This is a genomic window from Streptomyces sp. NPDC101227, assembly GCF_044767545.1.
Taxonomy (GTDB): Bacteria; Actinomycetota; Actinomycetes; order Streptomycetales; family Streptomycetaceae; genus Streptomyces.
Window position 1 is genome coordinate 221,030 of record NZ_JBIWOD010000010.1, and the last position, 51,654, is coordinate 272,683.

The 51,654-nt window shown below is 68.0% G+C and carries 49 protein-coding genes and 7 pseudogenes; 29 read left to right on the top strand and 27 right to left on the bottom strand.

Features of this window, described 5'->3' with window-relative positions; translation table 11 throughout:
- Positions 1 to 133 precede the first annotated feature (133 nt).
- Positions 134 to 925, bottom strand: coding sequence for a response regulator transcription factor (locus ACIRPT_RS24420; protein WP_403830496.1), 792 nt, complete (start codon positions 923 to 925; stop codon positions 134 to 136).
- A gap of 31 nt (positions 926 to 956) precedes the next feature.
- Positions 957 to 2,678: an amidohydrolase gene (locus ACIRPT_RS24425; protein WP_403830499.1), complete on the bottom strand. Its 1,722-nt coding sequence runs from the start codon at positions 2,676 to 2,678 to the stop codon at positions 957 to 959.
- A gap of 522 nt (positions 2,679 to 3,200) precedes the next feature.
- Between ACIRPT_RS24425 and ACIRPT_RS24430 the strand changes: the two genes are divergently transcribed.
- Complete coding sequence (locus ACIRPT_RS24430; protein ID WP_403830501.1) at positions 3,201 to 3,998, top strand: GNAT family N-acetyltransferase; 798 nt, start codon at positions 3,201 to 3,203, stop codon at positions 3,996 to 3,998.
- 197 nt (positions 3,999 to 4,195) lie between these two features.
- Positions 4,196 to 4,420, top strand: coding sequence for a translation initiation factor IF-1 (gene infA, locus ACIRPT_RS24435; protein WP_403830504.1), 225 nt, complete (start codon positions 4,196 to 4,198; stop codon positions 4,418 to 4,420).
- Between the two features lie 567 nt (positions 4,421 to 4,987).
- Here the strand turns inward: infA and ACIRPT_RS24440 are convergent.
- Together ACIRPT_RS24440 and ACIRPT_RS24445 are read right to left on the bottom strand one after the other, a co-directional pair.
- A complete protein-coding gene (locus ACIRPT_RS24440; protein WP_391867019.1) occupies positions 4,988 to 5,206 on the bottom strand; it encodes an EF-hand domain-containing protein in 219 nt (72 codons plus the stop codon).
- A 159-nt stretch (positions 5,207 to 5,365) separates the two neighbouring features.
- Positions 5,366 to 5,575 carry a hypothetical protein gene (locus tag ACIRPT_RS24445; RefSeq protein WP_403513346.1) on the bottom strand — a complete coding sequence of 70 codons (210 nt, stop codon included), beginning with the start codon at positions 5,573 to 5,575 and terminating at the stop codon, positions 5,366 to 5,368.
- Between the two features lie 187 nt (positions 5,576 to 5,762).
- On the opposite strand from ACIRPT_RS24445, the gene ACIRPT_RS24450 reads away from it, so the two are divergent.
- Positions 5,763 to 6,857 carry a hypothetical protein gene (locus ACIRPT_RS24450; protein ID WP_403830506.1) on the top strand — a complete coding sequence of 365 codons (1,095 nt, stop codon included), beginning with the start codon at positions 5,763 to 5,765 and terminating at the stop codon, positions 6,855 to 6,857.
- 363 nt (positions 6,858 to 7,220) lie between these two features.
- On the opposite strand, the gene ACIRPT_RS24455 is transcribed toward ACIRPT_RS24450, so the two are convergent.
- Together ACIRPT_RS24455 and ACIRPT_RS24460 are read right to left on the bottom strand one after the other, a co-directional pair.
- Complete coding sequence (locus tag ACIRPT_RS24455) at positions 7,221 to 7,904, bottom strand: hypothetical protein (RefSeq protein WP_403830508.1); 684 nt, start codon at positions 7,902 to 7,904, stop codon at positions 7,221 to 7,223.
- A gap of 755 nt (positions 7,905 to 8,659) precedes the next feature.
- Positions 8,660 to 9,655: an SDR family NAD(P)-dependent oxidoreductase gene (locus tag ACIRPT_RS24460; RefSeq protein WP_403830511.1), complete on the bottom strand. Its 996-nt coding sequence runs from the start codon at positions 9,653 to 9,655 to the stop codon at positions 8,660 to 8,662.
- Positions 9,656 to 9,754: 99 nt separating this feature from the next.
- On the opposite strand from ACIRPT_RS24460, the gene ACIRPT_RS24465 reads away from it, so the two are divergent.
- The 4 genes from ACIRPT_RS24465 (at position 9,755) to ACIRPT_RS24480 (ending at position 14,604) form a co-directional block, all read left to right on the top strand.
- Positions 9,755 to 10,948, top strand: a complete 1,194-nt coding sequence (locus ACIRPT_RS24465) for a sensor histidine kinase (protein ID WP_403830513.1) — start codon at positions 9,755 to 9,757, stop codon at positions 10,946 to 10,948.
- Positions 10,945 to 11,598, top strand: a complete 654-nt coding sequence (locus tag ACIRPT_RS24470) for a response regulator (RefSeq protein ID WP_403830516.1) — start codon at positions 10,945 to 10,947, stop codon at positions 11,596 to 11,598. Before ACIRPT_RS24465 ends, ACIRPT_RS24470 begins: the two co-directional genes overlap by 4 nt.
- Before the next feature lie 624 nt (positions 11,599 to 12,222).
- Positions 12,223 to 13,341, top strand: coding sequence for an oxygenase MpaB family protein (locus tag ACIRPT_RS24475; protein ID WP_403830519.1), 1,119 nt, complete (start codon positions 12,223 to 12,225; stop codon positions 13,339 to 13,341).
- A gap of 645 nt (positions 13,342 to 13,986) precedes the next feature.
- Positions 13,987 to 14,604, top strand: coding sequence for a hypothetical protein (locus ACIRPT_RS24480; RefSeq protein ID WP_403830521.1), 618 nt, complete (start codon positions 13,987 to 13,989; stop codon positions 14,602 to 14,604).
- 237 nt (positions 14,605 to 14,841) lie between these two features.
- Here the strand turns inward: ACIRPT_RS24480 and ACIRPT_RS24485 are convergent.
- Positions 14,842 to 15,015 (bottom strand): annotated as a pseudogene (locus tag ACIRPT_RS24485) (VOC family protein); the annotation flags it as partial.
- Positions 15,016 to 15,300: 285 nt separating this feature from the next.
- Between ACIRPT_RS24485 and ACIRPT_RS24490 the strand changes: the two are divergent.
- Together ACIRPT_RS24490 and ACIRPT_RS24495 are read left to right on the top strand one after the other, a co-directional pair.
- Positions 15,301 to 15,627 carry a plasmid stabilization protein gene (locus ACIRPT_RS24490; RefSeq protein WP_403830523.1) on the top strand — a complete coding sequence of 109 codons (327 nt, stop codon included), beginning with the start codon at positions 15,301 to 15,303 and terminating at the stop codon, positions 15,625 to 15,627.
- A 399-nt stretch (positions 15,628 to 16,026) separates the two neighbouring features.
- Positions 16,027 to 16,431, top strand: coding sequence for a hypothetical protein (locus ACIRPT_RS24495; protein ID WP_403830525.1), 405 nt, complete (start codon positions 16,027 to 16,029; stop codon positions 16,429 to 16,431).
- Here the strand turns inward: ACIRPT_RS24495 and ACIRPT_RS24500 are convergent.
- Entirely contained in the window at positions 16,412 to 17,149 is a 738-nt protein-coding gene (locus ACIRPT_RS24500; RefSeq protein WP_403830527.1) for a dienelactone hydrolase family protein, read from the bottom strand. The genes ACIRPT_RS24495 and ACIRPT_RS24500 overlap by 20 nt on opposite strands.
- Positions 17,150 to 17,667: 518 nt before the next feature.
- Between ACIRPT_RS24500 and ACIRPT_RS24505 the strand changes: the two genes are divergently transcribed.
- Positions 17,668 to 17,895 (top strand): DUF5133 domain-containing protein, encoded by a 228-nt coding sequence (locus ACIRPT_RS24505; protein ID WP_403830529.1) that lies wholly within the window; start codon positions 17,668 to 17,670, stop codon positions 17,893 to 17,895.
- A gap of 14 nt (positions 17,896 to 17,909) precedes the next feature.
- Positions 17,910 to 18,056: pseudogene (locus tag ACIRPT_RS24510) on the top strand (aminoglycoside phosphotransferase); the annotation flags it as partial.
- A gap of 282 nt (positions 18,057 to 18,338) precedes the next feature.
- Here ACIRPT_RS24510 and ACIRPT_RS24515 read toward each other — a convergent pair.
- Entirely contained in the window at positions 18,339 to 18,944 is a 606-nt protein-coding gene (locus tag ACIRPT_RS24515) for a DUF998 domain-containing protein (protein WP_403830531.1), read from the bottom strand.
- Positions 18,945 to 19,175: 231 nt separating this feature from the next.
- Between ACIRPT_RS24515 and ACIRPT_RS24520 the strand changes: the two genes are divergently transcribed.
- Positions 19,176 to 19,310, top strand: coding sequence for a hypothetical protein (locus ACIRPT_RS24520; RefSeq protein WP_403830534.1), 135 nt, complete (start codon positions 19,176 to 19,178; stop codon positions 19,308 to 19,310).
- Between the two features lie 588 nt (positions 19,311 to 19,898).
- Positions 19,899 to 20,525 (top strand): NADPH-dependent F420 reductase, encoded by a 627-nt coding sequence (locus ACIRPT_RS24525; protein WP_403830536.1) that lies wholly within the window; start codon positions 19,899 to 19,901, stop codon positions 20,523 to 20,525.
- A 33-nt stretch (positions 20,526 to 20,558) separates the two neighbouring features.
- Here the strand turns inward: ACIRPT_RS24525 and ACIRPT_RS24530 are convergent.
- Positions 20,559 to 20,941: pseudogene (locus ACIRPT_RS24530) on the bottom strand (GNAT family N-acetyltransferase); the annotation flags it as partial.
- Here ACIRPT_RS24530 and ACIRPT_RS24535 point away from each other — a divergent pair.
- Complete coding sequence (locus tag ACIRPT_RS24535; RefSeq protein ID WP_403830623.1) at positions 20,835 to 21,122, top strand: hypothetical protein; 288 nt, start codon at positions 20,835 to 20,837, stop codon at positions 21,120 to 21,122. The pseudogene ACIRPT_RS24530 and the gene ACIRPT_RS24535 sit on opposite strands and share 107 nt — an antisense overlap.
- Positions 21,123 to 21,244: 122 nt before the next feature.
- Here the strand turns inward: ACIRPT_RS24535 and ACIRPT_RS24540 are convergent, their stop codons facing one another.
- Positions 21,245 to 22,183, bottom strand: a complete 939-nt coding sequence (locus ACIRPT_RS24540) for a hypothetical protein (protein ID WP_403830538.1) — start codon at positions 22,181 to 22,183, stop codon at positions 21,245 to 21,247.
- Positions 22,184 to 22,432: 249 nt separating this feature from the next.
- On the opposite strand from ACIRPT_RS24540, the pseudogene ACIRPT_RS24545 reads away from it, so the two are divergent.
- Both ACIRPT_RS24545 and ACIRPT_RS24550 read left to right on the top strand, forming a co-directional pair.
- A pseudogene (locus ACIRPT_RS24545) lies at positions 22,433 to 22,618 on the top strand (transposase); the annotation flags it as partial.
- Positions 22,612 to 23,007: pseudogene (locus tag ACIRPT_RS24550) on the top strand (transposase); the annotation flags it as partial. The pseudogenes ACIRPT_RS24545 and ACIRPT_RS24550, both read left to right, overlap by 7 nt.
- Positions 23,008 to 23,060: 53 nt before the next feature.
- On the opposite strand, the gene ACIRPT_RS24555 reads toward ACIRPT_RS24550, so the two are convergent.
- The 5 genes from ACIRPT_RS24555 to ACIRPT_RS24575 form a co-directional block, all read right to left on the bottom strand.
- A complete protein-coding gene (locus tag ACIRPT_RS24555; RefSeq protein ID WP_403830540.1) occupies positions 23,061 to 23,387 on the bottom strand; it encodes a hypothetical protein in 327 nt (108 codons plus the stop codon).
- An 85-nt stretch (positions 23,388 to 23,472) separates the two neighbouring features.
- The gene (locus ACIRPT_RS24560) at positions 23,473 to 27,387 is read right to left on the bottom strand and encodes a DUF6531 domain-containing protein (RefSeq protein ID WP_403830542.1); all 3,915 of its coding nucleotides are present in this window, start codon (positions 27,385 to 27,387) and stop codon (positions 23,473 to 23,475) included.
- Positions 27,384 to 28,118 carry a WXG100 family type VII secretion target gene (locus tag ACIRPT_RS24565; RefSeq protein ID WP_403830544.1) on the bottom strand — a complete coding sequence of 245 codons (735 nt, stop codon included), beginning with the start codon at positions 28,116 to 28,118 and terminating at the stop codon, positions 27,384 to 27,386. Before ACIRPT_RS24565 ends, ACIRPT_RS24560 begins: the two co-directional genes overlap by 4 nt.
- 1,256 nt (positions 28,119 to 29,374) lie before the next feature.
- On the bottom strand, positions 29,375 to 29,914 hold the full coding sequence (locus ACIRPT_RS24570; RefSeq protein ID WP_403830547.1) for a Ku protein: 540 nt from the start codon (positions 29,912 to 29,914) through the stop codon (positions 29,375 to 29,377).
- 132 nt (positions 29,915 to 30,046) lie between these two features.
- Positions 30,047 to 30,400, bottom strand: a complete 354-nt coding sequence (locus ACIRPT_RS24575) for a hypothetical protein (protein WP_403830550.1) — start codon at positions 30,398 to 30,400, stop codon at positions 30,047 to 30,049.
- Positions 30,401 to 31,862: 1,462 nt separating this feature from the next.
- On the opposite strand from ACIRPT_RS24575, the gene ACIRPT_RS24580 reads away from it, so the two are divergent.
- Together ACIRPT_RS24580 and ACIRPT_RS24585 are read left to right on the top strand one after the other, a co-directional pair.
- Positions 31,863 to 33,068, top strand: a complete 1,206-nt coding sequence (locus ACIRPT_RS24580) for a GDSL-type esterase/lipase family protein (protein ID WP_403830552.1) — start codon at positions 31,863 to 31,865, stop codon at positions 33,066 to 33,068.
- A 75-nt stretch (positions 33,069 to 33,143) separates the two neighbouring features.
- Positions 33,144 to 33,608 (top strand): hypothetical protein, encoded by a 465-nt coding sequence (locus ACIRPT_RS24585; RefSeq protein WP_403830554.1) that lies wholly within the window; start codon positions 33,144 to 33,146, stop codon positions 33,606 to 33,608.
- Positions 33,609 to 33,804: 196 nt separating this feature from the next.
- Here the strand turns inward: ACIRPT_RS24585 and ACIRPT_RS24590 are convergent, their stop codons facing one another.
- The 7 genes and pseudogenes from ACIRPT_RS24590 to ACIRPT_RS24620 form a co-directional block, all read right to left on the bottom strand.
- Positions 33,805 to 34,692, bottom strand: coding sequence for a GNAT family N-acetyltransferase (locus ACIRPT_RS24590; protein WP_403830557.1), 888 nt, complete (start codon positions 34,690 to 34,692; stop codon positions 33,805 to 33,807).
- A 189-nt stretch (positions 34,693 to 34,881) separates the two neighbouring features.
- Positions 34,882 to 35,604 (bottom strand): DUF6531 domain-containing protein, encoded by a 723-nt coding sequence (locus tag ACIRPT_RS24595; RefSeq protein ID WP_403830616.1) that lies wholly within the window; start codon positions 35,602 to 35,604, stop codon positions 34,882 to 34,884.
- Positions 35,605 to 35,727: 123 nt separating this feature from the next.
- A pseudogene (locus ACIRPT_RS24600) lies at positions 35,728 to 36,466 on the bottom strand (putative T7SS-secreted protein); the annotation flags it as partial.
- A 62-nt stretch (positions 36,467 to 36,528) separates the two neighbouring features.
- Positions 36,529 to 37,137 (bottom strand): hypothetical protein, encoded by a 609-nt coding sequence (locus tag ACIRPT_RS24605; protein ID WP_403830559.1) that lies wholly within the window; start codon positions 37,135 to 37,137, stop codon positions 36,529 to 36,531.
- On the bottom strand, positions 37,134 to 37,835 hold the full coding sequence (locus ACIRPT_RS24610) for an SseB family protein (RefSeq protein WP_403830562.1): 702 nt from the start codon (positions 37,833 to 37,835) through the stop codon (positions 37,134 to 37,136). The genes ACIRPT_RS24605 and ACIRPT_RS24610 overlap by 4 nt, the downstream gene beginning before the upstream one ends.
- Before the next feature lie 1,119 nt (positions 37,836 to 38,954).
- Complete coding sequence (locus ACIRPT_RS24615; RefSeq protein WP_403830564.1) at positions 38,955 to 39,605, bottom strand: response regulator; 651 nt, start codon at positions 39,603 to 39,605, stop codon at positions 38,955 to 38,957.
- Positions 39,593 to 40,831 (bottom strand): sensor histidine kinase, encoded by a 1,239-nt coding sequence (locus tag ACIRPT_RS24620; protein WP_403830566.1) that lies wholly within the window; start codon positions 40,829 to 40,831, stop codon positions 39,593 to 39,595. The genes ACIRPT_RS24615 and ACIRPT_RS24620 overlap by 13 nt, the downstream gene beginning before the upstream one ends.
- A gap of 313 nt (positions 40,832 to 41,144) precedes the next feature.
- On the opposite strand from ACIRPT_RS24620, the gene ACIRPT_RS24625 reads away from it, so the two are divergent.
- Positions 41,145 to 41,453 carry a hypothetical protein gene (locus ACIRPT_RS24625; protein ID WP_403830568.1) on the top strand — a complete coding sequence of 103 codons (309 nt, stop codon included), beginning with the start codon at positions 41,145 to 41,147 and terminating at the stop codon, positions 41,451 to 41,453.
- A gap of 310 nt (positions 41,454 to 41,763) precedes the next feature.
- Here ACIRPT_RS24625 and ACIRPT_RS24630 read toward each other — a convergent pair whose 3' ends face one another.
- Complete coding sequence (locus ACIRPT_RS24630) at positions 41,764 to 42,396, bottom strand: helicase associated domain-containing protein (protein WP_403830571.1); 633 nt, start codon at positions 42,394 to 42,396, stop codon at positions 41,764 to 41,766.
- 210 nt (positions 42,397 to 42,606) lie between these two features.
- Here ACIRPT_RS24630 and ACIRPT_RS24635 point away from each other — a divergent pair, with 210 nt between their 5' ends.
- Positions 42,607 to 43,218 carry a hypothetical protein gene (locus tag ACIRPT_RS24635; protein ID WP_403830574.1) on the top strand — a complete coding sequence of 204 codons (612 nt, stop codon included), beginning with the start codon at positions 42,607 to 42,609 and terminating at the stop codon, positions 43,216 to 43,218.
- Positions 43,219 to 43,544: 326 nt separating this feature from the next.
- Here the strand turns inward: ACIRPT_RS24635 and ACIRPT_RS24640 are convergent, their stop codons facing one another.
- The gene (locus ACIRPT_RS24640; protein WP_403830577.1) at positions 43,545 to 44,477 is read right to left on the bottom strand and encodes a hypothetical protein; all 933 of its coding nucleotides are present in this window, start codon (positions 44,475 to 44,477) and stop codon (positions 43,545 to 43,547) included.
- A gap of 546 nt (positions 44,478 to 45,023) precedes the next feature.
- Between ACIRPT_RS24640 and ACIRPT_RS24645 the strand changes: the two genes are divergently transcribed.
- Positions 45,024 to 45,440, top strand: a complete 417-nt coding sequence (locus ACIRPT_RS24645; RefSeq protein WP_403830579.1) for a nuclear transport factor 2 family protein — start codon at positions 45,024 to 45,026, stop codon at positions 45,438 to 45,440.
- A 196-nt stretch (positions 45,441 to 45,636) separates the two neighbouring features.
- Here ACIRPT_RS24645 and ACIRPT_RS24650 read toward each other — a convergent pair whose 3' ends face one another.
- Positions 45,637 to 45,939 carry a helicase associated domain-containing protein gene (locus ACIRPT_RS24650; RefSeq protein WP_403830581.1) on the bottom strand — a complete coding sequence of 101 codons (303 nt, stop codon included), beginning with the start codon at positions 45,937 to 45,939 and terminating at the stop codon, positions 45,637 to 45,639.
- A gap of 256 nt (positions 45,940 to 46,195) precedes the next feature.
- Between ACIRPT_RS24650 and ACIRPT_RS24655 the strand changes: the two genes are divergently transcribed.
- Together ACIRPT_RS24655 and ACIRPT_RS24660 are read left to right on the top strand one after the other, a co-directional pair.
- Positions 46,196 to 46,717, top strand: coding sequence for a site-specific integrase (locus ACIRPT_RS24655; protein ID WP_403830619.1), 522 nt, complete (start codon positions 46,196 to 46,198; stop codon positions 46,715 to 46,717).
- Positions 46,718 to 47,216: 499 nt separating this feature from the next.
- Entirely contained in the window at positions 47,217 to 48,599 is a 1,383-nt protein-coding gene (locus ACIRPT_RS24660) for an amino acid permease (protein ID WP_403830583.1), read from the top strand.
- A 267-nt stretch (positions 48,600 to 48,866) separates the two neighbouring features.
- Here the strand turns inward: ACIRPT_RS24660 and ACIRPT_RS24665 are convergent.
- Positions 48,867 to 49,466, bottom strand: a pseudogene (locus tag ACIRPT_RS24665) (XRE family transcriptional regulator); the annotation flags it as partial.
- A 200-nt stretch (positions 49,467 to 49,666) separates the two neighbouring features.
- Between ACIRPT_RS24665 and ACIRPT_RS24670 the strand changes: the two are divergent.
- From ACIRPT_RS24670 to ACIRPT_RS24695, 6 genes are all read left to right on the top strand, one after another.
- Positions 49,667 to 49,942, top strand: a complete 276-nt coding sequence (locus ACIRPT_RS24670) for a hypothetical protein (RefSeq protein WP_403830585.1) — start codon at positions 49,667 to 49,669, stop codon at positions 49,940 to 49,942.
- Entirely contained in the window at positions 49,942 to 50,142 is a 201-nt protein-coding gene (locus ACIRPT_RS24675) for a hypothetical protein (protein ID WP_403830587.1), read from the top strand. The genes ACIRPT_RS24670 and ACIRPT_RS24675 overlap by 1 nt, the downstream gene beginning before the upstream one ends.
- Positions 50,139 to 50,330 (top strand): hypothetical protein, encoded by a 192-nt coding sequence (locus tag ACIRPT_RS24680; RefSeq protein ID WP_403830589.1) that lies wholly within the window; start codon positions 50,139 to 50,141, stop codon positions 50,328 to 50,330. The genes ACIRPT_RS24675 and ACIRPT_RS24680 overlap by 4 nt, the downstream gene beginning before the upstream one ends.
- 118 nt (positions 50,331 to 50,448) lie before the next feature.
- Complete coding sequence (locus ACIRPT_RS24685; protein ID WP_403830592.1) at positions 50,449 to 50,784, top strand: hypothetical protein; 336 nt, start codon at positions 50,449 to 50,451, stop codon at positions 50,782 to 50,784.
- A 197-nt stretch (positions 50,785 to 50,981) separates the two neighbouring features.
- Positions 50,982 to 51,248, top strand: a complete 267-nt coding sequence (locus tag ACIRPT_RS24690; protein WP_403830594.1) for a hypothetical protein — start codon at positions 50,982 to 50,984, stop codon at positions 51,246 to 51,248.
- A gap of 2 nt (positions 51,249 to 51,250) precedes the next feature.
- On the top strand, positions 51,251 to 51,654 hold a 404-nt coding region (locus ACIRPT_RS24695), incomplete at its 3' end, for a pyridoxal-phosphate dependent enzyme (protein ID WP_403830596.1).

Genomic DNA, 51,654 nt, shown 5'->3' on the forward strand with positions numbered 1-51,654 from the left:
GGCTTTGATGCGCTTTCAGTCATGCGGCGATGACGGGATCGCTCCGCAAGTTCGTGAACCGGAGGGTGCGGGGCTGTCGTGGGGTGGTGAGGGTGCGCCGGGTGATCCGGGTCTTCGCGTCGTGGGGTTTGCGTCAGCGGGAGGGTTTGATTCCCCAGGCAGCGGCTCGGGCGGCGGCGGCCGCGCGGTTGGGGAGGTCCAGCTTGGCGAGGATGTGTTCGATGTGGGTTGCCACGGTCCGTGGTGCGATGTAGAGCCGTTCGGCGATCTGTTTGTTGGTGTGGCCGGTGGTGAGTTCGGCCAGTACTTGGAGCTCTCGTGGTGAGAGTCCGCCAGGGGGCCGCGTTTGCGTGGCGGGGTCGGCCGCGGTGGCCACCTTTGGCGGTGGGCCTCCTCGGGCGACGGCCGTGGTGAGGGCGGCGGTGAGGGCTTCGGTGAGGAGCGTGATGGCGGCGCGTGCCGGGTCGGGTGTGCGCCGTGGTCGGCGGGTGCTGATGTTCAGCATGCCGACGTAGTGGCCGTCGGCGGTGAACAGGCATTGGGCGACGCCGTCCTTGATACCGAGGGGAGACAGCACGTTCTGGAAGCCTGGGGATGCCGCCAGGAGCGGCCGGGGGACGTCCCTGAGCCAGAGTCCGCCTCGGGCGGGGCTGCGGAGCACGGGGAAGACCGGGTCGTGGTGGAGGCGGGTCTCGATGTAGGCGGTGGCATCGTCCGGGTAGGTTCCGGCGAGGGTGGTGTGGCGCCGGCGTAGCGGGTCCCATCGGGCCAGGGAGGCGTGGTCGTACTCCATTACCTGAGACAGCGCCGTCAGGACTGTGGCGAGGCCGGTCGTACCGCTCGCACCGCTTGTGGCGTTCCTGGCGGCCTCGCGGACGTGGACGGCCGCGTCCAGGATGTCTGCTGTGCTCCGTTCCGCTGCCATCCTCCAAGGATGATCATGTGCCGGGAAGGCGTCAATCGCGAAGGGTGTCGTGATCGCGAAGGGTGTCGTGCACGATCTGTCCGTGCACGACGGTGAGGACGACGGGGATCTGTGGGATGTCGTGGGGGTCGGCGGTGAGCAGGTCCCCGTCGAGTACGCAGAGGTCGGCGACCTTGCCCGGCTCCAGGGAGCCCTTCCAGTCGTCGGCGAAGTCCTGCCAGGCCGCGTCGATCGTGTAGGTGCGGATCGCCTCGGCCAGGCCGATGCGCTGTTCGGGGCCGCTGACCCGGCTGGTGGCCTTCGACTCGCGCAGCATCATGGTGGCGAGGCCCTGGCGCCAGTCCGGGTATGTGACGGGGGCGTCGGACCCGCTCGCGACTCGCACGCCGGCGTCGATGGCGTCGCGGTAGGGCCAGGCGTACGCGGCCCGTTCGGCGCCGACGAACTCCTCCTCCATGTCGGCGACGGTCCATTTGATGGTGGGGTTCATGTTGACGCCGAAGCCGTGCGAGGCCAGCACTTTCATGCTGTGGGCGGTGAGGAAGTCGCCGTGGATGACGTAGTGGCGGGCGTCGGGCCGCGGATGCTCGGCCATGGCTGCGGCGAAGGCGTCCACGACGGTGTCGATGGCCCGGTCGCCGGTGACGTGGACGCCGAGCTGGTACCCGGCGGTGTGGGCATGCCGGATCATGGCATCGATCTCGTCGATCCGATCGGCGTCGGTCCTGCCGCCGACACACAGGGAACCACAGCCGCCGCCGACGTAGGGTTCGTTCATCCAGGCCGTCTTGTTGGGGACGATGCCGTCGGCGAAGATCTTGACTCCGTGGATCGCCAGGCGGCGCGGATCGGCGTCGCCAGCCTCGCCGAGGACGCTGAGGGCGCGGGCGAACTCCTCGGCGGTGCTTGCCATTCCGGTGGGCAGGAGCAGGACCCCGACGCGAGCGGTCAGTTCGCCGTCGGCCAGTAGCCGGCGGTAGACGTCGAGGGTCTGCGCGCCGAGTGCACCCCGCATGATGCCGGCGCCGCCGGGGCCGAGCCCGGGCTCGGTGTAGCTGGTCACGCCGAGCCGGGCGAGTGTGGCGAGGGTCGATCTGATCGCGTCGGTCCGCTCCTGCAGACCGAGCGGCGGCAGCGCGTTCTGTACCAGGGCCTGGGCCCCCTCGTTCAGTAGCCCGGTCGGCTCGCCTGCTTCGTCCGTGACGATGGCCCCACCGGGCGGCGCGACGGTGTTCTTGTCGATCCCGGTGAGCTCCAGTGCCTTGGAGTTGACCCAGGTGGCGTGCCCGGAGAAGGAGTACAGGACGACGGGGTGGTCCGGGCTTACGGCGTCGAGGTCGTGCCGCGAGGGCAGCCGCGACGGTTCGCCGAGGCACTCGTCGAGATAGCCGGTGTCCCAGCCGTGTCCCGTTATCCACTGCCCGCCCGGAGTCCGCCCGGCGGCCTCCCGGACCGCTTCGGCCACATCCACGAGGGAGGACACCGTGGGATGGCCGACGTCGAGGGAGAGCGGCGGCGTGGCCATGCCGAAGGCGCAGCCGTGCAGATGGGAATCGTTGATACCGGGAAGCAGGGTCGCCCCCCGCAGATCGACGACGCGAGTGCCGGGCCCGACGAGCGGGGCGACATCCTCCCGTCCACCGACGGCGCTGATGATCCCACCGGTCACCGCCAGAGCCGAGGCGACGGAGAACACCGCATCGACCGTGACCACGCGCCCGCCGAGAAACACCAGGTCCGCATACGTATCCACAGAAGGTCCTTTCAGAAACCGGGCGCACCACGGCCACCCGCGAACGATCTCCCGAGGACTATGGGCCACGCCGCACCCCCCGCACATCGGTCATCCAACCGATACGCGCTCCCGCCTCCGGCTCCCGTTTCCTGCTCCCGTCTCCTGCCACTTACCGTCATCAACCCACCCGCACCTCACCCACACCCCGCCTCCCCGAACCGACAAAGCAATCCCGCCGCCCTTGCCCGGGCCCGCCACAAGCACGGCCTCGACAACGCCGGCGCGCCCGCACCGCTCTTGCCGGCGTTCAGGTTCTTGGCGACCGCGCCGACGCCGGGCAGGGCGGCGCCCATCGCGTCGTAAATAGGTTGGGCGGGCAGACCGCCGCTGGTACGGTCTGGGCAGCCGTGAAAGACGCGAGGAGGTGAGACCCATGAAGGCTGTATCCCTGTGGGTGCTCCCCCTTTTCCGTCACGGTGGGCGATGACGTAGGTGTCGTCGGGAGCGCCTCGGACAAGGCACTCCTGAGAGGCAACACCTATGAATTCTGTGCATTCCACTTCGGACACGGGCCGCAACGCGCCTGTCATCACGCGGGTTTCGGACACGCAGTGGCAGGCCGTGGAGGACGACCGGGTCGTCGGTCGCGGCGACGCTTCGCGCCGGCCCGACGGGCGGCTCTTCATCAGCATCGATGCGTGGCACGGCGTGGTCTTCGACCGCATCGCCGAGATGATGCTGGCAGACCTGCCCACACCGCTGTACGCCGTCGTCGACGCGGCCGACCCCGACTCCAGGGCCGCCTGGGAGCGGTCCGGCTTCACCGCCGCACGCCTCGAGCGGGGCTATCTCGTGCCCACCGACCCGCAGGTCACCGGCCTCGGATCGGAGCAGCCCCCGACGGGCGTGACGATCGTGCCCGTCGGCCAGGCGCCGGACGGCCCGCTGCGCGCCCTGGACCGCATCATCCGCGACGAGGTCGAGGCCGCCGCCGGATGGCAGACGATGCCGGCCGAGGTGCTGCCCCGCCCGGCCGGCACCACCCTGCTCGACCCGTCGAAGTACGCGGTGGCACGGCACTTGGACCAGTACGTGGGGCTGATCCGGGTGACGCCGCTGACCCGGCAGCCACGGATCGGGCTGATCGCCGTCCGCGCTGACAGGCACCGCCGCGGCATCGCCCGTGCGCTGCTGGGCCACGCACTGGGTTCGCTGCACCGCTCCAAGACCGCTTCGGCATGGGCCGAAGTGGACGAGTCCAACGCGGCGGCTGTCGCCCTGTTCGAGGGCATCGGTGCCCGGCGCACGGCCGGCACCCTGGAGCTCGTCCGTCGCTGACGCCCCGACATACCGCGCCGAGCGACCGATCCGAGCCCGCAACGGCAGCGGCGACGCCCGCTTCGAGAAGCGGCACCGGCCCACCGCCGTCCACGAGTCGGCCGCACACGGCCGCCGGGCAGAAGGCACCACGCCCTACTGCCCACCACAGTCCTACCTGCCGAACACACCGTCACAGACCAAAGAAGCGAGAGACCATGACAAAAACAGCAGGCGGCGTAGAAGTCGAAGGCACCGTCATCGAGTGCCTGCGCAACGCCACCTTCAAGGTGCAACTGGAGAACGGGCACACGGTGCTCGCCCACATCAGCGGGAAGATCCGAAAGAACTACATCAAGATCCTCCCGTACGACCGGGTGCTCGTAGAGCTCAGCCCCTACGACCTCACCCGCGGCCGGATCCGCTACCGGTACCGGTCATAACGGAAGGAGCCGCCCGGGTCCCTCATACAGGCGCGCCCCACGTTGGATGAGCCGGCCCCGCACCGTGTCTCCAGCCCGCCTTCGAGACCACCCGCGTGGTAATGAGGAACCGCGGCGGTTGTGTGCCGACTCGCGACGGACGCGGGCAGGGACGAGTGAACATCTCGCCCCTGCCCGCGGACACATGACTGAGTGCGCAGGGCACCGGACCCGTACGCCACCAGCGCCCGAAGTTCTTTCTGATGGGCGGGGTGCGTCCTCGCCCCATTCCTGTGGGCGAGGCGCGGTGGGGGTGAACTGGTGCAGCCGCCGGGCGGGCAGCGCCGTGAGTTGTCGCAGCCCCCAGCAGGGCAGCCACCCGGGTTGTAGCTGTCGCCACCACCGGGCGGTGACCTTCGGCAGGACGGGGGTGTGCTGGGCGTCGCCCGCGGGGCAGCTGCTGTGCGGGGGCATGGCGGCCTGGACGAGCAGATCCTCGTAGCCGCGCTTTGAGCCTCCACAATCCACGCGAGCACCGGAAAGATGACGCACCGGGTCCGGCAGGTTCACGTGCCGGATGCGGCAGTGTCAGCCATTCATGGCCGCCCAGAACTCCTCGAAGGACATCTGGCGGTCGCCGTTGGTGTCGAGCGAGTCGATCAGCTCCTGGGCCTGCGCCTCGGTGATCTCCGAGCCCTCCAACTCCGCCACAACCTTGCGGTATTCGTCCGCGGTGACCTGGCCGTCCCCGTCGATGTCGTAGCGCTCGAAGACCTTGCGCGCCGCCGTCTCCACGATGTCTGCCATGTGCTCCGCCCTTCTGCGATCTTTGCTGACGGGCCCAGGTTATCCGTCCGCTCAAAGCAACGCGTGAGCGCCCAACCTGCTCGGCCGTAGCGGGCCGATCTCGCTGCTCGTTGCCCTCATGAATCGCCCGGACTGCCTCGGCGCCTCGTACGGCGACGCTCACTCAAGGGCCAGGTACTCAGGTGACGGGTAGGCCAGTTCGGGGTGTTCCACGACGTACCGATCGCCGTGAATCGCCAGCATCGCCCAGTGCCACGCCTCATCGTGAAACACGAGCCCACGGTACGGGGCGTCGTCCGGCTCGTACGGGTACGACTCCAGGGCAGCTTCCCGCGCCTGCGCCGGCGTGAGCCCACCATGGTGCTGCATCACCCACTCATAGCCGCGCCGCTCGGACTGCAGACAGTCGAGGTAGTCCACCTCACTCCACTCACTCCACTTCACGGCCTCAACACTAATTGCCCGCCCCGGACCTGCGCCTTTCACGCTCTGTGTCATTATGCGGTCGCGTCCCCGGGGAGTGGGCCGCGGTTTACTGGTTGCCAGGGGGTTGGGGATGGGTGCGGGTACGGAGCCGGACGGTTCGTCCAGATCTGACGAGGAGTGGGAGCGGTTTCTGCGCGAGTCGGTGGCCGGTGCCGCCGACGCGCCCAAGGAGCCGTCGGCGCGGGCCCGCGAGGTGGCAAAGCGGCTGCGCGCGGAGCCCGGCCACGGGCCGGAGGGCTGGCGCAGCTACACACCCGCGCGGCCCAAGCGGCGCACGGGCTGGTACGCGGCCGGGTTGCTGGCCTCGCTGGTGCTGCTGGTGGTGGCGCTCGCGCCGGGGCGGATCGTGAGCCTGTTCGCCGGCGCTGACGCCCCACCGCTGGCGGCTGAGACCGCCCGCCCGACCCAGGCACCCCCGGTGGAGGCGGCCCAACGCCCCACCCGCAACGAGCCGTTCCGCGGCTCGCCGGCGGCTCGCTGGGCGAGCGGAGCGGCCGGGATCACCGTGCCGACGGCCGGATCGGTCGGCTGGATGAGCGCCGCCGAGGTCGAGCAGGCCCTCGCCCGCAGCCGGGACTTCCTCGTCACCTCCGGCCTGGACCGCGGGGTGCTGCGGGGCGAGCGCCCCGAGAAGGCGATTGCACTGATCAACCCGCACCAGAAGGACGTCCAACACCTTCTCCATACCGCTTTCCGAACCCCGAGCGCGAAGAACGACCCCCTCCTTCTCTTCAGCCGCTTCCAGCCCTCCCACACCCACCTGGTCGGCGACGTCATCAAGACTCGCGGCCGGCTCACCTACCAGGAGGGCAAGCGCGGCGCACTCCAGGTGACCGCCGACGTCACCTTCGTCTACCCGGTCACCCGCGCGGACGAGAGCGGCGACGACGAGATCATGCGCACGATCGTCCGGCGCGAACTGGTCCTGAGCTGGGACGACCCTGACAAGGTGATCACCGAGCCGGGCACGTTCTCGATCGTCTCGTACAAGTACGACATGACCAACGGCGGCTGCGGCGCCCCGACGGGCTACCTCACCCCTCCCTTCGGCAAGGACCGCCAGACGGACCAGGCCGGCCCGGAGAGCGACCCGTACGACCGCAGCGCGCCGGTCGCGGGGGGCGAGTCCCCCGGGGACGAGTGCGGGAGAGCGACGCGGTCCTAGCGGGCGTTACCCGGTGATGGCCCCCAACCCCGAGGGTGATGAACCACCAGCCGCCGATCTGCCCCCGGCGCCGGGAGCGGATCGGCGTCGGCGCCGGGCCGGCCGGCCGAGCACCGCGTCCGGCCGGGCGGCGACGTGCACGGACTTGTCCGGGGCCGCCCGAGTTCGTGCCGGTGCATGGCACCGACCATGCACAGTCCACAGCGTCGCGGCAGATCACTCACTTTGGGATGTGATCTCAACGCCCCCCTGTGACTAGTGCTAGGGGCCTCCCCGTGCGATGACATGTCGACACGCTGATACGGCGACTCAGCACTCTTGAAGAGCGGGCGTGCGGTATCGGGCCCGGCGCTCAGCTCGAGCTCAGGGGTAGAGGGTGCTGCCCACGTTCCGCGAGAGCTGGGCGGCCCACGCAACGGCGCGGTTGCGGCCCGAGCCCTCGCCGTCCGAGACGGTGAGCAGCACACCGCCGACCCGAACGTGCACCCTGTACTCGGTGTGTCGGCCCTCGTAGACCAGTGTGTGGACCTCCAGGAACGCCTCGTCGCCGATCCCCTCCAGCGGCTCCACCGCGTATTCCTCGCCGGCCGAGCCGGCTTCCGCATCGGAGGCGAAGGACGGACAGTGCCGCATGATGTTCCGCTCGATGTGCAGGAGGTCGCGGGCCGAGCCGATGGGCAACGACGTGAGCGTCTGTGTGGCCACCGCATGCCCTTCGTTGGCCTCGCGGTCCACGAACATCGAGATGGCTGTCGCAATCGTTCCGCGGTAGGAGGCCGGGCCCAGCCCGGCCGGGTCCTCGTCGGGCAAGAGCGAAAGACAGTCGTCCCACCGGCCCTGCCGCTGCTCACGGGTGCTTTCGAACACCATGATGTGCGACTCGCCGGGCTCCAGGTTCCGGCCAAAGGCAGAGTCCGGCAGCAGCGTCTTGCGCAGTTCCTCGCCGGTGAAGGTCCGTTGGGGCGAGGCAGCGTCGTCGCGACCGGGTGCGGTCGCCGGCCCCGGCGGCGTCGTGAGCCCGGGGCCGGCGGTGGGACTCTGCCGCACAGCGGTAGGGCGCACGGACGGGGACGGGACGCCGTCCGCCCGACTCCGGCTGCCGCCACACCCCGCCAGGCCCGCAGCCACCACCACTACCGTCACTACCGCCGCTAGCGGCCCGATCGCGCGATGTCTGTTCACCGGTTCCCTCCCCAGGCTTGCCGATCACCGGTCGCGTCACCGTAGTCGACGACAAGCCGTCGGGACGCCGCAACAGAACACTCTGACCTGCAGATTCCCAGACACACCCCGCAGAACTGAACGCAGGCACATGGAGGCCCCGCTACCTCCGGCCCGGGAACCGGCGGATTGTCGCGGCTGAACAGCTGCCAGCAAGGGGGCTCACGTCGTACTCCTGACGATCCGCAAGCATGACCTCCACCGCAGCGGACCCGGCGGGCGCCGGCTGGCCTCGCCCTGGCCGGGCCGCGCGAAAACGGCCCGGCGAATGCGGCTGCGGTACGGCCGCCGCGTCTCGTACCAGAGGCGACCGGGTGCTTGCCAATGGGGGAGAGCGGTGCGCTGGAGGGTGTGGCGTTGCCCGCGGGTGCGCGGCCGGTGCGGACACCGTCGGTGCGGGCGGTGGCCGAGGCCGTGGGCAGGCGATGGCGACGGCGACGGCGGGCGCGGTGCGTGCGTTCGGCGACCCGGGCCGGGGCAAGACCACAGCCGTGCCACAGCGGCCGCCGGTCGCTGACAAGGCCATCGACAAGGCCATACCCGGGCACCTCAACGACGACCGGCGGCGCAGGCATCAGGAGTCAGGTACCGCTCGGCTGGATCATTTTCCGGCCCGCGGTGCTCCCCCCGTCCACGGTGACCGACGCACCCGTCATATAGGGGAAGTCATCGGACGCGAGCCCGAGCACTGCGCGCGCGATCTCCTCAGCATCGGCCATCCGTTCGAGTCCGTCGACGTTGAGCGGCCCCCATGCCTGCTTGTACGTTGCCCAATCCGCGTCCGGGATTCCCGGAGGGCGGACGAAGGCGGTGTCGGTGGTGCCGGGCAGCAGCGCATTGAGCCTGATTCCCTTGGGCCCGTACGCGAGCGCTGCGGACTTCACAATGCCCTGCACCGCCCGCTTGCTTGCCGTGTATGCGGCGCCGTTCGGCCGAGCCTGCTCGACCGCTGACGACGAGGTACAGATGATGACGCCGCGCCGCGCCTTGAGCATGTGCGGAATCTGGTACTTGATCGCCAGGAACACTCCCCGGGCATTGGTGGCCTGGACGTCATCCCACTCCTCGACGGTCATCTCATGGGGTAGTTTGCCGCTGCCGATGCCGGCGTTGTTGAAGGCCACGTCGATACCGCCGTAACGGCTCGCGACCCGGTCCACGAAGCTGCGCACCTGAGCGCTCACGCGTACATCAGCCTGGATGTACGTGGCTTCGCCGCCCGCGTCCCGAATCTCCCGTTCCACCTGGCGCCCCAACTCCGCCCGCCTGCCGCAGAATCCGACATGGGCACCCTCCCTGGCGAACGCCTTCGCCGCTGCCCTGCCGATACCCGAGGTGGCCCCCGTGATGAGCACCGACTTTCCCTGGAAGCGGCCGGCCTTTGTATGGGAGAGGGACTGGGCGCCGACCGCATGGGCGCCGGTGCCGAAGGCCGCGCTCGCCAGGCCCAGCGCCGCAGCACCACCGAGGAGGGACCGCCGCCCGGTGGCCCCGGATTTCGCGCTCGCGTGGGTACTCGTGTCCGTGTTCGCATGCGTATCCATGACGATCACACTCGCAGCCAGTTCCGGGCACACGGCTCCATCCTCGGGCCGGACATCGCGGCCGGTAGAAGGAGTTGCCCTCCTCCCATGGCAGGACCCCAGGCGCACGGGCGTCCGCCTATCGTGGGCCGCGTGAACCGACCTTGGATCGAGCTTGCGTTCGACAGGGGATTCGCCGTCATACGGGTCCTGGCGCTCGCCGGCGCCCTGATCGGAGATTTCCTGCTGCTGCGACGACCGTCCGGGGCAGGAGACTGGGGCTTTGCCGCAGCCGGGCTCGTGCTGTGTCTGGCCGCGGGTAAGTGGGCGTTCGGCGCGCTCCTGGCGCAGTCGGTCCTGCTCGTTGCCGCACACGCCCTGGGCGTGAGCACCACTTCTTCATTGAAGGTGCTGGCCGCCGTAACCCTCTTCGAGCTGGCGGTTCGGCACTCCGGGCGCCGCCTGGCCGCTGGGACGACGGCACTGGCGCTTGCCGTCGCCGTGAACCGCCTTGAGGACCTGCCCGGCGCACTCCTCCCGGTCCTCTACAAGATGGGCATCGTTGCAGGCCTGCCACTGCTCCTGGGCGCGTACGTACGCGTGACCCGCGACGCCGCGGTGCACGCCCGTCAACATGCGCAACAGCAGGAACTCCGCGCCGAACAAAAGCTGCTGGCCGCCCGCGCAGCGGAGCGCACCACCATCGCACGCGAGTTGCACGACCTCGTGGCCCACCACGTCTCCTCCATGGTGCTGCGTGTCGGTGTCGCCCGGCATGTCATCGTCGCCACCAGCACCACCGACCCCCGCATCACCGATGTCCTCGACGACCTGCATTCCAGTGCCAGCGCGGCACTGACCGATCTACGGCGCCTGGTGGCTGTACTGCGTGCCCCGGACCGGACCGGTCCCGACACCGGTGCCCTGGTCACGCCCGGGGCACTGCCGGCGGCACTGGAGTCGATGGTGGAACACAGCCGCCAGACCGGCCTGGCCGTAGTCGCTTCCGTGGATCCCCGTGTCGCGCGGCTGGACGCGGTACGCGGCCTCGCGGTCCTCCGCCTGGTCCAGGAGGGCCTGGCCAACGCGGCCAAGCACAGCGGGCCCGGCACACACGCCGAGCTGGCCGTGCGGGTGGCCGATGACGCCGTCCACGTGACGATCCACGATGACGGGGCCGGACGGGCCCGGCCACCAGACCCGGGCCCTTCCGGACACGGCCTGATCGGCATGCGCGAACGGGTGGACCTACTCGGCGGCCGGCTGGACGCGGGCCCCGCAGCTCAGGGCTGGCGGCTCACAGCCGAACTGCCCGCCTTCGTAACCGACATGGAGCCCCAGCTGTGATCCGTATCCTCATCGTCGACGACCAGCAGCTTGTCCGCATGGGACTGCGCATGCTCTTCGAGCAGGCGCAGGACATCGAGATCCAGGGCGAGGCGGACAACGGCGCGGAGGCGGTACGACTGGCCGAACGCCTCACCCCCGACGTCATCCTCATGGACCTGAGAATGCCCGGCATCGACGGCATCACGGCCACCCGCCGCATCCTGGCCACGCGCCCCGCCACCCGGGTCGTCGCCCTCACCACATTCGACGACGACGACCATCTGTTTCCGGCGCTCGCGGCCGGAGCCTGCGGCTTTCTCGTCAAGGACACCCCACCAACCAAACTCCTGGAGGCCGTACGCCGGGCCGCCAACGGAGAGACCCCCTTCAGCCGGGACATCCTTGACCGCCTCGTCGCCCAGGCGCTCCACACCCGTTCCTCCGCCGACACCCCTACGGACCTCCCGGTGCCAGCCATCACCCCACGCGAGCGGGAAGTACTCGGACTGCTCGGCGTGGGCCTGTCCAACAAAGAGATCGCCGACCGGCTGCATCTCGGCGTCACCACGGTGAAGACGCACGTGGCGAACCTGATGGCGAAGACGGGCCGGGACAACCGCATCCGTCTCGCCGTTCTCGCCGTCCTTACCGGCATCACTCCGGACTGACCCGCCTTTCTGAGCTGCCAGCCGCCAGCTGCTGCCCGCATGCGGTTTCACCTGCCAGAGGATGACGTGATCCGGCAGGTCGACGGCTCGGTGGACGGTGACCACGGAACCGTGCCGCTCCACCATGTCGCCCGGCTTGGGTGAGTAACCGCGGACCTCACAGGGGAAGGGAGAGCCGGCCGCCAACGTACGGAACGCCCGTGCGGGCCGGTCCGGTTGAGGATTGGGGAGAACGTGGGCGGCCAGGTCATCTCACCACGCTCCATGCGCCGGTTCAGCCGCCGGTTGATCGTCAGATTGCAGCGTGGTGAGCACACATGCCAATCGCGATGTTTCCAGTGTGTCCGGGCCGACACCGGCTCCCCACACACCCGGCACGGCTCCCTCCGAGCGCGTGGCGGCAACCCTGCCTGGGAGCGAAGCCCGCAGACGGGTGAGCCGATTGCGGTGCCGGATCAGCTCTGCAGCGCGCCAATCGAGGTAGGCAGCACCGAGACACCTGGCGCTGCTGGCTTGTAGGGGCGGCGTCCAGTCGCCTTCCCGTATGGGTGACATTCCCGTGCGACCTCCGTTCGGGCTGGTAGGAGTGGGCGTATCTCAATGACCTGCTCCTCGGAGGGTGATATGCCAGCTGGTGTGTGGACGGACGAGGTGCTGGATGGGATGCGGAGGGCCGGTGATGCGGTGGGCGACGCCGCGATCGCCGAGACCTACGAGCTGGGAAGGCAAGAAGAGGTGCGGCAGGCGCTGCTCGGGTTCGGCAAGAACAGCGACGCGATGCCCGTCGGCCTGCCGTCCCAGCTCCAGCGGTACTTCGAGCAAAGCTCCGTGCTGCCCGAATGGGCGGACCGGGAGCTGATCGAGCGCGGTCGCGCCTTGCTGGGCCGCTACGAGGCGTTGGTCGTCTCGACGCTGCTGTGCGCCTCCCTCCCGCTGTGCTACGGGTGTGGTGACGGGGCGCAGGTGCTCGCACGTTCCCAGCGCCTGACCTCGGGGGTCTACCGGAGGCTGCTGGAAACCTCGCAGTTCGTGGTCGACGTCCTTGACGACGGGGGGTTGGAATCTCGAGGGCGCGGGCTCCGCTCGGCACAGAAGATCCGCCTGCTGCACGCCACCATGCGCTACCACGTCGGCCGCCAGGACGACTGGGACGGGGCCTGGGGCCTGCCGGTCAATCAGGAGGACCTGGCCGGGACACTGATGAGCTTCTCCGTCGTTATCCCGCGCGGGCTCCGGCGACTGGGCGTCGACCTGCCAAGTGAGGACCGTGACGCCTTCTTCCATGTCTGGCGGGTCGTCGGGCACGTCCTGGGCGTCGACGACCGGCTCAACCCCACCGCCTTCGACGACGGCGCGGAACTCTTCGACACCATCCTCCGACGCCAGCAGAAGTCCTCTCAGGCAGGCATCGCCCTGACCAAGGCCGTACTCGACTTCATCCGGGAGGTCCTGCCCGGACCGGCCTTCGCCGGAGCCGGGCCGACTTTGATCCGGCACCTGATCGGTGACCGGGCCGCCGACATCGTCAACGTCCCGCCGGCAGACCTCACCAAGGCGGCGCTCCAGGCCGGCTCCGTTATGAACTTCGGCTACGGGAAGACGGGTGACACGGCTCCCTTCGTGGCGAGGGCGGCGAGCGAGCTGGGCCTGGTCGTCTTCAAGAACGGCCTGCGACTGACCAACAAGGGGCGCCGCTACGAGTGGCAAGTTCCCACCGGACTGACCGAGCCCCAACCGTCCTGACCCGCAGCACACTGACCGGGCTGAACGGTATGGCGCCCGGGACCGGACAGTGCGCAGCGGCGATTCGTTGCACCAGGGCCGGTGGCGGCGATGGAGACTACAAGGCGGCGGCGCGCACCACTGCGATCGTCCCCGTGCGAGCCGCCGAGCACAGCCGGCACACCACGCCTGTCGCAGGGACCACCGAGCCGAACCGGAACTGAGCGGGTCGGTGTCCTCGCCCGGCTCCTGCGGCCGCACCACACTGCGCCGCGGTACGACCGGCCTGTTGCAGCGTGACCTGATGTTGCTGCAAGCGGAGACGGAAGGAGTGGACGGCAAGAAGTTCCCGGCTGATGTCGCGCTGGCGCTGCTGCGGGCCAGCGTCTGGGCACGGTCGCCCCGTCGTCGCCCTCGGCCTCCTGCCCAACCTCGACACCTGCCGGGCCCGGAACCCTCTGCGGCCGGCCAACCGCCGAGTTCCGGACCAGGTCCTCGCCAAAGGAGTACGTCGACCGCGGCCTGGACGTCACTCTCGCCCGCCGAGACCTCGACAAGCCCGTCATCGACGCTGACCGTGCCCATCGACCCCGTACGAGACGGAAGGAAGCCCGTGAGCTACAGCGACAGCGCCGTCGTGAACGGGCGATCAGTAACCTCGCCTCCATGGGGCTGGATATCACTGTGATGATCGTTGACTGGTCATGGCTGGGGGAGGTGCCGTCTCGGGAGCGGCTGGAGCGTTTGAGGGATGCCTGGTATGACGACGAGTCCGGGCTTTGGGGCCACAGGGCGGCGGTGGTGGAAGGCGACTGGGAATGGCCGCGGGGGCCCGGTGGTGGCTTCTTCGCCATCTACGAGTTCCGGCGCACCTGCGGCTCGTTCAAGGCGCACTTCTGGGCCGGGGAGCGGTGGGAGTCCCTCCGGGACCATGCCGATCCGCTGGTGCGGACCCGGTTGGACACATTTCTCACTGGGCTGATCTGGGACGGTCTGGACGGTGAGGCGCAGCACACGGATCCGGGCTTCTTCTGTGACGACCCCAAAGTCTCCTACGGCCTGATGGTCGCTCGTTCGCCGGGCAGCGTTCGGGAACTGGTCGCGACATGGGAGGAGGTACGGCCCCGGCTCTGCGAGTTGCGTGGGGCTTTCATCGAGCATTCCGCCGTTCCCAAGGGTTGGATCCACGACTTCGACGGGTTCAACGACCTGCTGGAGGACTGGGGGCGTGTCCTCACCGAAGCTGCCCGGCGGGGCTGGGGCGTCGTAGGGCTGAGCGAATAGCGCGGCGCTGGTGTCGGTCGGGGCATCACCCGATCCGAGCGCATCCGGCTCAGGATCTGGATCGTCGGGTCGGTCGCTGGCCAACGTCCCAGCTAGCGGTCTTGCAGTTTGCTCCTGCTGACCTGACCTGACCTGACCTGACCTGACCTGACCTGACCTGACCTGACCTGACCTGACGTGCATGACGTGCGCCGGTCAAGCGGGCGGGCGACAGACGGCTGCCGCGCGCAGTCGGCCGGGAGCTCGGTAGTCGTCGACCCGTCGAAAGCCGGTGAAGAGTCCGTTCTCACGGCTGAGACCGGCGAAGTCAGCATCTGATTTTGGGTGGGGTTCGAGGCCGGTCGCTTGCTGATAGAACGTCGCCAGCGCCAGCGGAGCAGGGCAGTCGAGTGTTATCGCGGTCAACTCCATCTGCAGGGGCCTGGCACTCCGGGGCAATCGATGGACCTTCACCATGCACACGCCAGAGGCGGCCACCCGCTAACCCGGCCCGCGATATCCAAGATCGGAGCGACAGAACCCAGCTAGCTAGTGTGCTGAGTCGAATGCGGCCTGCGGGCTGGGGTGCCTCCGGTGGCGCGGGCGGTCGGTGGGGCGTGAAGTGGAGATGCGCGCCTGGCGACCGACGAGGAACGTCCCCCTGTCGCCAGGCGCGACCAGACACCAGGAATCCGGCCAGGTTTTGGGAGGCGCATCGTGCCTGCGGGGTCGAGCAAGAAGCGTGAACGGCAGTACGAACACATCAAGGAAAACGCCAAGGAACACGGCTCCTCCGAGCGACGCGCGAAGGAGATCGCCGCGCGCACCGTGAGCAAGGAACGCGCCCGCTCGGGCGAAGCGAAGCAGGCGAGCAAGACCTCCATCCGGGACCAGAAGTCCGCCTCCCAGCGCGGTGGCGAGCGCTCCCACCGCGGGCCCGGGGGCCCCACCAGGGACCAGCTGTACGAAGAGGCCAAGAAGAAGAACATCGACGGCCGTTCCAATATGAACAAGGACGAGCTGTGCAAGGCCCTCGGCCGCTGACGGGCCCACCTCGCACGGGGGCTGCCGAGGTGCGCCGGAACCCTGCGGGCGTGGGCTGCGTTATCCCGTCGGCGCTTCGCGCGAGGCCACCCCTGCATGCCCCCGGCGGCCGCGGGGGTGGCCTTCAGTCTGTCGTCTGACGCAGCGAGGAGAGCGCGGTATGCGCGACGGGGACGAGCCGGCGGCCACGCCGGATCCCGGACCGTGCGCCCTGTGTGGCGCTGCCGTCCCGCCGGACTCGCAGGTCTTCCGCCTGGCCCGTGACTCCTCGTGTATCCACCCCTTCGATCCGGACCAGGACGGTGAGCGGCTTCTGGTGGCAGCCTCGGTCACCTCGTCGAGTTCCAGGAGCATTACCGCCGTCGGCCGTTCGTCAGGGAAGAGCTCTGGGCGGGGAGGATGGCCCGGGCCCTGCGCACACAGCCGGACCTCGACGAGGACGAGCTGGGCGATAGGACGGGCCTGAGCTTCTTCCAGATCGGGCGCGTCCTGACCTGGGAGAGCGAACATTTCCTGAGGGCGCAGGCAGCGGAGGCCGGCCACGAAGAGCCCGAAGACGACGGGGTGGCTTTGTTCACGAGAACCGACAGCACCTGGGCGCGAGGTTGGGCGGCGCTCAAAGCAGTTGTCAATCGAACTGTTCATGGCTTCGGGCAGCGTGGGCCCCTGCCGATCGGGCAGGGGCCCACAGCACCAGCAGCAGGCGATTGCCAGGACTCTCCCTCGACGGGCAGCATCCTGGTCAGCGCGACTTACCGTCTGCTGGTCGCCCGACGGCCCGGCTTTATTTCAGATGCCGGGTGAAGAACTGGGCCGCGGCGTCCCCTGCGAACTGCGGGACGCCGGTGTGCCCTCCCATATTGGCGTGCAGGGACTTTTCCTTGGAGCCGAAGGCGTCGAACAAGTCCAAGGCCGCCTGCCGGTCGTTGCCTTCGTCGTCCCACTGCAGCAGGACATGCAGCGGAATGGTGACCTGGCGGGCCTCCTCGAACATGGCGCGAGGCACGAAGCTCCCGGCGAACAAGCCGGCCGCCGCGATGCGTGGCTCGACCACGGCAAGGCGAACGCCGATGGAGATCACTCCCCCCGAGTACCCGACAGGGCCACCGATCTCTGGCAGCGACAGGAGGGCGTCCAAGGCGGCCTGCCATTCCGGGACCGACTTTTCGACGAGCGGGAGGATGAGGGCGTCGATGATCTCTTCGCCGACCGGCTCGCCGGTCTCCATGGCCCGGCGCACGTCGGCGCGGGCCTGCTCGACGCCGTCCCAACGGGGCCGGTCACCGCTCCCGGGGAGCTCGAGGGTGGCCGTGGCGAAGCCCTCCGCCGCAGAGTGCCGGGCCCGTCCCGCCAGCCGGGGGTACATCTTGTGCAGTCCTCCGGGGTGGCCGAGCAGGATCAGCGGCACCGGTGCGGACAGGGATGCGGACGCCGGCGTCCACAGAATGCCGGGGATCTCGCCGAGGGTGAATTCGCGCTCGAGGACGCCGTCGTCGAGGCGTTGCTCAGTAGTGAATTGCATGGTCGTGCCTTTCGGGAGTGCGCTGGAACGGCGCTCCCGGACGACCTACCGCCCGACCGTGACCCCGGAGGGGAGCACCCACGTCGATTCTGTGTACACGGGTACCACCTCCTCAATCTCTCGCACGGCTTCCGGAAACGTAGCAGTGGTCGCGATGGTCGGCCAACGGGTTTTTGCGCGAGGCCCGTGGCCGGATGCCAAGGAGTCGGGACACAACGCAGAGCTCCTCGGGACCGCATCACGGCTGTTTCGGGCGAGGCCGTGATGGCGGGGTGCGCTGGGGCGCCGTCGGTATTGCTCCTCGGCGACGGAGTGCCGCACCAGCTCGATCGTGACGCTGTCCAGGATCTCTCTGCGGCGTTCGCTGCCCGAAGGCGCACCTTCGAACCCCGAGAAAAGATCCTCGACCCGTCCTCCCGTTGGTCACGGTGCTCCTCACGCAGGGGCGGAGAACATGCATAAGACGGCCGGGGGCGGGCATTCGCAGTCAAGATCCCTACGTGGCGGAAGGAGACCACATGTTGATGGCCCATCCCGCGATTCTGCAGGGCCTCACGCAGGAGTACCGGGCACTGGAGTTGCTGTCGGCAGGCCAGGTCGGTGACGAGATGCGTCAGCGGATGGATGACCTCGCGTACACACTCTGCGTCTCCACCGGGACATCCGATGTGGATGCTGCGTTGATCGCCGCTGAGCACCACCTGCCGGGCGCCCGGGTAAAGGACGACTCCTCGCTCACCGTCTGAGCCTCATCGCCCGGCAGGTGCGGGACGGGCGGGCGTGCTCAGAAGAAGTGCAGTGGGCGGCGCAGCCATGGCGGGAGGCAGGGAGGACAGAGCTGACGACACGAGCCGTGGAGGAGCGGCTGGATGCCTACGTCACCGCCGTGATGGAGGCGCTGGGCTGAGCCAAGCCGGTCCAGGGCGCAGGCAGGGCCGCGAACCGCCATTGCCCACGCCCTACCTCAATTCGAACAGCGACATCACCCGCCGTGACCACTCCCCGTGATCTGTGGCAGAACCCCATGAAGCCAGGGCCTCCGGAGCAGGAACGGGTGATCCGGTCGGCTCTGGAGAGGTTGCGGGCCAAGCTCGCCAACTCCGCTCCATCGGGCTCACTGGGTTCGAGGAAGGCCCTGCGGCGCTCACAGGGCCTTCCTCGCTGTCCGGGAGGTGGCCGGCGATGACCTCTAGGGCGGGCTGTGCACGGTGCGCGGCCGACGCGCCAGTCCGGCCAGCTCAGCCGCCAGCAGGGCCAACCACACGCCCACCAACATCACATGCAACCTCTGTGGAACGCCGTGCCAGCCGGGCCGCCCGAACAGCGGACCCACCGTGCATACGGATGCTGGCAAAGCCAGTGCGAGCACCCGGGGGCCCCAGCGCTGGATCAGCGGCATCCGGGGCACGACAGAGACCCGGATGAAAAGCACCATCGAGGCGAAGACAAAGAAGTGGGCCAACGCACTGGTGCCGGTGTGCCACGGATGCACCGCCTCGCACTGCAACTCCACCGACGGGGCGCACCTCATGGGCAGGCCGACATCGGCCAAAGAGGACAGGCCAAAGCACATCAGCGCTCCCCAGCATGCCCGGGCCCAGCCCCCCGCTGCCGCCTGACAGGCCAGCAATGCGCCCACGACGACCAGGAGCGCGCAGAGGCTTTCGATGCCGGCGAATACCGGCCGGAAGGGCTGGTCGGCGGCGTAGAGCTCGCTCACGTAGGAGTGGCGCGGATCCAGCCCGGTCGGCAGCAGGAATTGAAGGAGCCAGCCGTTGTAGAGCAACGAGCCCATCGCCAAGAGGATGGCCGGCCACGTCGTCCAAGGGCTCCTGCCGTGGGACCTCGCTACTGCCCCTGTTGGGTTCACGTTCCCTTCAGCGTCAGTCGTCCTGTCTCTTTGCGACCCGATCACGCCGTTCCTCGATCTGTTCGCACGAATCTCCTTCACCGTCAACACAGGTGGCGTGGCCGCCGGTGCCCCCGTGTTAACCCTCAAGAGCCGCGGAAGACACGCAGGTCAGGCATGCGCCACCTACGCAAGGAAGGTGCCTGCTACCACCGCGGCCGGTACAAGGACCTCTACGACAAGACCAGCTTGCCCACCCCGCCCAAGCAGGGTGAAGGCTGCGACGAGTGTCCGTTCGCCGCCACTCTCTGAGGCGCCGCCAGCAAGAAGTGGGACCGCTCCGTCCGGCCGGTGAACAAGCATCGGAACCAGAAAGCCGGCGCGATGCTCCGCGCCTACACCGACCGCATCGGATAAGACTCGTGGCGTGTTCCGTACGTACGAGGCGCGCAGCCTTCTCCAGGCCCGCGAGGTTGAGCAGGCTCTCGCCGTAAGTACCGAATCATTCGATGTCGCCACTCGCATCGGCGCGGACCGCTGCGTCACCCTGGTCCGCGACCTGGCCCCGCGTTCACGCCGTACAAGGCGGTCGACGGCGTGCCGGAGTTCCTGGAGAGACTTCGTCTGCTTGACCGCAAATGACGCCGCGTTCACCGGACTGGCCGTGGTCGATGCGCGCCCTGGCTTGATGCTGCGCTCCCGGTCGCATCACCGGGCAGGTCGAGGCTGCGACCGTCGAGGCTCCCGCATTCGGTTCGGCAAAAGAGGACTCAACGCTCACTAAGGTGCTGGAGGAGAAGGGCCCGGAGGCGAGCGACGACAGAACTACGCCTTACGTACCAGTCTCACCTAAGCCCGTAGCCCGATTCTCCAAGCCCTGACAAAGCTTGGCGTCACACCATGCGAATAGGACTACTTGGCACCGGCAACGTTGCCCGAGCGCTGGCCCACGGCTGGAGCGCTGCAGGACACGACGTGCTCCTCGGTTCGCGCCTCCCCAAGGAGCGTACAGACCTAGGCCTTCCCGTGGCGGGCCTGAGCGAGACAGCAGCCCACGCGGAGGTACTGGTCAATGCCACTCCGGGGACCGTCTCTGTGGAGTTGCTGCGCTCCATCGGGGCACCTGCGTTGGCCGGCACCCTGCTGATCGATGTCGGGGTGGGCCTCTCCGACGACTTCACCGAGCTTTCGCATCCCAACAGCAGTCTGGCCGAACAGATTCAGGAAGCCTTCCCCTTGACCCCTGTGGTCAAGACGCTGTGCACCATGGACTCCGCCGTGATGAGCGCGCCGGATGGTCTGGGTGGCCCGAGCACCGTCTTCCTCTCCGAGGATGACGCCGAAGCCAAACGCACCACCAGCCGCCTGCTTATCGACCGCGGCTGGCCCTCATCGTCCCAGCTGGACATCGGCGGCATCACCACCGCACGCGGTCAGGAGCACTTCGCCCTGCTCTTCATTGGCATCGCTAACGGGCTGGGGTCCCACATGTTCAACATCAACGTGGTCCCCCACCTCTCTGCCTAGAGCCGTCCGTCTATGGGGTGGGGGATTGCATCGTCATGAACTGTCCGGCGCAGAAGGGAGAATTCGTCCGGCCGCTGCTGCCCGAGTTGTTATGAGCAGTTTGGCGAAGCACCGGCTGTCAGGATAGCCCCGATACGGGACGAATTTCGCCGTTCGTACCCGCTGGCGACGTACAAGGCCATGGCTTCCGGCAGAGGCCTACCGGTCTCGAGCACCATGCGGATCCGCCCGGCGGCCCGGGTGCTGTCCTCCAGCGCCTGCAAAACGCGGCGTGGGAGCCTCTGTCCCCGGGCTTCGGGGACCACGTACATGCGCTTGATTTCGGCGTCGCCATTCGTGTATCCCTCATCATTCGTCTCCTGGGCGCGCCAGCTGCCGCACGCTACGGGCTTTTCGCCGTGGTACGCGATGAGGAACGGTGAGTCGGCTCCGTTCTCTGTTCTGCTCGCCGCTCTCGCGGTCATCGTCGTGTTGCTCGCCGTGGTCGCCATCGTCGTGCGGGCGGTGGTGGCGAAGGCACAGCCCGAGGAAGACACGTCGCTCCACTGCAGGTCAGAACATTCGTGGGCCGCCCCGAACCCCCAGACGATCATTTGAGTAGCGGCGTGCGGTATTGGTCCTGGTGCTCAGCTCGTTCTTTAACCTGCGGTGTTCTGGGACGTCGAACCTGGACCGCCTGGCCGTCGAAGTTGGACCGGCTGCGATGTTGTCGGGGGTTTTCATGCTTCTATGCGCAGCCAAGTGTCGCCTGCGCGGAGCCAGAGGGAGCCGTCGCGGCCTTGGCCGCAACGCATGACCACTCGACCGGGAACGCGAAGCGTGCGGCGGCTGGTCACTGTCCACGTGGTGCCGTTGAGTTCGGCACGTGTGAGCTCGACGGACCGCTTGTTGTGGTTCCGGCGTGTAAGTACTGCCTGGTTGCCTCGAACCGCGAATCCGTCCGGGGCGCGGACCGGACTGGGGTAGCTGACCACGTCGCCGGTGGACGGGGTGATCTGTGTCAGGAAGGTGCCGCCTCTGCTGCTGCCGGAGTACCACACGAGCCATACCCGTTCGTTCTCGGTCGCGGCGGTGCAGCCTTGCAGCGGGTGGTCGGGCAGCTGGCCGTCGGGAGTCCAAGCCGCCTGGCCTCGGGTGTTCCAGCCCGCGAGGCCCGCTCCCGACTCGGGGTGGCTGCCGTAGATACCTTCGTCGCCGTAAGCCGTCCAGATGCCGCCGTGGACATCGGTGACCAGGGCGGGGATGTCGTCGCCGACGCAGAACTCGGCTTCAGGTGTCCCGGATGGGGAGAACACCACAGCATTGGCCGGCCAGGGACCCTCGGCCTCGTTCCGGAACGTGCGGCCACTCACCAGCAGGAATCGGGAATCCGGGAGCAGGGCCAGGTGGCCTGGCCGCATCCGAATGTCCTTCACCAGGGTGCGCCGCTCCTCCCGGCCGGTGATGGTGACCAATTCACCAGTGAACGGAACTTCCAGCCCCCATCCGATCCACCCCTTGGGGTAGCGATTGCGAGCAAGATAGCGCCGGTGGACCAACAGGACCGCAAGTTCCCCGGCGGGACCGACACTCCACCAGAGTGCTTGGTACCCCCGACCGGCATCGGCAGTGGGAAGCCGCCACACGTGGTGTGTCGCGGCATCGGAACGAGCAGTCATGGGGCGGAGGTTCATAGGAAGTCGCCTCTAGGACTCCAGGGGCTGAGCCGCCCGAAGAGCGCTACCTTACCGGCCCTCGACCAGCCCACCCCAGCAGCAATCCGTCCAGCGGACGTGTCACAGGACATCCGGTGTCGAAAGGTGCCTCGAACTATGCTGCCCAGCTGGGCATACTCCGGACACTGCGGCGGCATTCGCCTGATCACGTGCACCGGACAAGGTTCACTGATCAAGACGAGGGCAGTGAGGGTGAGCCTGCTGCCTGAACCTGTTCCCGGTGAAGCATTCGCTGTGTCGTCACGTTTCCGGGGTGACTTCTTCGACTGCCTGACCGCGCGCGGGGACACGTTGTTCGAGTTGAACGACGCGTTGCTGTGCGCGGGCGGGCCGGTGACCACGCCGGTGGACCTCACGCTGGTGGCCGACCATCGGCGGGCCAGGCCGGTGACGCACCCGCATTCGAGCAGGTCATGGCCCGCTTATGGGTACCCCGGCGGGTTGGGCGACCCAGAATCAGGCCGGACCTGGTCCTGGCAGACAAGGCGTATTCGTCACGACCGATCCGCTGTCATCTGCGACGACGCGGGATCCGGGCGGTGATCCCACAGCCCGCCGAACAGGCCGCCAACCGCAAGCGGCTCGGTCGCCGCGGCGGCCGACCGCCGGCCTTCGACCGCGAGACCTACAAGCAGTGCAACACCGTCGAGCGGTGCATCAACAAGCTCAAGCAGTGGCGCGGCCTGGCCACTCGCTACGACAAGACCGCCACCATCTGCCTCGCCGGGCTCCACCTCGCCGCCATCTTTGTCTGGTCGGCGAGGTGATCCGAAGGAAACGGTTCTCCCCGTCCATCGTCGGCCCTGCCATCCAGAGGGGCCTACGCTCCCGAGACGCGTGCGAGCCACTCCTCAAGGCCATGGACGGCGCCCTCCAGGCGGCTTTCGAATTGCTCCTTGGAGAGCTCACCGTTACCGAAGGAACGCCATGCGCCGGTCAGCGCGTCGACAATCTCTGCCTGTGCCATGAGGAGATCAGCGAGTTCCTCCGCGCTCGTGGTGCGATTCTTCTCGGACAGCGTCCACAGGGTCCCGGCCGCATCGGCCGAGATTCCCCGCCCCGCGAGTTCGACGGCACGCCATGACACGGTCGGATCCGCCGCCACTTTGAGCAACACATCGAGCATTTCGGAATTCCTGGCAACCATCTTTGTTCCTTGAGGTCGTACGGTCGTGATGCCTGACGGTATGGGGTGGCCACATTGCCTGGCTCATGTGTCCAGCGGTAAGGATCTACTGCCCGCCGGCCATGAACTTCCGCGCCCAGGGGATGGCCGCCTTCCCTTCCGGCACATCGGCCCCTCCCGCTCGGAGCACGTGCGCGACGTAGGTCAGGCAACTGTTCCCGAGTGGGTGGTAGGGGCCCCAGCTCCCCTGGTTGTCGCGCTGGAAATTGAGTGCGGCTCTGGCATCGGGAAGGTCAAGATCGCGGCTGACGATACTAGGGGAACCCACGTACGGCTCGACCACGGCTTCCCCGTCATGCGGCATGAGATGGGTGTGGGTCACCCGGTCGCCATCCGTCACTTCCACGCTGAAGTGGTTGCCTTCGCCGTGATAGTGGACGGTGGCGATGCCGGGGGTCGGCTCGCCGGATTCATCGTCCCCGTCCTTGCACGAAAGCCCGAGAGGGTCGGTCCAGCGATGCGGATTGCGGACATACGCGGCGGGGTTCGGCGCCGGGGCCAAGCCGAGCGGATCGGCGCTCGCGTACCGGGCGGCCTCCGGGTCGTAGTACCGGTGGAAATTGTAGTGAAAGCCGGTCTCCGGGTCGAAGTACTGCCCCGGGAGGCGCAGCGGCGTGTAGGCGCGGGCATCGGCATTCCAGGTGGTGGTCCCCCACAGGGTGCTTCGGGTACGCCAGGCAATGTCGCCGGACTCGTCAACGAGTTCGGTAGGAGTGCCGACGAGGTCGGTGACGATGGCGAAGAAGCGCTGGTCGATGGTCTGTTGGGAAGCGTGGGCCGCATCCTGTTGGCCGGGCTCGGCCACCGGCGGGTGAGCGGTCATCTTTCGCTCGGTCTGGGCTATCGGATGCAGACCGTCGTGATCCCACGTCAGGACGATGCGACGGGTGTGCCCTGACAGGAGCGTGGTTTGCTCGGCGAGAGTGGTGCCGTCCCAGGTGAAGTCAGTCTGCTCCACCACGGCGTCGTCGTTGTCGAGGCGTTGTTTGGCGCACCGGCGGCCGAGCGGGTCGTAGAGGTAGCGCCAGGTCGTGCCGTCGGGGGTGACGACATGGGTGAGGCGGTCCTGCGCGTCCCAGGTGTAGCGCCAAGTGTCGGGCCTGCGGGACAGGCGGGTCTTCTGGCGGAGGGTGATGCGGCCCTGGGCGTCGTGCTCGTAGCTGATCTGTCCGGCACCGGTGATGCGGGTGCCCTCGTAGGTACGGGCCCCGTGCGATGCCGAGCCCGGATGGGTGGTGGGCCAGTCGGCCTGGGTCTGGTTTCCGGCCTCGTCGTAGGCGTAGGTCTCCGTCCAGTCCGCCGCCCGCACGGTGGTGACGCGGCCGGCCACGTCCAGGTCAAAGCTGCGGGGGCCGTTGAGCTGGTCGTCGACGCCGATCAGATTGCCGTCCGGCCGGTAGGTGTACGAGCGGTGTTGCAGCGAGCGGGTCCCGGTCCCTGTACCGGCCGGGGCACCGGCTCCGGCTCCGGCGAGAAGGGTCTGGGTGGCGCGACGGCCGGCGGCGTCCCAGGTGGTGGTGAGGGACAGGTCCGCGCCGAGGTGCCGGGCGAGTTCGCGGCCGACGGCGTCGCGTTCGAACGCGAGGGCGTGGCCCGACGCGGTGAGGCCGGTCCGGCGGCCGGCCGCGTCGTAGGACCACGTGCTGGTCGCACCGCTAGGGGTGGTTCGGCGGCGGCGACGGCCGAGGGCGTCGTGGTCGAAGGACAGTGCGCGGCCGTTGCACTCCTCCACTTCGACGCGGCCGAGCCGGTCACGACGGTAGACGAGAGTTGCGTCGGGGCTGGAGACCCGGATGAGGCGGCCGGCGGCATCGTGGGTGTAGGTGGTGATGTGGCCGTCGGCGTTCTTCTCAGCGATCCGACCCAGGTCGTCGTAGGTGAAGGAGATGGTCTGCCCGAGGGCGTTGACGCGACTGGCGAGCTGCCCGGCCGCGTTGTGCGTGTAGCGCAGGGTGCGGCTGTCGAAGTCGGTCTCGCCGACCAGACGGCCAGCGGCGTCGTAGTCGTAGGTCCAGGTCAGTCCCTGGGGATTGGTGACCTGGACGAGCTGCAGCTCGGTGTCGTGGGTGAACTCGTGACGGGCCCCGTCCGGCCCTATCTGGGCGAGGAGTTGGTCGAAGTGCGTGTATTCGGAGCGGGTGCGGCCACCGGAGGCGTCGGTGTGGGACAGGCAGTTGCCTTCACCGTCGTAGGCCCACGATTCCCGGGAGCCGTCCGGGGCGATGCCCTCGGCGAGCCGGCCCTCGACGGTCCAGACCAGCTGCGTCCTTTCGCCCAGCGGATTGGTGACCGCGATCGTGCGGCCGAAGCCGTCGCGGTCCAATCGCGTCACCGCACCGAGTGGGTTGGTGACCGCGACCGGGAGCCCGGCCGCATTGCACTCGACGCGTGTCGTCTCGCCGAGGGCGTTGGTGACGGCGGCCAGATGGCCGCGCGCGTCGTAGGCGTAGCCGGTCGTCGCGCCACTGGGATCGATCGAGAGGGTCCGATTGCCGCGCTCGTCGTACTCGTGACGCCAGAGGCCGCTCTCCACGTCCCGGACCGAGACGGTCAGGCCCAACTCGTTGTACGTGGACGCGGACTCGCGGCCATCGGGGCGCACCACGGTGGCGAGGCGTCCCCCCTCGTCGTACGTGTAACGAGTGGTGCGGCCCAGTGCGTCACGGGTCCGTAGCACCCGATCGTATGCGTCGAACTCGGTGTACGTGGTGTTGCCGAGCGGGTCGACCTTGGCAGCGACCTGGAGGCGCTTATTGATGAGATAACGGGCGGTGCGGCCGAGGGAGTTGGTGGCGGCGGTGATGCGGTGACCGGTGCCGGGGTCGACTGCGTCGTAGTCATAGCGGTAGCTCAAGTGCCCGTCGGTGCCACCTTGGCGGATGCAACGGCTGCCGGCGTCGTAGACATACTCGTAGCGACTGTTGTTGGTGTCGACCCAGGCGGTCATGCGGTGAGCATCGTCGTACTCGTAACGAGTGGGGATGCCGCACGAACGGGTGACCGTGGCGAGATTCCCGGCGGCGTCGTATGTGTAGGACGCGATCAGGACATCACTGCCGTCGTCCCCGGCACCCGCGAGACGCACTCCCGTGATGCGGGTGTCCTCGTCACTAGTGAACGTGAGGTGGTAGCCGGCCGAGTGGCGGAGGCCGAGCGGGGCGCCGGTGTGGTCGTCGTAATCGAAGGCGATCCAGTTGTTGTTGCGGTCGCAGATCTCGTCGAGGAGCGCGACGCCCGGCGTGTGGGGCGTCGGGGCGAAGTAGCGGGTGTGGCCCGTTTCCGGTTGGTGGACCGCCCAGTCCCCTCGCACACTCCGGGTCAGGGGCCAGCGCGGTCCGGTCGCCGGCAGCACGCTCTCGCCGGGCTCGGGGACGGCGTAGGACAGCAGCAGACCGTCCTCGGTGACGAAGATCAGGCCTCGGTCGTCGATCTCCAGGCGCTGGTCGACGGTGCACGACCAGGAAGGACCGAGGTGGCGGCCCACACGGTACGACGACTCGAACTTGCGGGTGAAGGCCAGCGGTAGGGCGCCGGGCAAGGTGATGTCGGTCTGACGGAGAAAGACCCGTCCTGTGGCGACGTCGACGGGGTCGCCGCACTCCTCGACGGAGTCATCGTGTCGGGTGTTGTTGTTCGGGTGATCCTGCTTGAGTTGGTCACGCGCCGTCCCGTTGGGCTCCTTGCCGCTCTTACCGCCGGCGCCCGGCGTACCGCCTCCGGGGTGACCGATCGAGCCGCCGGCGTGGGGCGCGTGCGGCATGTCTTCCTTGCCGCCCTTGAGGAGCTTCTCCATTTCCCGGGCGTGTTTGGCGTCGTTCTCGGCGTGGTTGGTGGCGACCTTCTTCAGCCGGGTGCCCGCCCCGTGGTACATGTCCTCGACCGCTTTGCCCGCGTCCTTGCCGAGGGTCTTGCCCAGCTTCTCGGCGGCGTGCTCCAGCGCCTTGACGATCGGATTGCTCATTCGAAGCTCGCCCCCGCAGCCTTCGTCTCGAATTCGGCGGCGTGCGACGCCACCGTCCGCGCATGTTCGTGCAGCTTCTCCGCACGTGCGTGCAACGCCTCGGGGTGGATGGAGAAACTCTCCCCCGCACGCCCCCCGGCCCCACCGGCGGAGACCCCGAGGGCGGACTCGGCGGCCTGGAAGACCAGACCGCCCACCGCCTTGCCGACCGTCTCGACCAGCGGATTGATCGCCGCCTCGATGACCTGGCCGATGATGTACTGCTCCAGCTGCTGGACGAGGTAGTCCATCAGCTTCTCGGCCGCTTCCACGACCAGCGCCTCGGCCGCCTCCGCGATCCCGAGCGTGGCGACTGCGGCGGCCTGGTCGGCGATGAACGTGATGGCCAGCACGGTCAGTTCGGTGATCGCCTCCAGCTTCATCGCCACGATCGTGTCGGCCGCGATGTCCAGTGCATCGGCCACCACATGGCAGGCGTTGACCAGCTCCGTCATGTGGCTGTCCGACATCTGGCCCCACTTGGTCAGCAGCGCCTCGTACGACGCGCCCTGGTACACGTCCTGCAACTGCTTCACCGTGGACGTGGAGTCCTTGTGGGTGTCGTCCACCTTCTGCGCGAAATCCTGTACCTGAGACCCGAATTCGCGGACCTTGTCCTCGTCGATGTTCGGCCAGTTCACCCCGATGAACTGGAGGAACGACACCACCTGTTCAGGCAGCTCGATCGCCATACTGCTCCTCCCCCTGGTCACTGCCATGACAGCTCATCAGGTGTCATTCAAGGCCGAGAAATGGCAATGCAAAGTCAGACCCTAAAAACGGCTATGAATACACCTCCCGGGAAGGGGGCCTCTTGATCCACCTGGGACCGCGCGCCCATCGGCCTTGCCACCGCCTTCCCGCATGGCAATGGCGCGACATCGCCACCCGCCACGAAGGAAAAGACCGCGCCCCTGCACCCGGGCCCGGGCCGGACTCCACACCGCGGGCGTCTTCCGCGGGCCCGGCCCTGACCCATCGGACAGACCCTAGGGCGGCGGCCGCGGGCGACGGGTGCCGCCGACGTCCGGGGGCTCGTTCTCGCAAGAGTCCCTTGGAGCCGAGCTGCACGAGCTCGCGGCCAGCTGCCGGAAGACGATCGTGACCTACACGCCCGCACCGTAAGCCGTTCGGCCACCCTGCCCTGGCACTGTCCGACCGAATTCTCGGCCTTCTCGCCGATCTCGGAGAGAGCACCGCGCCCGTCTTGACGATCACTGCTGAGCGGTTCGTTCCGGCAGCCTGAACAAGAGCCCGACGGGTACTTGTCGGATGGATGGATCAAGGGCTTCCTGAGTCAACACCACGCGCGATAGGGCCGGCACCGTGGACGCGGACCATCTCGGCCTGATCCGCCAGAGGTCTGCAGAATTCGCTCCGGGCGGGCCGGGACACCTTGTTCCAGAGATCGTTGCTTACGCCGCTGACGAGGCAGCGAGCAGGGGCGGCGGACGGTGTGTGATCACTTTGCATACCGACGGCTCGGTGTCGGTGAAGGACGGCCGCGGCACCGACACTCGAATCGACGAGCATGGCCGGGTGGTGAAGAAGCCGGTCATGGCCACGAAGGATCTTCGGTTCTTTGATCTCCCGGAGGCGGAACGGCTTCCGGACGGATATCCGCGTCGCGGCATGTCTGTTGTCGCAGCGCGCAGCGAGTGGCTGATCCATACCAACCCCCGCCTCAACGGATCCTGGACCCGGCGCTATGAGCACGGCGTCCCGGTGAGCGATCTGGTGCCCGTCGGGGCCGATGGGACCACGGGGACCTGCGTCCGCTTCCTGCCGGACGAAGCCCTGCGTTCGAGATGGTCGTTGACCGCGAGTGATCTGGCGTGGTGGTCCGAGCACTGGCCCGACCTGATGGCCCGCCTCGACGATCAGCGCGACAGCAGGGACCGGTTAGGGCCGCCGATCAGCTCGACGGCGAGCCGCAGTTCCCGCTCGGTCACTGGCGCCGTAGGGGCGTGTGCGTGGGGTTCGCGGATCTCGTCGGGTCACGACAGTGTGTGCAGGACGAGCGTGCCGTGCCGGGGCGCCGGAGCGTGGCCAGGCGCTCGCGGGTGCGGATGGCCACCTTGCAGACGGCGACTGCCCCGGCGTGGGTGAGCGCGGCGGTCAGCAGGGTGTAGGCGTGCTGGGCGGCTTCGCCGTCGGGTGCGACGAAGTAGTAGGGCCTGGCGAAGCGGATGGGGTTGATGTCGTCGGCCGGCACGAAGCCCAGGACGTCGACCTGGTGGCGGGTCGGCAGTGGCAGCCGCTCCAGGTCCCGCTCCGTCAGGGGCACGACGCCGGCGTCGGCGAGTTCGTAGCCGCGGCCGACGTCTTCGCAGGGCACCTCCTGGCCGTCGATCCCGCACACCCGCCGGTGACGGCTCCGCCCGGCATCGGTCTTGTGGATCTCCCAGAGCCGGACCGCGTGCTCCTCGGTCGCCGGGTAGAGGCGGCAGGGCAGTACGACCAGACCGAAGTGATCGCACCGGTCCACACTGCTCTGGGAGGCGAGCTGGTGGCCATATGTCCAGCCTCTCGCCGGTCCTGCCCGGCCGCAGCGCGGACCACGGTGGACCGGGCGGGTGTGACTGAGTGTTGTTGTTGGCCCGCCCGGCCAGATACGCGCTCATCCGCCCTGCCGGTAGTGATCGGTAAGAACCAGTGTGAGCCTGCCGAGCCACTCGAAGTTGTCTGGGTATTCCCACTCCTGGGCGCAGGCAAGGACACCGGGCAGGTCTTCACGTGAGATCGGCGGGCCCGGCTGACAGCCGTCAGTGCCGTCGGGCGCCGTCCAAGGGACGTACCGGCAGACCTCGACCACCCCGCGGTCGACGAGCGCGAGGAGGATCGGCGCCAAATCCGCCGCGGGCCCGGATGCCAGAGGATCTTCCAGGTCTCCTCGAACTCCTGGAAGGATGTCGATCTCGCTCGCATTGAGCACGAAGGCGTACTCGACGTCGGATGGCTCACTCTTGCTCACCCGATGATTTTCGCAGGTGACTCACCGCTCCGGGCCCGCCTATGGCTGCGCTGTCGTTGGCCCGCAACCGCTCAGGCCAACTACAACGCTCACGAACCAACCAGAGCACTCAGTCACACGGGTGACGTCCCGGCGTGACGTGGCACCTTCCACGTAATTCGAACATGCGCGCGTATTGTCGAAGGGGTGGGCTCACGAAGCGCCCTCGGGTGTCATCGGGGCTTTGAACGTCGGTCGCCAGCGGCCTTGTTCAGGTGTATACGGGTGTGGCTTGCCCGGGGCCGGCGAGGGCGAGCTGGGTGAGGGCGGGGGTGGTGGGAGGCTGACGGTGATTCGGTAGAGGCTGGGTTCGGGCACGGCCACGCGAGCGGCGAGCATGTCGTCGTCGGTGGCATACAGCCGCGCGTCGCGCTGGTGCGTGGTGTCGATGCCGGTGAGGGTGCAGTAGACGCCCGCGGGGTCGTCGGTTCCTGTGAGGCGGACTTCCCATTGGGTGCGGCGGTGACGTAGTCGGGGACCTTGAGGCCGAGGCTGCCGTCTGCCCGGTCGGGCCCGTAGGTTCCGGGTATGCGGAATGCACCCGCGCTACTTCGTAATGCCTCGTTCGATACCGGATTCCGGGCGGTCGGCAGGCCGCGCATGATGCGCCGTCAATTCGAGCCATACATAGACTCTTGTGGCCGCCTGATCGGTGGAGTGGCGGTATGCACCCCGCCCACCCGCCTGCCCGGTGCTCCCTGTACGGGCTGCACACCCGGGATGATTCCTGCATTACGCCTGGCGTAAGCCCTGAAATGTGACGGTGGTTGCCTGGATGAGCCCACCAAATGTCAGTTTGTCGAATTCCGTTGGCGGCGACTTTAATCACTCTTTCCCTGTTCATGTACACCCGTAGGGTTCGTGGCCATCAACCCAGCGTTCACAGGGGTACACAGAATGACCAGGGTGATACGCACGGCCGCCATGGCGGCGGCTCTCATCGGCGCCGTCCTCGTCCCGGCCGCCACCGCATCGGCGGCCACGCCGGGCCCGGACAGCGCGGCGTCTACCGTCCAGTTCGCCGGCGGCAGCGCCAACGGCCTGACCATGGCCCAGGAAGCGCCGAGGGGCACGAAGGCAATCCTGGAGGCCAACCCGTCCGCCGCCGCTGCCGCCGCCAACGTGTGCGGCTCCAGCTACACCATCTCCGTCTCGGCCGCCCGCTACGGCACCGTCTACACGTGGACGAACGGTAAGACCAGCGGCCCGAACACCTACTACGACAAGTCGATCTGCGGAGTGTTCTTCAACGACACCGGCGCCGCCCGCTACATGGGCATCCGCCTGAACGACAACTACACCGCCACCCCGGCCGTGGAGGACAGACACCCACCAGATCGGCGCCGGCTACGGCGGCCACTTCTACTTCTCCCACACCCGCGACAAGACCACAGGCCACCCCACCGACGCCGACGGCAAACGCATGTACATCACCGGCAAGTGGACCCTGGACAACGCCCCCCTCAAGGGATGGGCACGAGTGATGGTCCACCTGCCCGACCACGGCGCGCACACCCGCAAGGCCGCCTACGAGATAGGAGGAACCGACTCCACCAGCACCATCCGCGTCATCCCTCAGCGCGTGGGCTCCAACAAGTGGGTTGACCTGGGCGTCTTCAACTTCACGGGCACCCCCAGCGTGTCCCTGTCCACCCATGAGCTCGGCGGCGACGGAGCCGAAGACGTAGCCTGGGACGCAGTGGGATTCACCCCTCTCAAGGTCAAGCCGAAGAACTTCGTCGTCGCCATGGGCGACTCCTACTCCTCAGGCGAAGGCGTTTCGGAATCCAACGGGGTGGACTACTACCACGAGACCGACATCCTCGGCGATGACCCCAAGCTGCGCGACGCCTGCCACCGTTCCAAGAAAGCATGGTCACGCCAGGCGACATTGCCGGGCATGACCAAGTCGGTGGGGGAACTGGCCGATGCGCGGAATCCGGATATGGACTACCACCTGATCGCGTGCTCGGGCGCAGTCACCGACGACGTATCGGGAACAGGGCAACACTTCGGCGAGGCCCCGCAGATCCAGCAGGGATACCTGGACCAGAACACCACGCTGGTAACGATTTCCATCGGCGGTAATGACGCCCGGTTCACGAAGGTCTTCCAGGCCTGCGTACTGGGAGTGACCGGCTTCTGTCAGGACGACACACTTGACGGCGACCCAGGCCCACTCAAGGACTACGAACCCAAGATGATCAAGGAGAAGGTGCGTCCCGCGATCACCGCGATGCTCAGGGACATCAGAGCGAAGGCACCACATGCCAAGATCGTTCTCATGGGCTACCCCGAGCTCTTGTCGAAGGACGGCGGCTGCATCCCCGCTATCGGCCAGCCCGAGGCGGCATGGATCAACGAGATGTCCGGCGTGATGAATAGCGAGATGAAGGGCGCAACCGCAGACGCCGGCGCAAATATCGTCTTCTCCGACCCGATCGCCAATTTCAAGGCCAAGGGGGCCTGCGGCGACCCGGAAGACATCCACGCGATCGTCCTGGACAAGTCGCCAGGCGATGACCCCGATCTCACCGACCAGCCGGTAGGGTCCTCGTCTCTCCATCCCAAGATCGCAGGGGCCAGACTGTACGCTGACGCCCTGGAGAAGACCTTGAGCGCGGGATAGACGCAACTGTCACGAGCAGTCGGGCCGGGAGGGCGCCATGGTCTCCCGGCCCTTTCTTTGACCAGGGGGGCATCGGTGAAGATCAACGCGCAGATTCAGATTGCCGGATGCGGCGTGGCAACGGCGGCTGCAGCAGCAGCGGGAGTCCCGCTGTGGAACTGGGGGAGGGACGCGGGAAACGCACTGTGTGAGCGCCAGCCGACCGGACAGATGTGCATTCCGTACCAGGAATTCATTTCGCTGCTGGTGTGGCTGGCGGCATCCGCTGTGGTGTTGTGGAAGGTGATGGGCTTTCTGGGTCTGCGCCCGGCCTTCGCGTTGGCTGCGGCGGGAACGTACCTGACGTGGGTGGCGATGGTGGAGGCGGCCCGGTGGGGCTCGGATCCGCTGCATCCGCACTGGTGGTCGTTCGCCGTGGCAGCGTGCTCGGGCATCATCGCGGCATTGGGCGGGGTGGAGAGGCTTCGGCCGGCCTCGGGGTACGGGCTGGCAGGTGTCGTGATGGCCAGCATGCTGATCTTCGGGGTGTTCCCCGCCTGACCGGTACAGGGTGTTGCCGGGGAGGGCTTGCCGGCAGGTGGGTTCGGAGGACCGTTCAGATGCTTACCAGGTCGGCTTCGGTCAGCCCGTCGGCAAGACGCGGCAGAGTCTGCCCCGGTTCCGGGCCCTTCAGTAGGGCGTGTATCGAAAGCGCCGACGGGCCGGGCAAGGTGATGTCCAGGCCCGGCCCGTCCGTTCACCGCTGAAGGTCGAGCTGGTGCTGGTGTGTCGTGCGCGTGGGTGTGTAGCCGAGACTGTCGTTGATGTGTCTCATGTGCGTGTTGCTGTCGGCAGTGTCGGCCAGGAGGCCGCCGAGGTCCGGATAGTGCCCATGGACCTGTCGGATCGACTCGGCTTTCATCCACCGGCCGAGGCCGTGTCCACGGTGCTCGGGCAGCACGCCGGTGCCGTAGTGCTGGCCATCGCCTGTGCCGTTGCCGGGAATGACGAGTTCTGTGAATCCGGCGATCGAGCTGTTGGAGGTGTCGACGGCGACGACGGTGTGCAGCTGGTCACCGCGTCGTTCGACGGCCTCCGCCGCGGCCCGGACCCGGTCCACGTCCCAGGTCACGGTGCCGTAGTCGGTGTCCTCCATGGGCATGTCGTCCATGGCGCGGCGTGAGGCGGCAAACGTTAGGGCGAGGTCGTCGGGGACAGCTCCCCGCCATGCCGCCAGCCGGTAGCCGGGATGCGGACGCTCGGTGATCTCGGCGAGGGCGGTGGTGTCCACATCGGCCAGTGGCAAGCGGGAGAACCGCAAGGTGAGCACCTTGCGAAAACCGCGCGCCACCAGGAACTGGTCGCCGGGCGATCCGGCCTCGGCCTGCGCAATGACGCAGCGGCGGGCGTTGTCCCGGGCGGCGGCCACGGCGGCGTCCAGGAGCTGCGAACCGACGTGCTGACGTCGCTCCGCCGGATGAACCTGGAGGGTGAGTTCAGCCAGGTGCTCCTGCCCGGGACTGTTGAACAGGCGCAGAAAGGCGGTTCCGACGGGGATGTGGTCGGCGTCGGACGCCAGCCATGCAAGACGCCGGCTGTTCGCGCCGTGAGCGGGGTCGGTCAGTGGGGTGATGCGAAACGACAAGGTGTCTCCGTCGTGAGGAAGTGGCCAAGGTCAGTACGCGGACTCAACTGCTGGGCACTCCTGCGCATGTGCTCCACACCTCCTCGTCGACAGCGCCGGTCCCGAGCAACTTCGGACGGCTGGGAGAACCTAGCTGGCCCATCGGCTCCTCGGCAAAGGGTTATCGAAAAGACCGGTGCGAGCGTGCGGTCACGGCCACTCGTTGATGGCCGCGACCAGCACGGTTGCCTCGTAGCGGACCGCGAGCTTGTCGTACCTCGTGGCCACGGCCCGGTGGCGCTTGAGGCGATTGATGCCGCACTTGGCCGCGTGCCGAGCTCGATAGCCGATGAGGATGACGCCTTCGGCGTCGATCTCCAGGCGCTGGTCGACGGTGCTCATCCACGTTGGGCCGAACCAGCGGCCGGTGCGGTAGGACGACTCGAAGGTGCGGTTGAAGGTGAGGGGGAGGCTGGCGGGGAGGGTGATGTCGGTCTGCGGCAGGATCATCCGGCCGGTGGCCATGTCGATGGTGTCGTTGCCGCAGGTCTTGCACCACCTGGTGCGCAGCCGGTCCATGACGGTGCGCTTGCCGCCTTCCTTGACGGCTTCTCGCGCGGCGCTCTTGGCTGCGTCCTTCGCCCCCGCCTTCAGGAATCCCTTGCCGATGGCCCCGGCGCCTTTGCCGCCGGCGAGGTTGGCGATGAAGGCCCCGAAGGCGTCGCCTGGGTCGCTGCCCCAGCCGTCACCGAGCATGCCCTTGGCCATGCGGCCGGGGTGGGCGGCGGCACTGGCCAGGCCGAGGCCGGTCTTGGCGACGTTGGCCAGGTACAGGTGGGGATGGGCCATGTTGTATGGCTCACCCGGGTGCAGCGTACGGAACAGATTGACTGTTTCGACCGCGGCCTTGCCTGCACCGCCGACGACATGCATCAGGGTGAGGCTGCCCTCGGCCAGTCCGTCAGCGGTGTCCCAGGCCGCCTGTGTCAGGAACTTGGGTTCCTTCGGGGCGTGTTCCAGCGCGTTCTTCAGCGCGTGGCTTGCCTTCTCGGCGGCTTCGTTGCGCTGGCTGCGGGCGTTCTTGAGGATTTCCTGGGCCTCTTTGCGGCCTGATTCTCCAGGATCTTTGAAATCGCCCGGCTTCTGGGGCTTGGCGCCCGGATCTGACCCGCTGTTCAGTGCGCTGTTGTAGGCCTTCGCCTTCGCGTTGTAGGCATCGACCTGATGGCAGTGCGCGTCGTACGCCTTCTTGCCCCTGTCCTGGGCTTCCTGCCATGTGTCGATGGCTGTCTGGGCCTTCTTCTGGGCCCAGGAGACGGTCTCGGCATACGCATCGAGGGCCTTCCAGCCCGCTTCGCAGGCGTCCGCGGTCCGCATCCACTGCTTGGGGTGCGCATCGAACTTCTCATGGAAGCTCGGCGGCCTTGCCCTTCCAGGATCCGGCATCAAGTTTGCGGATTCCCTGGCCGACACGTTCAAAGGCCGCGGCGAAGTCCTTCAGATGTGCCGCGGATTCATTGATCTTGGCGACGTCGCCGTGGATCAGTTCCTTGGGATCGTCGCTCTCGCCCAGCTGCCGCTCGTCGACCTGTGCGCCCAGCGCGTCGGCGGCATCCTCGCCGGCGGAGCGGACCGAGTCGGCCGCGTCGTGCGCACCTACATAGTCGAGGGCATCGCCGGTCTTGTCCGCCGCGTACTCGATGCCCTCGCCGACTGCCTTCTTTGCGCCATCGACCGCTTCGCCGACCTTGTCGGCTGCGGAATTGATGCCGTCCTTGACGTCGCCGATGCCCATGTTTCTTTCCCCCGTTGTGCTGTGCAGCAGTGGATGTGCGGTGGTGGCTGTGCCGTGGTGTCTTACGAACCGTCGTGTTCCTGGCCTTGGTCGCTGGCCTGTTTCAGCGGCCGCAAGGCCCAGTTGTGATCCGCGTCGCCGGCCCACTTGGACGTCGAGAAGTCCTTCTGCGTCTGGTCCCACCCCTGGCTGACTTCATCCACGGCCTTGAGGGACCTGGCTGATGTCGGGTCCCAGTCCGCGTCCTCGAACTGGGTGAAGGCATTGTCCTCACCGACCTGCTTCCACGTCCGGTGCTTCAGACGCTCCTCCGTCATCGTCGGGTCACCCATCAGCAGCGCATTCGCCCCGACCTTCAGCGTCGTCGAAACGTATTGCTCCTGCTCGTGATAAAGACCCGCCGACAAATCGAGACGGCGCGCAAATTCATTCGCCTCATGGATGAGCCCATGCACGCCCCAGCCCCATCGCTCACAGAAAACATCGAATACAGAACTCACCTCGGCATGCCCTGCCTCCATACCGGAGAGCTCCAACTCGTCAAAACCTTGACCGAGTTGGGCACTGCTGTCGAAACCGAGCTCCTTCAACTCCGCAATGGCGTCGTGGATACCTTTGGTGACCTGCTTCAGGACATCGGAATCCAGCTCGTAACCCTCGACGGACGTCACGCCACACCACCCCGGACGGGCGCGACCGGCAGGTCATCGGCGGGACCCGACTCGACGAGGTCGAGCGCAGCAGCGTCCGGGACAATGCCGCTGACCGGCGGAAACAGCATCGGCTGCTCACCACCCACGTTCACAGCCACGCCCGCGGGCCCCTCGATCGCGGGGACGACCACATCCAAGAGACGTGCGCCGACGGCGCGTACGTACTCCAACTCGGCCTCACGCGCGGCGCCGCGGGCCGTGGCGAAGTGGGCCATCGCCTCTTCGTCAGTGAAGGCATACACCCAGCGGATTCCGCTGCGTGCCGACTGGTGCTCGGTGCCGATGGCGAGCCGCGGATCATCGGAGCCAATGGTGGCAAGGGCCATAAGACGCGCGCGGACCGCCTGTTGATGCTCGTCGGATCCGGGATGCTGAACCGTGCCCGACGCGGGAACTTGCTGTCGCCCACGGCGGACGGTGCACGCGCGCTGTACCTCGCAGACCTCAGCCCGGACGACGTGTACGCCACCGACCGCGAGGCGTACGCGGCCCGGCTGAAGGTAGCCCGTAAACGCGGGGTGAGCGGCGAGGACGCCAAGAACGCTGCCCGCATGCTGCCGCCACTTCCCCATGGCATAGAGGAGGAGCGTCGCGTGAAGGCAATGTTCACGGACATGCGCCGCTCCGTTGAACGTGTCGCAGAGATCCGTCGCCAAATCGATGAGCGTACGGAGCAGGCGCGGCGCGAGGAGGCGGAGCACACGGGCCCGGAGCGCATCTAAGGCTCCGGCTCGTGAGGGCAGCCGCCTCCGGCATGTGTTCTGCGGGCCGGATCCGCGGATCGTCGCTCAGTGGGAGGCGGAACGCGCCGAGGCACCACAACGACCGGCCGAGGACCCGGACCGACCCTCACCCGCAATAGCCACTCCGGCGGCGCCGCCGGCCGCGCCGACACCCGTCGGGCAGCCTCCCGCTGCTCCGCCTCGGCCGCCCGTCGGCACACGCGTGCCAGCTTCTGGTGCGGAGCGGCCTGACTCCTGGCATCGGTCGATCGGTCGTCCGCACACCGAGACATCAGCCACCCGTGCAAGACAGCCGCGCGAAGTTGATCATGGACGTCATGGCCGATGGCCGATGGGGAGCACGCAAGTGGTGGCTGAGTCCGTGTCCCATCGGTCATGGCCGACAGTGGCCGATCGGTCATGGCGGTGCGGTGTGCAGCTCACGGCGGGGTGACCGATGCACTGCGCTGTGATGGCCGTGTCCGACGCGCAGGTACTAAGCCCTGCTCACCTGCGGGTATCCGAGTTGGGGTAAGCATTCGGGTATCCGTTGTGCGGTGGGGTGCCCGGGTATCCGGGACGCAAGCAAGCCGGGTAGCTGCCTTGAGCAGGAAGGTTCGCTGGAGCGGCGTGAGCGGTCACGCTGGTCGACGCGCATCTGTCCGGCCGACGGACACTCCCGACCCGGCAGGCGCATCGGCCACGACGCGGGGCCGTCGTCGGCCATTCCTGCTCTCTGTGGGGCGCGGGCCGCAGGCACCGGCAGCGGCGCCCGTGGCACGTGGAAACCTGCGACGGCGCCCGGGTGCTGCGTCTCCGCCTCGTCGCCCTGTAGCCCGAACACGACGATGCCCCGGCCCCAGCTGGAGGTAATCCGGTGACTCCCAACCTCATCAAGCGCCCGGAGCAGCGCTACCAGTGCTCGCGGTGCCGGGCCGTGTTAGAGCCACCCGCGGGACCGCTTTCCACGTGGCTCGGTGCCCGCGAGACGTCGTTCGTTGGCTTGCCGGTCTGTTGGGCCGAACGGCGGTGGGGGTGCGGGCGGCGGGTCGGTTAGGTCGGGGAAGCGCCGAGGAATCTCAGGACGGCGAGAACGCGCCGGTGGTCGGCGTCGGCTGCGGGCAGGTCGAGTTTGGCGAGGATGTTGTTGATGTGCTTGGCCACTGCGCTGTCGCTGACGACCAGGGCCTCGGCGATCCCGGTGTTGGAGCGTCCCTCGGCCATCAGGGCGAGTACCTCCCGTTCGCGTGGCGTCAGCCGATCGAGCGGGTCACTGCGGCGGCGCACGAGCAGCTGGGCGACCACCTGTGGATCCAGTGCCGTGCCCCCGGCTGCAACCCGCCGAACGCAAGCCACGAACTCCTCCACGTCGGCGACGCGTTGCTTGAGCAGGTAGCCGACGCCGCTGGTGTTGGCCGTCAGCAGGTCGGCCGCATACCGCTCCTCGACGTACTGCGAGAGCAGTACCACCGCGGTCTGCGGCCATTGCTTACGGATCACCAGCGCGGCGCGCACGCCTTCGTCGGTGAAGCCGGGTGGCATGCGGACATCGACCAGGGCCAGCCCGGGCCGGTGTTCCTCGACGGCCGCAAGCAGGGCTTCGGCGTCGCCGACTTCGGCGGCGATCTCGAAGCCGGCCATTTCCAGGACCTTGACGAGCCCGACGCGCAGCAGCAGTGAGTCCTCGGCGATCACGGCTCGCACGGCAGCTCCACGGCGATGGTGGTCGGGCCCCCGACCGGGCTGCTGATGTGGAAGGTGCCGTCGACGGAACCGACCCGTTTGGCCAGCCCGCTCAGTCCGCTGCCGGTGGAGGTGTCGGCGCCGCCGATCCCGTCGTCGGTGATGTTCACGCGCAGCATTCTCCCGATCTGTTTGACAGTGACGTCCACGCGGGTGGCGCGGGCGTGCTTGGTGACGTTGGTGAGCGCCTCGGAGACCACGAAGTAGGCGACCGACTCCACGGTGGGCGCCGCTCGCTCCTCGAGGTCGACTCGCAGCCGCACCGGGATCGGTACCCGGGCGGCCAGCCCGGACAGCGCCGCGTCCAGCCCGCGGTCTTCGAGGACGGCCGGGTGCAGGCCGCGCACCAGGTCGTTGAGTTCGGCGATGGCCTCCTTCGCCTCGTGGTGCGCCTCGTCGATCACGGTGCGGGCCTCGTCCGGCAGGTTGGTGAGGGTGGCCTTGGCCAGGCCCAGGTTGACCGCGAGGGAGACCAGGCGCTGCTGGGTGCCGTCGTGCAGGTCGCGTTCGATGCGGCGGCGTTCGGTATCGACGGCGTCGATCAGGTCGGTGCGGCTCTCGGATAGGTGCTCGACACGCTGCTGAAGCTGCTGGGAGCGGCTGGTCCCGAGCAGCGCGAGCGCGATCCGGGTCTCGGCGCGGGTCAGCGGCCCGGTCAGCCAGGGTGCGGCGCACAGCAGCAGCACGCCGGCCGCGGTGTAGTACACCGCTTGGGTCGCGTAGTCGACATAGTCCAGGCGAACCTGCACCGGCAACATCCAGGCCCACCCGTAGACGGTGACGCCAGCAAGGCCCGCGACCCACGCAGCGAGCACCCCCAGCTCCACCACAGCCAGGAGCGGACCGACCAGCAGGTGGTATCCGGCCTGCCGCCAGGTCTGGGCCACGGATAGCCACCGCAGAGCGCGCCTCAGCCACCCTTGCTCGCGCGCGGCCGGCAGCCGGAGGATCTCCACCCCCAGCAGCACCCGGCAACGGCGTCGCTGCACAGCGGTGAGCGCAAGCACACCGAGCAAGATCAGCACAAACGGGAGCGGGAGCACCGGCCACGCCCTCGGCTGCGCGACACTCGCCATCCAGCTCCACAACGGCACCAGCGCAAGGTGCAGCGGAATCCCGGCCGCCAAGAAACCGGTGTCCCGCCGGACCCGAACAACTCTGCGCCGCAGCGCCCGGGGAATCGTCATGGCTCGACGGTAAAACGCCAGGTGAGGGCTATGCCATGCACCGTGCATCCGGATCGATGGTGAAGCTGGCACCACCCTGAGAACTGCACCCGGCATTACTGACTGTAATCGCTGTGCGGCTCAGGCTGTAGGGCGTGCAGGAAATCATCGAACTGTTCCCGGAGCCGGACGCCGAGCGGGCATACGCAGGCCGCACGGCCCGCGCACGGGATCGCTCCCCAGCCCGCAGCGCCGTCGTCCGGACCGCCTTCCAGGCCGACGGCGGGGTCTTGTCCTGGCCGGCTGCGGGGTGGCGCTGCTGCCGTGGCTCGTCGTGTTGGCCACCAGCCTGCCGACCACCTTCCGTGCCTCGCACTGGTCCGCCGCCTGGGTGGGTCTGGACGCGCTGGAGGCGGTCGGCCTGATCACCACAGGTCTGCTGGCCACCCGCGGGGATCGGCGACTGGCACCGGCCGCCGCCGCGACGGCCGCCCTGCTCACCGTCGACGCCTGGTTCGACACGATGACCGCGGCCAGAGGGAGCGAACTGCGCGCGGCGCTGGTCATGGCGCTGTTCGCAGAACTTCCGCTCGCAGCGGTATGCGTCCGCCTGGCGGTTCGAACGCTGCCCCGCACCCCATGAAACCCGCCACACCGACCCGGGCTGCAACCACGGATACCACAGAACTGGAGAACGCCATAGGCTCTGCTGTCCTGACCGCACCGCGCCTGCGCTGGGCCTGCGCCCTCAGTGCCGCTGCCGCCGCAGGCGCCTGGTGGTTCGGCGACAAGGCGCCGTACCCTTACGCCCAACGCAGCCTGCTGGACCTGCTGTTGCCGTTCCTCACATCCGCCCGGCTCGACGCGGTGCTCATCCCGAACCCGACCAGACCACCGAGTAGGTCGACCACGGCCCCAGCGGCCCGTTGCGCCGCTGCCTCCTGAACTTGCAACTACGCCGCCCATTCCAGTCCGAGTTCTGCCAGCTGCTGGAACTTGTCCGCGGTGAGTTTGTTGCGCCTGGTTTTGGTGTTCGACAGAAACAGCCCCAGCTTCACTTCGTGTTCCTGGTTGTCGACCACAACGGTTTCTACGTGCGCCCTGGCGACCCTCACATGCCCTTCCCGCGCCAGGTACTGGGCCAGCGCCGCAACGCCCCGCTCGAAGGCTGCCGGGCCGGCCTTCGTGGCCTTGGCCGGGGCCAGCTCCGCAGTGGTGGTGGGCAGCGGTTCGACGCCGAGTTCGGCCAGGCGCTCGCGCTGCCCGTCGCTCAGCTGCTCCCAGTCGGCGCGCTGTGCGTGCAGCCAGGCGCCGATGTCCTGGCCGTTGACGACTACGCCGGGCAGGATCTCCGCGAGCGTTGCGCCGTCGGCCAGCACCGTGGCGAGCGCGGCATACCGCTGCTGCCACTCGAACGGCCAGCTGGGGTTCCAGTCCCGGTCGATCCGCTCCAGCGCCTCCCGCCGCGCGGTCGCGCGGTCGACGTCTTTGCCCAGCCCGCCGGTCTTCCGGAGATTTGCCAGCCACTGGCCCACCGCGACCTCGTCGATCACTGCGTCCGTCGGCGCAGCGAGCGTGCGGTGCACTGCGAAGTAGTTCCGGGCGGCGGCGAGGTTTTTTGTAGAAGCGGGCGTCGGCGACCGACCAGACCATGCCCAGCTCGTCCAGCAACTCCGTGCGCCAGGCCTTCAGTGTCCCGGCACGGAACGCACGGCGTTGCTCGCTGACCCATGCCCCCAGTGCGTAGGTGCCGCCGTTGCCGCCAGCAACGACACATTAGTCTTTCGATCATGCGTATGAAGATTGTTGGGATAGGGGCAATGGTGAGCGTGGGCCTGCTGGTCACGGGGTGTGGGGGCTCCGGCTCGAAGAGTGCCAGGCCGGAGCCGTCCATCAGCCGGCTGCCTAACAAGCTGGATCGTCCGGGTCCCCGCCCGGAAGGCGAGCTGCAGCCGTCGCCGGCCGCGGACGCGCCGTTCGCGGCGCACCTGGAGTACGAGCTCCGCAAGAAGACCCTCACCCTGGCCAACGCCACCGGGGAAGTCACCGCGAAGTGCCCTGAGAACGTGGGCTCGAAGAAGGGCACTTCGGTCGTCTGCACGTCCAACTACAAGGGCGTGGAAGTGGAGTGGGACGTCGCGATCGGTGAAAAGTCGGCCTGGTCGGACAACTATGTGACCTACACCGCAACCCCGCGCGAGGGGATCATCACGAAGGAGGGTGTCCAGCGGATCATCTTCGGCAATGGCGGTGACTCCGTGGATCACATCCGGTGCAACGACATCCCCGAGGCCGTCGCGGTGCCTATGGGGCCCACCCAGTACACGTGCCAGGAGGTCATGAAGGACGGGAAGCTGTACTACCCGCAGCCGATGCGCGCCACCGAGGACGGCCCGCGGGCGTACTGAGGCGCCCGGGGGTGTGCATGCTGCCCCCGTGGCAAAGTTCGACGATCACCGGCGCTGCTGTTCACGCAGGCCGGGCCTGGCGGACGGGCTTGTGGTGCTGACCGATCCCTCACCGGCGACCAAGACCTGAAGAAGGGGCCAGCCCCTCGCTGTCCGGCCCTACACCCACTCCACGCCCAGCTCGGCGAGCACCGCCTTGGTCTCCAGTAGTGCTTTTTGTGATCAGGGTCTAGTGGCCTGATCTGGGTTGATCAGTTCCGTAGGGGAGGGGTGTGCCGGGGATGTTCGGCCCGCAACGTCCATGTGGGGAGCAGGGGCCTGCCGGGTCAGGGGCTTTGATAGTTTTCCAGGCACTCTCGCAGAAATCCGGATTCGTCGGTGAGGGCGCCGGACAGTTCCGACAGGGGGTCGGCGATGTTGCCGTCCCTGACGCCAGGCTGTGTCATCAGGGGGATACCCGTCCAAGGGTTCCCCTCGTCAGGGTCGCGGTAGGCCCAGGCTGCACGGTAGTTGCGGCGGGCGACTTCTCCGGTGTACCAGCAAGCCCCCTGGAGGAAAGGCTCGTCGTGCGCGGCCTCGAACTCATCCTCCGTGGTGAACCGTTGCGACACCAGGCGTTCCATCTCGTCCAGGGAGGCGGGGCTGAAGTCCCAGGTTGCTTCCGGAAGGCCCGTGTCTGCGGCCCAGGCCGGGAAGTGGTGCTTGCGTTCAGTGAGCCACCTGGTCAGCCAGGGGTGGCGCGCTTCCTCCGGTTCCGGGTCCACTCCGGGAGTGTGGTCCTTGACAGGCTTCCAGCCCAGGTGACGTTCGCGGAACGTGGTGGTGGTGGCTTCAAGGGCGGCTGCGATGCTGAGTTCGGATCCGGTGCGGGCGGCGAGGGCCTGCCTGATCAGGTCGGCGACAGCAAGCGGAGGGTGCAGCGCGGGGTCCGGAACGATGACGGGCTGTCCCGCGACGTCGCTCAATGGCCTGATGGACCATCCCCATTGTCCGCCGGTGATCCTCAGAAGGGTTTCGCCGAGGTACGCCATGGCGTCGTCGATGAGGCCGGTGCCATGGGCTTGGCCGTCGGCAGGGGAGTAGACGTCGAGGAGAAAGGACTCCAGAGACTGGAGCGAGGCGGGGCTGAAATCGAGCGGGAAGCCCCGTGGCAGGTGTTCTTCTTCCAGTCGGCTGATGGCGGTGCCTATGCGGTCAACCCACACAATGAGTTCCGGAACGGCGCCGGTACGCGCGCTGTACCTGTCCTCGTCAGTCATGGTCCCGACCCTACGACGCTGCGCTGTAGTAGGTTGCCGCCTTCTCCTCCTATGGTTCGGCAGCCGCCCGCTCGGGCGGCGAGCCGGAGCATCAACTGCGAAGCATGCGCACGCCCCACGCCCCGCTCATGCCACCGGAGCTCCAGCGGCCGGGCGGTCAGTTGGCTGACGCGCGGGTCGCGGTCGAGCAGCATCACGTGCAGCCGCATCGCCGCAGAGGTGATCCGCACGGACGCCCAGCTGCGTAGTGCGGGGTGGGACGACGAGCTCATCGGCATGCGGAACGCGGAGCGCCGAGAGCTGCTGGCCGATGCCAGAAACCTAGGGTCTCCGCATGTGCACGTAGTTGAGAATGCTTAGGACTCCAGCTTGCCTTGTGCCAGCGGCGAAGAGCGAACGGCATGGTAGCGAGGACGGACCCAACCAAGCTGGCGCATCAAGCACGAGAATTCTTGGGAATCGAGAGCGCCGCCGGGGAGCGCTTGATTGAAGCGGCGCGATCGCCAGTATGGGAATAGCCGACTGAGTATCCGACTTGTACCAGCCATGACGACCGCAACCGCCCGTGAGGCGGCGACTGCACTGTTCGAACAGCTGCTCTCCGGCGCCCCGCCGAACGAGCTGGCAGAACGCTTCGACGAGACCGTGGACTGGTACATCCCCGGCGACACCGCTGTCGTGCCGTGGATCGGCCGCAAGACCGGCCGTGCCGGCGTCGCTGAGTTCTACACTCAGCTCGCACAGGGCGCCGAGGCCAAGGACTTCAAGATCGAAACGATCGTAGGTGACGGCGACCGGTGCGTCGTCCTTGGCAGCCTACGAACCGGGGTCCTCGCAACGGGTCGTGACATCGAGACCGACTTCGCGTTCGACATCGAGGTCCGCGACGGACTCATCACGCGGTACCACATGTTCGAAGACACCTTGACTGTCGCCAAAGCTTTCGAGTCGACACCGAACTGACCCAGGCTCGCCCGGCCCTGGCTTCGCTCATGTTCTGCCTGCGATCTCTCGCTTTGGTGTCAGTGGTGGTGAGAGCCGGTGGTGCCAGTCCTGGGATGTGGGTTCGATGCTGGCCGGCGGGGTGTTGAGGGTGGGCTGACGCTGTCATGAGGTGAGAGTTTTTGGGTGGTGTAGATGTTGACTCCGTGTTCGACAGTCATACGCCGAGCTCGGCCAGGAGCTGGCACTGCGCGGCGTCGAGTCCGGTCCAGATCGCTGGCTGGCGTTGTGTGGCGAGCCAGCGTCCGATGTCCATCCCGTGCACTGTGACGCCGAGCAGGACGATGTCGGTCTGACCTGCCTGGTTTTCCTCGTAGCGTACGAGTTCGCGTAGTGCGGCGTAGCGGCGTTGCCAGGTGTTCGGCCAGGCGGGTTCCAGTGTTCGTCGATCTCGCGCAGCGCCTCTTGCCATTCGGAGTGTCGGTCGAGGGCGCCTGGCCTGCGCATATTCGATAGCCATCGTCCGATGGGTTTGTCGAGGACGGTTGCTGCTAACTCGCACTCCGATGTCGCAAGTCATGGGCATGTCGTGTCGGTCGGTCAACTATGCTGAACTGAAGGGGATTTGTCGCGATACTCATTGCCACACAACTACGACATCTCGTGAGAAGTGGCAGGGCATTGGAGTGAGATTCGGAACCGGACAGTTGCGGGACATCCTCTGACTTCCCTGCGCCGCGCGCCCGGGGCCGGGGCTCGGGAGGCTGGATGCATGACTGGCGGCTCGCCGCCGGCCGACGGCAACGACGGGCACCCGCCCTCGCAGCAATCACACCCTGGAGACGGCCCTGGCCGCCCTGCGTGACCTGGCCCTCTTCCTGGTCGACGAACGGGACAAGAACGACTGGGCCCTTGTCGACGTGCACGACGTCGAAGCCTTCCTGTCCACCTTGGCCAAGGGACGCAAGCGGCGGCGCACCGTGCTGCGGCAGTTCTTCCGCTTCGCGCGGCCCCAGAAGATGCTGCTGGTCGACCCCACGCGCGAGCTGGTCGAGAAGGAGATAAACGGCTTCCGCGGCCAGACGCTCGCCTTCGACCAGCAACGCGAGCTGTTTAGGCGGTGGGCAACTGACAAGCACGTTCACCCGCATGAAGCGGTGATGGGCATGCTCGCTCTGCTGCATGGCGCCTCCAGCTCCGAGATGCGGATGCTGAAGATGGATGACATCGACCAGCAGGCCCATACTGTCCGGCTCGGGAAGCGGCCCCATCCCGCCCCCTGCGACCCCGCTTCCTAAACAGTGCGGACAGACAACCCGCACGTCATGGTCGCCAAAGGAACAAAGGCCGGGCGGAGATCGGCCTCAACTGCCTATCCTTCCCACGTCCTTGACGACTGCGGCTTCCCACCCGCATGATCCGCAGCACCCTGACTCGTCGCCCTGGTGAACACCATGGACTCCAAGCTCGTCGCCGCGGGCCGTGACGTTTCGGCAGCACCTGGCGCGGGTTCGGTGGAACATGTGCGCTTTGTCGGACGGCTCGTTGGAGACGATGGCCACGCTGTTCTTTGCCTCGCGCGCGGTCAGGATCTGGAAGAGGTGTTCGGGTGGCGCACAGGGGGTTCTCTGGTGTGGCAGCGGTTTGCGGTCTTCGGGGCGGGATCTTGACGCGTTCCTGACGTATCTCTAGCGGCCTATTGCCGTACCGTTAACACCTGGTGTGCCGGGAAGTCTGGTCGGCGGCGGACTCTGTCCGTCTTCTGTCTCTCTTCCCGAAGGGCATTCCACCGTGGCCGTGTCTTCCAGGACCGCTGTCTCGCCGCCCGGTGCCGTGCGCCGCGGCCCCCGACTGTCCGTGTTGTTCTTTGCGTTCGCCTTCGCGGTGATCGCCGACCCCGTCTCTTCCGTCGCGTACGCGATCGAGGCCGCGCTGCATGCCCTGCACGGTGACCTTGCTCTGCTGCTGCCGACGATGGGGCTGGTCATCGGCCTGGTCGTGCTGGTGACCGCGAACTACTGGCAGCTTGTACGGCGCTTTCCCAGGGGCGGTGGCGCGGCGGCGGCGGCCGGGCGGGCGTTCGGGCCCCGCTGGACGTTTCTGCCGATCGGCGCGCTGGTGGTGGACTTCGTACTCACCATCGGCATTTCCATCGCCGCCGCCGCGAGCGCGGTGATCGCGCTGTTCCCGGGGCTGGCGCCGGTACGGATACCGCTCGCCCTCCTGCTGCTGGTCGTGGTGGCCGGTCTGACCTGGTTCGGACACGGCGGGCGGCTGCTGTTCGCCGTGATGACCGTGCTGTTCGTACTGGCCGCCGTTGCGGTCGTGGTGCTGGGCTTCCTCACCCCGCACGCGACCGGCGCCGCGCCGGCCGCCACGGACCCGGGACGCTCCGCCGTCTTCGCCGTGGTGATGGCCTTCCCCGTCGCGATGGCTCTGGCCACCGGCGTCGAAGCACCCTCCACAGCGATCGCCCAGCTCGGGCAGCTCGACGACACCCAGCGCCGCCGCTTCGGCCGCGGCACCCTGGCGCTGCTGCTGGTCATCGTCGGCGGCCTCACCCTGGCCCTGACCGCCCTCGCCATACGGCTGCACATCGGTCTGCCTGGCACCGACTCCACCCAGATCGCCGACATCGCCCACGCCGCCGCCGGCCCAGGCTGGCTCTACGGCACCTTCCAGCTCACCAGCTCCCTGCTGCTCCTCGCGGCCGCCAGCTCTTCCTTCCAGGCGGGCCCGGGACTGCTCAAGGCCCTGGCCGGAACCCCCGAACGGCCCGGCACCCTGCCCGCGTTCCTCGGCAGTACCAACAAGCACCACACCCCGTACTGGTCAGTGGTCGTCTACCTGGCCGCCGCAGCCGTGATCATCATCGCCGCGGCCGGCTCGGAGCAGGAACTCGTGCTGTTCTACGCAGTGTCGGTGTTCGTCAGCTTCCTCGTCGGACTGCTGGCCATGGCCCGCTTCGCCCGCACCGAACGCAAACCCGCCCTGGCCGCAATCAACGCCCTGGCCGCCGCAGCAGTGACCTTCACCCTGCTGGTCAATCTGCTGCGCGGCTGGCCCGTGCTGTCCCTGGTCGCCACGCTGGCCATCGGCGCCGGCCTCTACGTCCGCTGGCGGCGCGCCGGAAGCCCGAGCGGCATGGAGGACATCGAGCGCCAGGCCGAAGCGGACTGACGACGGATACCGACCCCGGCCCGGCTGTCTTGAGGCGGGGGTGGGCATGCGCATGTCGTGCTGTCGCCAGCCTGCCTCTGCTACGGGCTTGCGTCGCTTTCTTTCGGGACGCACCGATCTTCGCAGGGCGGGCCACGCACAGGGGGTTCTCTGGCGGGCCGGGCTGTTGCGGTGAGCGGAAGGGAACGCGACGTTGCAGCTCAGCGGGCGATGAAACCGGGGCATCAAAGAGCAGCAGGTGTCGTGCTATCGCCGGTTCGCGTCGTGGTAGCGGCGGCCGTCGATGGCGGCCCACATCGCCGAGGAGCGGAAGGCGGCGGCCGAGGCGTAGAGGCTGCTGCGTACGCGCTGGGTGGCGCTGCCCGCATTCTGGAGGTTCAGTGCCTCGTCGCCGAGCGCGGCGGCTTTCTGCTCGATGCCGCGCTGCCCGCCGTGGCGGTGGTCGCTGGCGATGATCTCGGCGAAGCGCTTCTGTAAGCGGGCGACGTCGCTCATGCCGATACGGCGGGAAGCGGCGAGCGCGGGGGTGGCCGCGGCGACAGCGGCGGCGCCGGCGGCGGTCACGAGGGTGCGGCGGTGCATGGGGTCCTCCTGCGATGGCGCGGGGACGGATGCGGCGCGGCCCCGTGGCACGAACCCTAGATCTGCCGCTGATCGGCCGGTGACGTCCTTCAGTGCCTCGCGGGTGGTCCTGTTGGGCCACCGGACCCGGCCGGCCTTCCACACGCGCACGGTGCGGCCGTCGTAGCGACCCGGCTTCCCGGTGAGCCGTTCCACGGCCGAATTCAGGTCCCTGGCCAGGGTGTTGGAGCTGTGGCCGTGCTCGTCCATCCACGCCTCAAGGACAGTGTTTCGCGTGGTGTCCATCACCGCACGGTAGGGGAGTCCGCACCCACTGTGAGGTAAATGACTGGTCAATTCCTCCTAGGGGGCTACGCCGGAAACCCCGGCGAATCTCCTAACCCCCGCTCTGCTGCCGGGAGTTAGGTGGTGTGTACGGCCCTGGCTGTGTCCGTCCCCCGTCGGGTGCAGCCAGGGCGCCGACCCGAAGCCACGCTGAGGCGATCATGACCACGACGCGCAGCACCACCTCCGCACACCCCCTGCGCGCTCTGGCCGTGCCCGGCCGCCGTCCGCCGGTCGGGGCCACCGTTCGTGCGATGGACGCTGACGGCCTCGCCGTCGGCATACTCGCCCGCTACGGCGATTGCACCGACCCGTACCCCGGCGTTCCGTACGTGCGTCCGTTGGACGGCGGCCCGCAATGGCAGGCGGTCGCCGAGTACCTGCGCCCGGCGACGGCCGAGGAAATCATCCGTGCCCGAGCGGAGGCGGCGTCGTGATGGCCGCCGTGGACGCTCCCGCGATCCGGCTGGACGACCTGAGCCCCCAGCAGCGCGACGGCCGATCCTGCTGCTGGTGCTCGGACTGGGCCAGCCCCGCCCAACCCGTGCCGCTGCTGACCGCCACCTGGGCCCGACTGCGCTCCTGCAGCACCTGCGCCGGCGTGTACGGCGTACCGGCCGTGGAGCCGCCGCGGTGAGCGCCAAGCCGCGCCCCGAGGTGGGGGACGTGGTTCGGGACCAGGCCCGCGACTGCGAAGCCATCGTCACCGACATCCGGCACGGCGTACCGCTGTTGCGGGCCCGGCACGGTAGCGGAGAGCCCTGGCTGTGCTCCCCCCTCTCGCTGGAGATCGTGGCCCGCCGCGGCGAGTGGGTGAAGCCGTGAGCGGAGCGCACACACGTCCACAACTGCCGCGGCCAGCCATCTCGGAGTCGTTCTGGCGGCCGCTCGCCGTCCTGGCGCAGCCCGTCATGTGCCTGGCCAACTCACCTGGAAGGTCACTATGAACACCGTCACCACCGACCCGCTGTTCACACTGATCGAGACCAAGGCGCTTGCCGATCAGCATGTGGCGGCCCTCGCCGCGGGCATCACCGGCGCTGTACGCATCCCCGGCATACTCACCCCCGACGACTGCGCCGCGGCCGCCGACGCCATCGAGAACCTGACCATGGGCACCTACGACCCCGCCCGTATGGCCGCCTCCATCGCCCGGTTCGGGCCGGCCCTGAACGACTACCGTGCCGGGGACGGCATGCTGGACGCACGCCGGTACTGGAAGGCCACCGACAGGCCCGCGCCGCTTGGGCCCGCGCGGCTCTGCGACCCGACCCCGTAGCTGTTGCTCTGCAGCGCCTGGGTGCTGCATGGGGCGCCGCTATCAGCCCCGCAACGATCGGCGGCCGCACTGCGTTCGGCGGCACCCTGCGGGAGATCAACGATGGCGCGCTCATCCACTACGACGAGGTTGTCCGCGAATACCCCAACGGGCTGTTTGACCAGACCGCCATCGCGCAACTCGCGTTCAACGTCTGGGTGTCCGTCCCCCATGAAGGTGGCGAAACGCGGGTATGGCGCCGTCGCTGGCAGCCCGTCGACGAGGCTCACCAGCACGCATACGGCTACCGCCCCGCAGTGGTGGAAGGGCAGCAGGAACTGCGTCTTGCCCCCCGGCTCGGCGAGGGCCTGCTGTTCAACCCGGGGAACTTCCACGCTGTCGAACCGAACCCGGACGGTTGCCGGATCGCGTTCGCGTTCTTCGTCGGCCTGACATCCACCGGCCACCTCGTCTACTGGAGCTGACCTTGACCGACAACACCGACCGCATCGACTACAAGGACGTCGTCCAGGCGGCCGAGCGCATCAACAACGTGGTGCTGCCCCTCACCCTCGCGACCGTCGACCCCGGCACCTTCGGCGACGCAGGCGTCGTCTTGGCGCTGGAGTTCATGCAGCACACCGGGTCGTTCAAGGCCCGCGGCGCCGCCAACTTCACCGCCGCGCACATCGAGGACGGCACCATGCCCGACGTCGGTGTCGTCATCGCCTCCGGCGGCAACGCCGGCCTCGCCTGCGCATGGGCAGCGCAACAGCACGGTGTCCCCGCCACGGTCTTCCTGCCCACGAACGCGCCCGCAGTGAAGGTCAACCGTCTTACGGCGTACGGGGCGACGGTGCGGCTGACGGGGACCGAATACCAGCACGCCGC

What these genes read in the sequence shown, in the direction of transcription:
- ACIRPT_RS24420 (WP_403830496.1), bottom strand. Translation starts at nt 925, where the DNA reads ATGGCAGCGGAACGGAGCACAGCAGACATCCTGGACGCGGCCGTCCAC.
- ACIRPT_RS24430 (WP_403830501.1), top strand. Translation starts at nt 3,201, where the DNA reads ATGAATTCTGTGCATTCCACTTCGGACACGGGCCGCAACGCGCCTGTC.
- infA (WP_403830504.1), top strand. Translation starts at nt 4,196, where the DNA reads ATGACAAAAACAGCAGGCGGCGTAGAAGTCGAAGGCACCGTCATCGAG.
- ACIRPT_RS24440 (WP_391867019.1), bottom strand. Translation starts at nt 5,206, where the DNA reads ATGGCAGACATCGTGGAGACGGCGGCGCGCAAGGTCTTCGAGCGCTAC.
- ACIRPT_RS24445 (WP_403513346.1), bottom strand. Translation starts at nt 5,575, where the DNA reads ATGCAGCACCATGGTGGGCTCACGCCGGCGCAGGCGCGGGAAGCTGCC.
- ACIRPT_RS24450 (WP_403830506.1), top strand. Translation starts at nt 5,763, where the DNA reads ATGGGTGCGGGTACGGAGCCGGACGGTTCGTCCAGATCTGACGAGGAG.
- ACIRPT_RS24475 (WP_403830519.1), top strand. Translation starts at nt 12,223, where the DNA reads ATGCCAGCTGGTGTGTGGACGGACGAGGTGCTGGATGGGATGCGGAGG.
- ACIRPT_RS24480 (WP_403830521.1), top strand. Translation starts at nt 13,987, where the DNA reads ATGGGGCTGGATATCACTGTGATGATCGTTGACTGGTCATGGCTGGGG.
- ACIRPT_RS24495 (WP_403830525.1), top strand. Translation starts at nt 16,027, where the DNA reads ATGGCCCGGGCCCTGCGCACACAGCCGGACCTCGACGAGGACGAGCTG.
- ACIRPT_RS24500 (WP_403830527.1), bottom strand. Translation starts at nt 17,149, where the DNA reads ATGCAATTCACTACTGAGCAACGCCTCGACGACGGCGTCCTCGAGCGC.
- ACIRPT_RS24505 (WP_403830529.1), top strand. Translation starts at nt 17,668, where the DNA reads ATGTTGATGGCCCATCCCGCGATTCTGCAGGGCCTCACGCAGGAGTAC.
- ACIRPT_RS24515 (WP_403830531.1), bottom strand. Translation starts at nt 18,944, where the DNA reads ATGGGCTCGTTGCTCTACAACGGCTGGCTCCTTCAATTCCTGCTGCCG.
- ACIRPT_RS24520 (WP_403830534.1), top strand. Translation starts at nt 19,176, where the DNA reads ATGCGCCACCTACGCAAGGAAGGTGCCTGCTACCACCGCGGCCGGTAC.
- ACIRPT_RS24525 (WP_403830536.1), top strand. Translation starts at nt 19,899, where the DNA reads ATGCGAATAGGACTACTTGGCACCGGCAACGTTGCCCGAGCGCTGGCC.
- ACIRPT_RS24535 (WP_403830623.1), top strand. Translation starts at nt 20,835, where the DNA reads ATGCGCTTGATTTCGGCGTCGCCATTCGTGTATCCCTCATCATTCGTC.
- ACIRPT_RS24540 (WP_403830538.1), bottom strand. Translation starts at nt 22,183, where the DNA reads ATGACTGCTCGTTCCGATGCCGCGACACACCACGTGTGGCGGCTTCCC.
- ACIRPT_RS24555 (WP_403830540.1), bottom strand. Translation starts at nt 23,387, where the DNA reads ATGGTTGCCAGGAATTCCGAAATGCTCGATGTGTTGCTCAAAGTGGCG.
- ACIRPT_RS24560 (WP_403830542.1), bottom strand. Translation starts at nt 27,387, where the DNA reads ATGAGCAATCCGATCGTCAAGGCGCTGGAGCACGCCGCCGAGAAGCTG.
- ACIRPT_RS24565 (WP_403830544.1), bottom strand. Translation starts at nt 28,118, where the DNA reads ATGGCGATCGAGCTGCCTGAACAGGTGGTGTCGTTCCTCCAGTTCATC.
- ACIRPT_RS24580 (WP_403830552.1), top strand. Translation starts at nt 31,863, where the DNA reads ATGTACATCACCGGCAAGTGGACCCTGGACAACGCCCCCCTCAAGGGA.
- ACIRPT_RS24595 (WP_403830616.1), bottom strand. Translation starts at nt 35,604, where the DNA reads ATGCATGTCGTCGGCGGTGCAGGCAAGGCCGCGGTCGAAACAGTCAAT.
- ACIRPT_RS24620 (WP_403830566.1), bottom strand. Translation starts at nt 40,831, where the DNA reads ATGACGATTCCCCGGGCGCTGCGGCGCAGAGTTGTTCGGGTCCGGCGG.
- ACIRPT_RS24635 (WP_403830574.1), top strand. Translation starts at nt 42,607, where the DNA reads ATGAAGATTGTTGGGATAGGGGCAATGGTGAGCGTGGGCCTGCTGGTC.
- ACIRPT_RS24640 (WP_403830577.1), bottom strand. Translation starts at nt 44,477, where the DNA reads ATGACTGACGAGGACAGGTACAGCGCGCGTACCGGCGCCGTTCCGGAA.
- ACIRPT_RS24645 (WP_403830579.1), top strand. Translation starts at nt 45,024, where the DNA reads ATGACGACCGCAACCGCCCGTGAGGCGGCGACTGCACTGTTCGAACAG.
- ACIRPT_RS24650 (WP_403830581.1), bottom strand. Translation starts at nt 45,939, where the DNA reads ATGGCTATCGAATATGCGCAGGCCAGGCGCCCTCGACCGACACTCCGA.
- ACIRPT_RS24670 (WP_403830585.1), top strand. Translation starts at nt 49,667, where the DNA reads ATGACCACGACGCGCAGCACCACCTCCGCACACCCCCTGCGCGCTCTG.
- ACIRPT_RS24675 (WP_403830587.1), top strand. Translation starts at nt 49,942, where the DNA reads ATGGCCGCCGTGGACGCTCCCGCGATCCGGCTGGACGACCTGAGCCCC.
- ACIRPT_RS24685 (WP_403830592.1), top strand. Translation starts at nt 50,449, where the DNA reads ATGAACACCGTCACCACCGACCCGCTGTTCACACTGATCGAGACCAAG.